Annotated in this window: 47 protein-coding genes and 1 pseudogene (2 of these 48 cut by a window edge); 25 read left to right on the forward strand and 23 right to left on the reverse strand. The window is 62.0% G+C overall.

Annotated elements, in window-relative coordinates; translation table 11 throughout:
- Nucleotides 1–575 carry the 5' portion of a YgfZ/GcvT domain-containing protein gene (locus JNA92_RS11785; RefSeq protein WP_241804826.1) on the reverse strand. The gene continues 367 nt to the left of window position 1, outside the view, so only the first 575 of its 942 coding nucleotides appear in the window; its start codon is at nt 573–575; the stop codon falls past the left edge of the window.
- Nucleotides 576–708: 133 nt separating this feature from the next.
- Here JNA92_RS11785 and JNA92_RS11790 point away from each other — a divergent pair, with 133 nt between their 5' ends.
- Complete coding sequence (locus tag JNA92_RS11790) at nt 709–963, forward strand: succinate dehydrogenase assembly factor 2 (protein WP_008094993.1); 255 nt, start codon at nt 709–711, stop codon at nt 961–963.
- Nucleotides 947–1405, forward strand: coding sequence for a protein YgfX (locus JNA92_RS11795; RefSeq protein WP_241804827.1), 459 nt, complete (start codon nt 947–949; stop codon nt 1403–1405). The genes JNA92_RS11790 and JNA92_RS11795 overlap by 17 nt, the downstream gene beginning before the upstream one ends.
- A 51-nt stretch (nt 1406–1456) precedes the next feature.
- On the opposite strand, the pseudogene JNA92_RS11800 reads toward JNA92_RS11795, so the two are convergent.
- Nucleotides 1457–1636 (reverse strand): annotated as a pseudogene (locus JNA92_RS11800) (L-aspartate oxidase); the annotation flags it as partial.
- 43 nt (nt 1637–1679) lie between these two features.
- Between JNA92_RS11800 and JNA92_RS11805 the strand changes: the two are divergent.
- From JNA92_RS11805 to JNA92_RS11820, 4 genes are all read left to right on the forward strand, one after another.
- The gene (locus JNA92_RS11805) at nt 1680–3119 is read left to right on the forward strand and encodes a tyrosine-type recombinase/integrase (protein WP_241804828.1); all 1440 of its coding nucleotides are present in this window, start codon (nt 1680–1682) and stop codon (nt 3117–3119) included.
- Between the two features lie 51 nt (nt 3120–3170).
- Complete coding sequence (locus tag JNA92_RS11810; RefSeq protein WP_241804829.1) at nt 3171–3575, forward strand: hypothetical protein; 405 nt, start codon at nt 3171–3173, stop codon at nt 3573–3575.
- A gap of 103 nt (nt 3576–3678) precedes the next feature.
- Complete coding sequence (locus JNA92_RS11815; RefSeq protein ID WP_241804830.1) at nt 3679–4314, forward strand: hypothetical protein; 636 nt, start codon at nt 3679–3681, stop codon at nt 4312–4314.
- A gap of 164 nt (nt 4315–4478) precedes the next feature.
- Nucleotides 4479–4811, forward strand: coding sequence for a hypothetical protein (locus tag JNA92_RS11820; RefSeq protein ID WP_241804831.1), 333 nt, complete (start codon nt 4479–4481; stop codon nt 4809–4811).
- Here JNA92_RS11820 and JNA92_RS11825 read toward each other — a convergent pair.
- A complete protein-coding gene (locus JNA92_RS11825) occupies nt 4801–4974 on the reverse strand; it encodes a hypothetical protein (RefSeq protein WP_241804832.1) in 174 nt (57 codons plus the stop codon). The genes JNA92_RS11820 and JNA92_RS11825 overlap by 11 nt on opposite strands.
- Before the next feature lie 140 nt (nt 4975–5114).
- Between JNA92_RS11825 and JNA92_RS11830 the strand changes: the two genes are divergently transcribed.
- The 3 genes from JNA92_RS11830 (at nt 5115) to JNA92_RS11840 (ending at nt 7279) form a co-directional block, all read left to right on the forward strand.
- A complete protein-coding gene (locus tag JNA92_RS11830) occupies nt 5115–5516 on the forward strand; it encodes a hypothetical protein (protein WP_054904073.1) in 402 nt (133 codons plus the stop codon).
- A gap of 50 nt (nt 5517–5566) precedes the next feature.
- Nucleotides 5567–6568, forward strand: coding sequence for a hypothetical protein (locus tag JNA92_RS11835; protein ID WP_061202907.1), 1002 nt, complete (start codon nt 5567–5569; stop codon nt 6566–6568).
- 237 nt (nt 6569–6805) lie between these two features.
- A complete protein-coding gene (locus JNA92_RS11840) occupies nt 6806–7279 on the forward strand; it encodes a Rha family transcriptional regulator (protein WP_054903677.1) in 474 nt (157 codons plus the stop codon).
- A gap of 598 nt (nt 7280–7877) precedes the next feature.
- On the opposite strand, the gene nadB is transcribed toward JNA92_RS11840, so the two are convergent.
- Nucleotides 7878–9485 carry an L-aspartate oxidase gene (gene nadB, locus JNA92_RS11845; protein WP_241804833.1) on the reverse strand — a complete coding sequence of 536 codons (1608 nt, stop codon included), beginning with the start codon at nt 9483–9485 and terminating at the stop codon, nt 7878–7880.
- Between the two features lie 435 nt (nt 9486–9920).
- Here nadB and rpoE point away from each other — a divergent pair, with 435 nt between their 5' ends.
- The 10 genes from rpoE to pdxJ all read left to right on the forward strand — a co-directional run bounded on the left by rpoE (nt 9921) and on the right by pdxJ (nt 19827).
- Nucleotides 9921–10502, forward strand: coding sequence for an RNA polymerase sigma factor RpoE (gene rpoE, locus JNA92_RS11850; RefSeq protein ID WP_003252049.1), 582 nt, complete (start codon nt 9921–9923; stop codon nt 10500–10502).
- A gap of 31 nt (nt 10503–10533) precedes the next feature.
- Complete coding sequence (locus JNA92_RS11855; protein ID WP_241804834.1) at nt 10534–11124, forward strand: sigma-E factor negative regulatory protein; 591 nt, start codon at nt 10534–10536, stop codon at nt 11122–11124.
- A 12-nt stretch (nt 11125–11136) separates the two neighbouring features.
- Nucleotides 11137–12102 (forward strand): MucB/RseB C-terminal domain-containing protein, encoded by a 966-nt coding sequence (locus JNA92_RS11860; RefSeq protein WP_241804835.1) that lies wholly within the window; start codon nt 11137–11139, stop codon nt 12100–12102.
- A gap of 209 nt (nt 12103–12311) precedes the next feature.
- Nucleotides 12312–13718 (forward strand): DegQ family serine endoprotease, encoded by a 1407-nt coding sequence (locus JNA92_RS11865; protein WP_400627884.1) that lies wholly within the window; start codon nt 12312–12314, stop codon nt 13716–13718.
- A gap of 182 nt (nt 13719–13900) precedes the next feature.
- Complete coding sequence (gene lepA / locus JNA92_RS11870; protein WP_241804837.1) at nt 13901–15700, forward strand: translation elongation factor 4; 1800 nt, start codon at nt 13901–13903, stop codon at nt 15698–15700.
- Between the two features lie 5 nt (nt 15701–15705).
- Complete coding sequence (gene lepB, locus JNA92_RS11875) at nt 15706–16560, forward strand: signal peptidase I (RefSeq protein WP_241804838.1); 855 nt, start codon at nt 15706–15708, stop codon at nt 16558–16560.
- A 161-nt stretch (nt 16561–16721) separates the two neighbouring features.
- The gene (gene rnc, locus JNA92_RS11880) at nt 16722–17411 is read left to right on the forward strand and encodes a ribonuclease III (RefSeq protein WP_012312992.1); all 690 of its coding nucleotides are present in this window, start codon (nt 16722–16724) and stop codon (nt 17409–17411) included.
- Complete coding sequence (gene era / locus JNA92_RS11885) at nt 17404–18306, forward strand: GTPase Era (RefSeq protein WP_046787792.1); 903 nt, start codon at nt 17404–17406, stop codon at nt 18304–18306. The genes rnc and era overlap by 8 nt, the downstream gene beginning before the upstream one ends.
- Before the next feature lie 53 nt (nt 18307–18359).
- Complete coding sequence (recO, locus tag JNA92_RS11890) at nt 18360–19043, forward strand: DNA repair protein RecO (RefSeq protein WP_241804839.1); 684 nt, start codon at nt 18360–18362, stop codon at nt 19041–19043.
- A 61-nt stretch (nt 19044–19104) separates the two neighbouring features.
- A complete protein-coding gene (gene pdxJ, locus JNA92_RS11895; protein WP_277818143.1) occupies nt 19105–19827 on the forward strand; it encodes a pyridoxine 5'-phosphate synthase in 723 nt (240 codons plus the stop codon).
- 199 nt (nt 19828–20026) lie between these two features.
- Here pdxJ and cmoB read toward each other — a convergent pair whose 3' ends face one another.
- The 7 genes from cmoB to JNA92_RS11930 form a co-directional block, all read right to left on the reverse strand.
- Nucleotides 20027–20983 carry a tRNA 5-methoxyuridine(34)/uridine 5-oxyacetic acid(34) synthase CmoB gene (cmoB, locus tag JNA92_RS11900; RefSeq protein WP_241804841.1) on the reverse strand — a complete coding sequence of 319 codons (957 nt, stop codon included), beginning with the start codon at nt 20981–20983 and terminating at the stop codon, nt 20027–20029.
- Complete coding sequence (gene cmoA / locus JNA92_RS11905) at nt 20980–21723, reverse strand: carboxy-S-adenosyl-L-methionine synthase CmoA (RefSeq protein ID WP_241804842.1); 744 nt, start codon at nt 21721–21723, stop codon at nt 20980–20982. Before cmoA ends, cmoB begins: the two co-directional genes overlap by 4 nt.
- Nucleotides 21724–21812: 89 nt before the next feature.
- The gene (locus JNA92_RS11910; protein ID WP_241804843.1) at nt 21813–22205 is read right to left on the reverse strand and encodes a protease inhibitor I42 family protein; all 393 of its coding nucleotides are present in this window, start codon (nt 22203–22205) and stop codon (nt 21813–21815) included.
- A gap of 167 nt (nt 22206–22372) precedes the next feature.
- Nucleotides 22373–24799, reverse strand: coding sequence for an endopeptidase La (lon, locus tag JNA92_RS11915; protein WP_241804844.1), 2427 nt, complete (start codon nt 24797–24799; stop codon nt 22373–22375).
- A gap of 169 nt (nt 24800–24968) precedes the next feature.
- On the reverse strand, nt 24969–27380 hold the full coding sequence (locus JNA92_RS11920; protein ID WP_241804845.1) for a glucose/quinate/shikimate family membrane-bound PQQ-dependent dehydrogenase: 2412 nt from the start codon (nt 27378–27380) through the stop codon (nt 24969–24971).
- 28 nt (nt 27381–27408) lie between these two features.
- Complete coding sequence (locus JNA92_RS11925; RefSeq protein WP_277818131.1) at nt 27409–28755, reverse strand: carbohydrate porin; 1347 nt, start codon at nt 28753–28755, stop codon at nt 27409–27411.
- A 216-nt stretch (nt 28756–28971) separates the two neighbouring features.
- Nucleotides 28972–31011: a TonB-dependent receptor gene (locus JNA92_RS11930; protein ID WP_241804846.1), complete on the reverse strand. Its 2040-nt coding sequence runs from the start codon at nt 31009–31011 to the stop codon at nt 28972–28974.
- A gap of 168 nt (nt 31012–31179) precedes the next feature.
- Here JNA92_RS11930 and JNA92_RS11935 point away from each other — a divergent pair, with 168 nt between their 5' ends.
- Nucleotides 31180–31401, forward strand: coding sequence for a VF530 family DNA-binding protein (locus tag JNA92_RS11935; protein WP_012313003.1), 222 nt, complete (start codon nt 31180–31182; stop codon nt 31399–31401).
- Between the two features lies 1 nt (nt 31402).
- Nucleotides 31403–32083, forward strand: a complete 681-nt coding sequence (locus JNA92_RS11940; RefSeq protein ID WP_241804847.1) for a Pr6Pr family membrane protein — start codon at nt 31403–31405, stop codon at nt 32081–32083.
- 9 nt (nt 32084–32092) lie between these two features.
- Here the strand turns inward: JNA92_RS11940 and JNA92_RS11945 are convergent, their stop codons facing one another.
- The 3 genes from JNA92_RS11945 to JNA92_RS11955 form a co-directional block, all read right to left on the reverse strand.
- Nucleotides 32093–32851 (reverse strand): siderophore-interacting protein, encoded by a 759-nt coding sequence (locus JNA92_RS11945; protein ID WP_241804848.1) that lies wholly within the window; start codon nt 32849–32851, stop codon nt 32093–32095.
- Nucleotides 32844–33386 carry a PadR family transcriptional regulator gene (locus JNA92_RS11950; protein ID WP_241804849.1) on the reverse strand — a complete coding sequence of 181 codons (543 nt, stop codon included), beginning with the start codon at nt 33384–33386 and terminating at the stop codon, nt 32844–32846. The genes JNA92_RS11945 and JNA92_RS11950 overlap by 8 nt, the downstream gene beginning before the upstream one ends.
- A gap of 89 nt (nt 33387–33475) precedes the next feature.
- Nucleotides 33476–36613 carry a biosynthetic peptidoglycan transglycosylase gene (locus JNA92_RS11955; RefSeq protein ID WP_241804850.1) on the reverse strand — a complete coding sequence of 1046 codons (3138 nt, stop codon included), beginning with the start codon at nt 36611–36613 and terminating at the stop codon, nt 33476–33478.
- A gap of 393 nt (nt 36614–37006) precedes the next feature.
- Between JNA92_RS11955 and JNA92_RS11960 the strand changes: the two genes are divergently transcribed.
- Nucleotides 37007–38425, forward strand: coding sequence for an amino acid permease (locus tag JNA92_RS11960; protein ID WP_241804851.1), 1419 nt, complete (start codon nt 37007–37009; stop codon nt 38423–38425).
- Nucleotides 38426–38465: 40 nt separating this feature from the next.
- Here JNA92_RS11960 and JNA92_RS11965 read toward each other — a convergent pair whose 3' ends face one another.
- Both JNA92_RS11965 and JNA92_RS11970 read right to left on the reverse strand, forming a co-directional pair.
- Nucleotides 38466–40085, reverse strand: coding sequence for an FMN-binding glutamate synthase family protein (locus JNA92_RS11965; protein WP_241804852.1), 1620 nt, complete (start codon nt 40083–40085; stop codon nt 38466–38468).
- Nucleotides 40086–40185: 100 nt separating this feature from the next.
- Nucleotides 40186–44460, reverse strand: a complete 4275-nt coding sequence (locus tag JNA92_RS11970) for a DEAD/DEAH box helicase (RefSeq protein ID WP_241804853.1) — start codon at nt 44458–44460, stop codon at nt 40186–40188.
- A 117-nt stretch (nt 44461–44577) separates the two neighbouring features.
- On the opposite strand from JNA92_RS11970, the gene JNA92_RS11975 reads away from it, so the two are divergent.
- Entirely contained in the window at nt 44578–44991 is a 414-nt protein-coding gene (locus tag JNA92_RS11975) for an NUDIX hydrolase (RefSeq protein WP_241804854.1), read from the forward strand.
- On the opposite strand, the gene metR is transcribed toward JNA92_RS11975, so the two are convergent.
- The gene (gene metR, locus JNA92_RS11980; RefSeq protein ID WP_241804855.1) at nt 44975–45892 is read right to left on the reverse strand and encodes a transcriptional regulator MetR; all 918 of its coding nucleotides are present in this window, start codon (nt 45890–45892) and stop codon (nt 44975–44977) included. The two genes, JNA92_RS11975 and metR, sit on opposite strands and share 17 nt — an antisense overlap.
- A gap of 196 nt (nt 45893–46088) precedes the next feature.
- Between metR and JNA92_RS11985 the strand changes: the two genes are divergently transcribed.
- Nucleotides 46089–47084 carry an alpha/beta fold hydrolase gene (locus JNA92_RS11985; protein ID WP_241804856.1) on the forward strand — a complete coding sequence of 332 codons (996 nt, stop codon included), beginning with the start codon at nt 46089–46091 and terminating at the stop codon, nt 47082–47084.
- A 27-nt stretch (nt 47085–47111) separates the two neighbouring features.
- On the opposite strand, the gene JNA92_RS11990 is transcribed toward JNA92_RS11985, so the two are convergent.
- The 6 genes from JNA92_RS11990 to JNA92_RS12015 form a co-directional block, all read right to left on the reverse strand.
- Nucleotides 47112–48440 carry a sigma-54-dependent transcriptional regulator gene (locus JNA92_RS11990; protein WP_267821381.1) on the reverse strand — a complete coding sequence of 443 codons (1329 nt, stop codon included), beginning with the start codon at nt 48438–48440 and terminating at the stop codon, nt 47112–47114.
- Entirely contained in the window at nt 48437–50341 is a 1905-nt protein-coding gene (locus JNA92_RS11995) for a sensor histidine kinase (RefSeq protein WP_241804857.1), read from the reverse strand. Before JNA92_RS11995 ends, JNA92_RS11990 begins: the two co-directional genes overlap by 4 nt.
- A gap of 69 nt (nt 50342–50410) precedes the next feature.
- On the reverse strand, nt 50411–51145 hold the full coding sequence (locus tag JNA92_RS12000) for an amino acid ABC transporter ATP-binding protein (protein WP_241804858.1): 735 nt from the start codon (nt 51143–51145) through the stop codon (nt 50411–50413).
- On the reverse strand, nt 51142–51813 hold the full coding sequence (locus tag JNA92_RS12005; protein WP_241804859.1) for an amino acid ABC transporter permease: 672 nt from the start codon (nt 51811–51813) through the stop codon (nt 51142–51144). Before JNA92_RS12005 ends, JNA92_RS12000 begins: the two co-directional genes overlap by 4 nt.
- Complete coding sequence (locus tag JNA92_RS12010; protein WP_241804860.1) at nt 51814–52560, reverse strand: amino acid ABC transporter permease; 747 nt, start codon at nt 52558–52560, stop codon at nt 51814–51816.
- A gap of 142 nt (nt 52561–52702) precedes the next feature.
- Nucleotides 52703–53620 carry a glutamate/aspartate ABC transporter substrate-binding protein gene (locus tag JNA92_RS12015; protein ID WP_241804861.1) on the reverse strand — a complete coding sequence of 306 codons (918 nt, stop codon included), beginning with the start codon at nt 53618–53620 and terminating at the stop codon, nt 52703–52705.
- A gap of 337 nt (nt 53621–53957) precedes the next feature.
- Between JNA92_RS12015 and JNA92_RS12020 the strand changes: the two genes are divergently transcribed.
- Nucleotides 53958–57671, forward strand: partial view of an NEL-type E3 ubiquitin ligase domain-containing protein gene (locus JNA92_RS12020; RefSeq protein WP_241804862.1) — the 5' portion only. Its footprint extends 417 nt past the window's final position; only the first 3714 of its 4131 coding nucleotides appear in the window; it begins with the start codon at nt 53958–53960; its stop codon lies off the right edge, out of view.

A 57671-nucleotide genomic window follows, 5' to 3' on the forward strand; every position in this document is an offset into this window, starting at 1 on the left:
AACAGCTCACGGGTCGGGCCCATGACCTGGCCGATGCCGGCACGGACCTGCCCCAGCAGCCAGTCGTTCAGCGGTGCTTCAGGCAATGAGGTTGCCAGTTTTTCGCGCACGCTGGCGGCGGCGTCCGCCGGTACCCAAAGCTCCACGCGCCCCTCGGAGACGGCCACGGCGATCAGGCCTTCATGGCGTTCGGTGGCGCCCGCGTTGGTCGGCACCTTCAAACCCAAGGCCAGCAGCGCCGCATCACCGCCCTGCAGGCCGAAACGCGCCCAGGCAGCGCTTTCGTCGCTGAGCGTGGCCTTGGAAAACACAGCGTACTTTTTCAGGTCGGCCAGCTGTGCCTCGAGCAGCTCGCTGGCCATGGCCAACAGGTAGCCGTTGCCTTCGGGCAGGATGCGGAAGCTCGACTGCATGCGCCCCTTGACCATGCAGCGGGCGCCCAGGCTAGCGTACTCGGGGCTGAGGTAGTTGATGTTGCAGGTCAATTGGCCCTGCAGGAACTTGCCGGCATCGGAGCCGCGGACGGCGAGGATGCCCTCGTGGGACAGCGGGCAGTAGAAAGCGGAATCGGCCATGGGGGATCGCGGTGGCTAAAGACTGGCGGCCATCATAGAACGCCAGTAACAAAATAGGTAGGTGACTAGACCAACGCCTCGTGCCGCTTCGTGCGCCTGGCTGTATACTGGCCGCCCATTTGAGGAGGGCCCCATGGTCGAACAAACTGAACTCAACCGGCTTTTCTGGCACAGCCGTCGCGGCATGCTGGAACTCGACGTACTGCTGGTGCCTTTCACCCAGGAGGTCTACCCGACCCTGAGCGAAGCCGATCGCGAACTCTACGTTCGCCTGTTGAGCTGTGAGGATCAGGATATGTTCGGCTGGTTCATGGAGCGTACCGAGTCCGAAGACCCGGAGCTGCAGCGCATGGTTCGCATCATTCTGGACCGTGTCCAGCCCAAGTGAATGTTTCGAGTGCCGTTGGCAGGGTTCGCGCCTGCTGCTGGCGGCCTACCTGATCTGCCAGGTGCTGGCGTTGCTGGCCTTGTGGCTGAGTGCGCTGCCCTGGTGGTTTTCCCTCGCTGTCTCTGGCGCTTGCCTGGCCCACGCCCGCTGGGTGATCCCTCGACGCATACTGCTGACCCATGCTCAAGCCGTCACTGGCCTGCGCCGGGATGCAGCGGGCTGGCAGCTTTTCAGCCGTGCCGGGGGCTGGCAGGCGGTGCGCCTGTGTCGCGACAGCGTGGCGCTGCCGGGCCTGGTGGTATTGCGGTTCACAAGGCCTGGGCGCTGGCTGGCCGAGAGCCAGTGCGTTGTCGGCGATGCCACGGCGGCTGATCAGCATCGGCGTCTGCGGGTACGGCTGAAATTCAGCCGGCGCCGGTGGGCAGAGGTCGCGGCCCGCTAGGCAGGCGCCGCGTCTGCCCTTGCGGTTTGCCTGCCAAAGCGGCATCGACCCTCAGGTTGGGCTCAGGATGGTGTCCTTGGCCTCAGCCAGCATCCCGGGGTAGTCCAAGGTGTAGTGCAACCCGCGGCTTTCCTTGCGCTGCATGGCCGAGCGGATCATCAACTCCGCCACCTGTGCCAGGTTGCGCAACTCGATCAGGTCGCGGCTGACCTTGTAGTTGCTGTAGAACTCGACGTGATGAGGCTAAACCCAATGGATACAGGGGTTTCAGCCGATGACCATCAACCAGCCCTCCCAAACTGGGACAAACCTGTTACAAACTGCCCTCGCCAAGCCATACCACTATCGCCGGTCTGGTCGCTATTACCTTCGCCTTCGCCCTCAAGGCACCGCTAAGGGCTTCTTCACGCTGTCACTCAGGACCACCGACAAGGCCACCGCTATGACCATCTCGCAAGACATCCTCTCGACCCTCAAGGCCTACCATCTGGACAACCCAGAGGCGTCATGGGATGAGCTGAGAGAGCGTCTGTTGGACATCGCTGAGTACAGCCTGACGATGGCCCATGGCGATAGCTCACTGGTTGCCTACGAGATGATTAACGATGAGCACCATCAGGCCCTCCGTGAGGCAAGCGCAAAGCTGCCCCTGAGCGTCAATCAGCAACGGGCTGTGAGTAAGGCACTGGAGATCATTGAGGCGTCTCAGGAGCGCATGAAGGGCAGGTCTGGGAATCTGGTGGAGATCGTAAAGGGTCTCAAGGATGAGCATTGTAGCACGTCAGTGGCCCTGTCTCCGTCCCTATCTGTAAGTTCATCTGAGCGGCTGACCTTCAAGGCTCTGTCTGCGCTGTACATGGAGGAACGCAAAGACAGCATTCAGGCCAGCACCATGCGGGACGTGAGATCGTCCTGTGAGGCTATCGCTACGATCCTCGGTGACTTGGACTTGAAGGCCCATACGCGGGAGGACATGAAGAACCTTCGGGACAAACTCCTTGAGGACCGCAAGCCATCGACGGTGAAGAAGCTACTGACCCGGCTATCAACTGTCATGGACTGGGCTGTGCATAACGGTTACCTCGATAAGAGCTTCGACAAGGGTCTGAAGCCAACGAAAGGAGCTGATAGCTCCCGTGAGGCGTTCTCTCAGGATCAGGTAAAGGCCCTCATGGCTCACGCTAAGACCCTGCCAGTGGACGCATGGCAGCGCTGGGCGTTGTCCCTTGGGGTCATCACTGGGACCCGTATCGAGGAACTCAGGCAGTTAACGAAGGCCGATGTTAAGCAGGTCGGGGATGTCTGGGTCATCGACATCAATAGGAACGATGGCAAGACAGCCAAGACCAAGAATGCGCTTCGTGTCATCCCGTTGACCGATGGGGCCTATGGGTTCGACCTGAAGGCTTTCCTTGAGTTTGTCCAAAGGGCGGACTCTCGCCTGTTCGCTTTGGGCGCTGGGCGATTCTCTGAGTTGCTCAATGGTCTGATCCGTGATGTCTTGGGCGTGAAAGCTGATCGGACGCAAACCTTCCATTCGCTACGGCACTCGCTGGCTGGTGCTCTGAAAGCCGCTGAGATTCCTGTGGGCACCGCTGAGTCGATCTTGGGGCACGCTTCGGGGTCGATCAGTTATGACCTGTATGGGGCGGGCAGTGCGGTTGAGGTGGGGCGTATGGCTGAGGCTTTGAGTAAGGCGTTCAAGTTCGGATAATCTGACATTGGTATGTATCTCCAAAGCTCACAACCTCTACAAGGAATGAAGATGGGACAAGTCACAGAGTTGCACAAGGCATATCTCGAAGCGTCATCCAAATCCGACCATTTTTTACTGGGTGCGATAGCAGCCGCATGTGCATATCTCGCTCAAAGCAATCCATATGGAAAAATCGGATTCAATCCAGAAACGCTTTTTCTCATCGACCTTGTAGTGCTTGGATTGGCAGCGTTCTTTGCTCACAGGCGCATCGAAAATACAATCCAGGTTTTGAAGTTCAATACTACCTTTTTACAGGGGCGTAATGCGGGAGACCCTGTTTCATATCTTGGAGGCAAGCAGCTTGCGGAAGACTACTCTGATCGGTCGAACTCAAGCTATAAATATAGAAATTTTTTCATGGCCTTGGGATTCATTCTCTATGTCGTGGCAAAGGTCTGGCGAGCCTATTGAACAGGGCTGCCGTAAAGCTCCGAGTTTAGAGCTGGAGAATCGGTGTCGTTAAAAACCCTCACTATGGCTGCACGTTCGCAGCGGCCATATGAGGACCACTACCATGACCCTGCTCACCCAACCCGGACCACTACACCGCCACGTCGATCACGAAACAGGCACCATCCTTCACACTGACCCGATCACGGGCGAAGTCATCCGCCGCAAGGATATGATCCGACCGGCAACCCTTGAAGCTCAGTATCTGGCATGGGCCGCTGAGCGCCGTGCCGATGAGTCCCTCTCTGAGGACCACCAGAAAGCCGCCAAGGGCCTTTCCAGCGAGACCCAATGGCAACCCCAAGAGACCCCAAGCGATGAACCCAAGCGAGGCCGTGGACGCCAGAAGACGACCTACGCTAACCCTGTCGCAGCCTATATGTACCTCCTTGCGATTCCCGATCCGCTGCCATGGGTAGACGACATCGTTACTGGGTCGATCATCACCAGTGCCGGAGTCACCAACGGAAAGATCAACGTTAAGGCCCGAGCGGTCATCGGTGCGTTGTTCCTTTCGGAGATCACAGCGGACGCCTGCAAGACCAATGAGTATTCCTTGAGAACCGCCCAGCGGATCGCCAAGGCTGCCCGACACGCTGCCCATGGGATCGCTTCGTATGTGGAGAGACACCCAGACATCAAGGCAGAGATTGTGGCCGAGGTGGGCGCAGAGGCTCTATTTCGGGGCTTAGCGACTTAACGCCGGATAATATAAAGAAAATCTCAACGACCTCTCAACGACCATCGGAATCGACCAGCTCATCGACCAGACCCAGAGGGAGAGGGGTTGTTAATTACAACTCCCCTCATCTCTCAGTCATCTCAAAGGGCATCTTAAAGAACAACCGAAAGGAGACCTCTACCATGACCAATACCATCGTCTGTCCAGCTAACTCACGCCTCACTGATGAGCAATTGAGCATCTTGTCTATGGTCTTCAACCGACCTGCCCGCGCCCAGCTCATCGAACTACGAAACATCCTTAGCGACTACCGGGCCGCATTCAGAGTCTATAAGGCAGGAGAAGTAACTTTCGACATGGAGGGTCTCGCTCAAAGAGTCCTCGTTAAGTGTCCCGCTAAAACACTCGACCGCCTGAACCAACTGCTCGACCAAGGGCTTTGTCTTCAAGCAATCGCAGTGACGCCTTTGAGGATTCCATTGAGTGGCCCCGAGGGAATCTCACTCACAACTTGAAGGCAACCGTCAGGTTGTCGTTAAAAACCCTCACTATGGGTAAGACAGAACGACCAATAACAAAAATAATTTCTCTCTGCCAATGCTGCACAGCCGTTGCCACGGTTGAACCCTTCGCATTACCGATGCCCTTCAGGCCCGCCATGTCCTGATCGACCAGCATCACCAGAATCCAAACCTCAAATCAAGAACTCATTCGTCAGCCTTGGAAGGTGCCCACGCGGCTCTCTCCTTGCCGTCTTGTCGTGCGCATCTATGGCACCAAGGCTGAGCGAATGGGTCACCTCACAGGAGAACCCAGCCATGAAAATCACCATCACCAAAGTCCTGAAGAACGAAGTCACCGTGTCGGGCCAGACCCTTAACCGTGAGTACGTCGAGAACATCATGTTGCCCATGCTGGTCGCCCAATGCGGGACCGTTAAGGGCCAGCAATTCGAGATCGTTAAGGCGTTCGATGAGGCCGGTCTGTCGCTCCAAGCGATTCCCGTAGTTGCCCGAGAGTACCGCCAAGACCAATACCAGAAGGCCCAAGAGAAGGCTCAGAGAGAGGCTGAGGCCCGTTGGCATCAAGAGCGCTGCCGTGAGTACACACCTCGTGAGATCGCCCAAGCGAAGGCCGATAAGGAAGCCCGAGCCGCTGCCATTCGTGAGCATGGTGCCCGTATCCGTGCTGCCTCCCGTGCCAATAGCGCTGGCTGGTAACAGCACCTCGACACACAACCACTTCATTCATCTATTCAGGAGAAACAACCATGACTAAGCCATTCCAGTACACCAAACCTTCGACCTACACCACCGCCATCACCGATGAGCACACTGGGTCGATTCGATTCAACACTGCTGATGTTCGCCCAGAGACCCAAGCGGCCACCGATGTATCCGTCTATGTGGAGGCCCTTGTGGAAGCCGCTGAGGACTACTTGAACGGCGATGAGTGGCGAGAGGCTGCCATGGAGGCAACCCCTTGCGAGTTCCGTCCGGCTGGCTCTGAGGCCACTGGGCAACAAATCATCACCATGGCCGACCGCTCTGTCACCTTCGACCCTCGTAAGAACTGGGATAACCAGACCGTCGAGAAGGGCGAGGTCCTGGCCGGTTCTGTGATCTTCACCGAGGCGACCGACAAGGCATTGGTCATCAGCCACCGAGCTACGATCTTTGACCACAACCTGATGGCAGGCTTCACCGTCCAGTCTATGGAGCAAACCGCTGACAAGATGCTTCGTGACATTGAGCACAGCGCAGCCGGTAAGGTCGCTGCCATCTTGGCGACTGCCCCAAGCACTGAGAGCGTCTCTGAGGCCAAACCAACGGGTAAGCCTGCTGAGATCGCTGAGGACCTCATCGACATCCTCACGACCCACGTTAACCAGACTGTAGGGACCTCGCTGAGCGACTTCGTGATCCTGCTGCCCGTGTCACTGGTGGCTGTTCTTGAGCGTGCTGCTCAACGTGCTGGTCAGGACTCTATCGAGGACCTCATTGGCGCGGGCGTACAGCCGTACACTGGGACCGACCACGGCGTCTTCATGTTGCCCAAGCTTTTCACCTCGCTGAGCTACCGTGAGCGCCAAGACGGTAGCATCTGGAAGATTGAAGCGACTCGCAACCCAAACGCCCAAGGCTGGGACCTTGAGATCGTGGCTGTGGTGGACATCATCGCCAATGGCATGGTCAAGGTAGCTCTGACCGAGGATCGTCTTCAGACCGTTCAAGTGCCGTTCCCGCTGGTCACTCGCATTGCCCTGAGCTGATCGAAGGGAAACCCTGAGCTGATCTAAGGGAAACCCTGATAGCCCCGTAAGGCCGGACCTAAAGAGGGACCGGCAGGGGCACAGCTTCACCTATCCGCATCATCGCCCGTCGCTGGGCATCTATCTAACCGAAAGTCTTTCTGTTTGTTCCTTCATGCCACCGGCAGAACCCTTGGTCGGGTCTTTCGGCTGCCGGTGGGAGCGAACTTGAGGGAGCAAACAAGAGGAAAACAGACTATGACCATGACCACCAATACAGCGACCATCTTCGAGAACATCTCCAAGGCCGGAGCGGTATCCTCAACGACTCTCAACGGCTTACCCGGTATGTCGTCCTTGGAGATCGCTGAGATCACCGGTAAGCGCCATGACCATGTACTCAGAGACATCCGAAAGATGCTCAACGAGCTGGAAAGGGAGACCCCAAATCTGGGGGCACCTCAATGGGTCGAGGCCAGCTACCAGTCCAGTCAAAGCAAGTTATTACCGCTGACCATCCTCGACAAAGAGCTGACCTTTACGCTGCTCTCCCGGTATTCCTTCAAGCTGTCCAACATGATCGTCAAGCGCTGGCTTGAACTGGAAGGCTCAGGGTTTGAACGTGTGTCGATACAGGCTGCTGTGGTTCACCTGCTCGAACGAGAGAAGGACAACTATCGAATCGCAATGAGGGACATCAAGGCCGCTGCAAGGCGTCTCAAGGCCCGCTGAGGTCGTTGATTGATACTTCCTCAAACGAAGCGTGACGGGCTATGCTCAATAGCTAAGTTGCCCACAAAAAGGTCCCGCGATGAGTGTCACACTGTGCTACACCTACAAGGGCAAACGGGTAGTCACTAAGGTGCCTGTCCAGTCTCTGACACCACATGCGGCGCTATGCTATGCCTTGCTTCAATCAGGCGCTTCTAATGACCAATCTCAAGGGAGTTGGCCGCATACCTATGAGCGCCTCCTTGAGGTAGCCCTGCAACACGAACTCACAGACGTTCGCTTTCACAAGTCACTCTAACCCTTCAAGGAGAACCCCATGGACCACCTACAGGCCCTCTACTGGGTCTGTCTGGCCGTTCAACTGGGGTTCTGGTTGTGGTCGCATAGGCCCCCTTGAGAATCTGACAGAAAAATCTGAAAGGTCACCATTACAAGACTTCCCGCGCAGGCTCCCCCGTAGGCCCTCGCATGGGTGCCCGTGGGCGCGTTAAGGACCCTCGCGGGCAGGCGATAAGGACCCCAGCGATGGGACAAAGATGCGCCAAAGCTGTAACAAACCGGGGCCTTACCGTGCTACGCTGAGGCTTCCTAACGTGCCTCATTCGGTCGGTGTAAGGATCGTATCCTTCGCTTCTGAAAGCAGCCCTGGATAGTCCAGCGTGTAGTGGAGACCCCGAGATTCCTTGCGTTGCATGGCTGACCTAATCATCAGCTCCGCTACCTGAGCAAGGTTCCTCAGTTCGATCAGGTCCCTACTTACTCGGTAGTTGCTGTAGAACTCGTCGATCTCGTCCAGCAGCAGGCGCACGCGGTGCTCGGCACGCTGCAGGCGCTTGCTGGTGCGCACGATGCCCACATAGTCCCACATGAACCGCCGCAGTTCGTCCCAGTTGTGGGCAATGATCACATCCTCATCCGAGTCGGTGACCTGGCTGGCATCCCAGCAGGGCAGGGCTTTGGGCATGGCGATCTGGGCCAGGCGGTCCTCGATGTCTGCGGCAGCCGAACGGCCGTAGACGAAACACTCGAGCAGCGAGTTGCTGGCCATGCGATTGGCGCCGTGCAGGCCGGTGAAGCTGGTCTCGCCGATGGCGTACAGGCCCGGGACGTCGGTATGGCCGCGATCGTCGACCACCACCCCACCACAGGTGTAGTGGGCGGCCGGCACTACCGGGATCGGTTGGCGGGTGATGTCGATACCGAAGGTCAGGCAGCGCTCATAGACGGTCGGGAAGTGGCTTTTGATGAAGTCGGCCGGTTTGTGCGTGATGTCCAGGTAGACGCAGTCCACACCCAGGCGCTTCATCTCGTGGTCGATGGCCCGGGCCACGATGTCGCGCGGAGCCAGTTCTTCACGGGGGTCGAAACGCGGCATGAAGCGCTCACCATTGGGCAGGCGCAGCAGGGCGCCTTCGCCGCGCAGGGCTTCGGTGACCAGGAAGCTTTTGGCTTGCGGATGATAGAGGCAGGTCGGATGGAACTGGTTGAATTCCAGATTGGCAACCCGGCAGCCGGCGCGCCAGGCCATGGCGATGCCATCGCCGCAGGCACCATCTGGGTTGCTGGTATACAGGTAGACCTTGGCGGCACCGCCGGTAGCAAGCACGGTAAAACGCGCGCCGAAGGTATCCACCTCACCACTGTTGCGGTTCAGCACATAGGCGCCCAGGCACCGCTCGCCGGGCAGGCCAAGGCGCCGCTCGGTAATCAGGTCGACCGCTACGCGTTGCTCGAGCAGTTCGATATTGGGGCGTTTGCGGGCTTGCTCCAGCAACGTGGTGAAAATGGCCGCGCCCGTGGCGTCGGCGGCATGAATGATGCGCCGGTGGCTGTGCCCGCCTTCGCGGGTCAGGTGAAATTCGAAACCGCCATCGTCAACGCTGGCGTGCTCATCGCGGGTAAAAGGCACGCCTTGCTCGATCAGCCACTCAATGGCTTCGCGGCTGTGCTCGACGGTGAATCGCACCGCCTCTTCATGGCACAGGCCGCCACCGGCGTTGAGGGTGTCTTCGACATGGGACTGCACGGTATCGGAATCGTCCAGCACCGCCGCCACGCCGCCTTGCGCCCAGAAGGTCGAGCCATTGGCCAGGTCGCCCTTGCTCAGTACGGCGATGCGCAGGTGGGCGGGAAGGTTGAGTGCCAGGCTGAGACCGGCTGCGCCGCTGCCGATCACCAGGACATCATGTTGGAATTGTTGGCTCATGTCGGGACACTAGTAATCTTTGGAGGGGGCACGGCACAATAGTCACGCGTAGATGGCATTGTGAAACTATCGTGAATAGCGGCCGGGTTGCCTTTATAGCAGCCTGTGGTGGCCAATTTCCATGCCACTTGCGACGTAAGGGTAATCTTCCTGGGAACTTTCCTACATGGCTGGAAATCCTAGGAAGGCTGCCCGTGCGCCATCATTTCGCGCGGCGACGCGAGGCGGCGGCTCTATCCGGGCTGACACCTGCGTATCCGAAACCTGATTATCGACGCTGCCGGCCTTGCCCGCGCTGCGTCTTCCGTGCGAGCCAGTCAAGGGCCGCAGGAAACTTGCTTGGAGGAGAGAACTTTTGCGAAAAGCCCGAGTCTATGTTTGCAAGCCTGAACGATGGCTGATGCAACGCTCCTTCGAGTCCACTGAGGAGTGTTCATGCTAACCCAGGAAGAGGATCAGCAGCTTGTAGAGCGCGTGCAGCGCGGCGACAGGCGAGCGTTCGATCTGTTGGTGCTGAAGTATCAGCACAAGATTCTCGGGTTGATCGTGCGGTTCGTTCACGATACCCACGAGGCCCAGGATGTGGCGCAGGAAGCCTTTATCAAGGCCTACCGTGCGCTTGGCAATTTCCGCGGTGACAGCGCGTTTTATACCTGGCTGTACCGCATCGCCATCAACACGGCGAAGAACTATCTGGTGTCCCGTGGAAGACGGCCGCCAGACAGCGATGTGAGCTCCGAGGATGCGGAGTTTTACGACGGCGATCATGGCCTCAAGGATCTCGAGTCCCCAGAACGCTCCCTGTTGCGGGATGAAATCGAAGGCACAGTCCATCGCACCATCCAGCAACTGCCCGAAGATTTGCGCACGGCACTGACCCTGCGTGAGTTCGACGGGTTGAGTTACGAAGACATTGCCAGTGTCATGCAATGTCCGGTGGGTACCGTGCGCTCTCGAATCTTCCGCGCTCGGGAGGCCATAGACAAAGCCCTGCAGCCCTTGTTGCAGGAAACCTGAGACAGCGGCGATAGCCAAGAGAGGAACCGCCATGAGTCGTGAAGCTTTGCAGGAATCGCTGTCCGCGGTAATGGATAACGAAGCGGACGAACTGGAATTGCGACGGGTGCTGAGCGCCGTCGACGATGCCGAAACCCGTGCCACCTGGTCGCGTTACCAGGTTGCCCGCGCAGCGATGCACAAGGAGCTGTTGCTGCCGAAACTGGATATCGCCTCGGCGGTGTCTGCCGCCCTGGCTGACGAAGCCGTGCCGGCCAAGGTCAACAAAGGCCCATGGCGCAGCATTGGCCGTCTGGCCGTTGCCGCTTCGGTGACTGTCGCTGTGCTGGCGGGTGTGCGCATGTACAACCAGGACGAGATCACCGGTGCCGAACTGGCTGCGCAACAACCTGCCCAGCAGGGCCTGAGCATGCCACAAACTCAGGGTCCAGCCGTTTTGGCAGGCTATAGTGAAAGCAGTGAGCAACCGACCGGGCCGATGGCCAATGGCGTGCTGCAGAACCAGGCCGGCTGGGATCAGCGTCTGCCGGGCTACCTGCGTCAGCATGCGCAGGAATCCGCGCTCAAGGGTACTGAAACTGCCCTGCCGTATGCCCGCGCCGCCAGCCTGGAAAACCGCTAAGTAAGGAGGATCATGCGCGCGCTACCTCTCTTGTCGCTGCTTTTAGGCAGTTGCATGACGGTGCCAGCGTTGGCAGCCAATTCGTCGCCTGAGGCAAGCGAATGGCTGAGCAAGCTGGCACAAGCCGAACAGAAGCAGAGTTATCAGGGCGCCTTCGTTTACGAACGAAATGGCAGCTTCTCCTCCCACGATATCTGGCATCGGGTGCATGACGGCAAGGTCAGCGAGCGGCTGTTGCAGCTTGACGGTACCGCTCAGGAAATCGTGCGCGTGGATGGCAAGGTGCAATGTATTGGCGGTGCCTTGGCAAGTGGTGTGAGCGACTTGCCTGATGCCGCGCCGCGCATGCTCGACCCCCTCAAGTTGATGAGCTGGTACGACTTGGCTCTAGCAGGCAAGTCACGTGTTGCCGGGCGCGATGCGGTCATTGTCACCCTGACACCGCGCGACCAGCATCGCTACGCATTCGAATTGCATCTGGACAGCAAGACCGGCCTGCCGCTGCGCTCGTTGATGCTCAACGACAAGGGGCAATTGCTCGAACGCTTCCAGATGACGCGCCTGGATACCGATGACTTGCCAACCGATGCCGATCTGAAGGCCAGTGCCGCCTGCAAACCGGTGGAGCGGGTGGCCAGCACCAAGACCGAAGCGGTCGCAGGCTGGCGCTCGGACTGGCTGCCGCCGGGTTTCGAGCTGATCAACAGCGCCGTGCGGCGCGACCCGTCTCGCAACAGCACCGTCAGCAGTCTCATGTACGACGATGGCCTGGCGCGCTTCTCGGTGTTTCTGGAGCCGGTTACCGAAGATGCCAGTGCCGATGTGCGTACTCAACTGGGCCCCACCTCTGCCGTTTCACGTCGCCTGAACACGCCCAAGGGCAAGGTGATGGTCACCGTGGTCGGCGAAATTCCGCTGGGTACCGCAGAACGCGTCGCACTCTCGATGCGGCCACAGGATGCTCAGGCGCGCCAGTAATGGCGCCCTTTTTCGGCTCATGCCAAGGCGCACGGACATGCAGCTGAAATGAAATTAAAGCATTGTCATTTGCAATCCATCTGTAAATTTTCTATAGGTCAGGCTTCTTGGAGTCTGACCTTTCCTGCTTTTGCAGGCGGTCTTATGTTAACTACGCTCGTTGTGACGGGAGCCGTATGTCAATACCACGCTTGAAATCCTATCTATCGATGTTCGCCGCCGTGCTGATGCTCGGCCAGGTGCTGACTGCCCAGGCCGAGGAAGCCTTGCCTGACTTCACTACTCTGGTCGAGCAGGCCTCGCCGGCAGTGGTCAACATCAGTACCAAGCAAAAACTGCCGGACCGCCGTATTGCTGCCGGGCAGATGCCGGACCTCGAAGGGTTGCCGCCGATGTTCCGTGAGTTCTTCGAGCGCAACATACCGCAGCAGCCGCGCTCGCCCCGAGGTGACCGTCAGCGTGAGGCCCAGTCGCTGGGTTCAGGCTTCATCATTTCCAGTGACGGCTATGTGCTGACCAACAACCACGTGGTTGCCGATGCCGACGAGATCATCGTCCGTCTGTCGGATCGCAGCGAGCTGCAGGCCAAGCTGGTCGGCACCGACCCGCGCACCGACGTGGCCCTGCTCAAGGTCGACGGCAAGAACCTGCCCACCGTCAAACTGGGCGACTCCGAGAAGCTCAAGGTGGGTGAGTGGGTGTTGGCCATCGGTTCGCCGTTCGGTTTCGATCATTCGGTGACCAAAGGGATCGTCAGCGCCAAAGGCCGCACCCTGCCCAATGACACCTATGTGCCCTTCATTCAGACCGACGTAGCCATCAACCCGGGCAACTCCGGTGGGCCGCTGTTCAACATGAATGGCGAAGTCGTGGGTATCAACTCGCAGATCTTCACCCGTTCGGGTGGTTTCATGGGGCTGTCGTTCGCCATCCCGATCGATGTCGCCCTCGATGTTTCCAATCAGTTGAAGAAAGACGGCAAGGTCAGCCGCGGCTGGCTGGGTGTGGTCATTCAGGAGGTCAACAAGGACCTGGCTGAATCCTTCGGCCTCGACAAGCCGGCCGGCGCCCTGGTGGCGCAGGTGCTGGAAGATGGCCCGGCAGCCAAGAGCGGCCTGCAGGTGGGCGACGTGATCCTGAGCATGAACGGCCAACCGATTGTCATGTCGGCCGACCTGCCACACTTGGTCGGCACCCTGAAAGCTGGCGCCAAGGCCAAGCTGGAAATCATCCGCAATGGCAAGCGCCAGAACCTGGATGTGACCATTGGTGCGATGCCTGATGACGATGCCGATATCGGTACCGGCACGGGTGCCGATGGCAGTGCCGAGCGCAGCAGCAACCGCCTGGGTGTGTCCGTCTCCGACCTGACTGCCGAGCAGAAGAAGTCCCTGGAGCTCAAGGGTGGCGTGGTCATCAAAGAAGTCCAGGATGGCCCGGCTGCCATGATTGGCCTGCGTCCAGGTGACGTGATCAGCCACTTGAACAACCAGGCGATCGCCTCGGCCAAGCAGTTCACCGAAATTGCCAAGGAGCTGCCGAAGAACCGTTCGGTATCCATGCGCGTGCTGCGCCAGGGCCGTGCCAGCTTCATCACCTTCAAGCTGGCCGAATAAGCCGGCTTGTCAGTCGCAAAGGGCAGCTTCGGCTGCCCTTTTTCATGAACGTTCACAATTATTGGGGGCACTCAGCCTGTATCGTGCGTCAGAGGAATCTCCCATATCCCTGCTGGTTGAGGTACAATTCCCGGCTATTTTTCGGCGGGCGTCCGGCTCGCAGCCTTTTCGAGTGTTGACCCGTGAGTGATTTGAGTCATATCCGCAATTTCTCCATCATCGCCCACATCGACCATGGCAAGTCGACGCTGGCCGACCGTTTCATCCAGTTGTGCGGTGGCCTGACGGCACGCGAAATGGAAGCTCAGGTTCTCGACTCCATGGACTTGGAGCGCGAACGCGGGATCACCATCAAAGCCCACAGCGTCACGCTTCACTACAAGGCGCTGGACGGCAAGACCTACCAGCTGAACTTCATCGATACCCCCGGCCACGTCGACTTCACCTATGAAGTCTCGCGTTCCCTGGCGGCGTGTGAGGGTGCGCTGCTGGTGGTGGACGCCGGCCAGGGCGTCGAAGCCCAGTCCGTCGCCAACTGCTACACCGCCATCGAGCAAGGCCTTGAGGTCATGCCGGTCCTGAACAAGATGGACCTGCCCCAGGCCGACCCTGATCGGGTCAAGGACGAGATCGAGAAGATCATCGGCATCGACGCCACCGATGCAGTAGCGTGCAGTGCCAAGAGCGGCATGGGCGTCGACGAGGTGCTCGAGCGTCTGGTCCACACCATCCCCGCGCCTGTGGGCGAAATCGATGCCCCGTTGCAGGCGTTGATCATCGACTCCTGGTTCGACAACTACCTGGGCGTGGTTTCGTTGGTGCGCGTGCGCCAGGGCCGCGTCAAAAAGGGCGACAAGATCCTGGTCAAGTCCACCGGCAAGGTGCACCTGGTCGACAGCGTGGGTGTGTTCACCCCGAAACATACCCAGACCGCTGACCTGAAAGCCGGTGAAGTTGGCTTCATCATTGCCAGCATCAAGGACATCCATGGTGCGCCGGTCGGCGACACCCTGACCCTGTCCTCGACCCCCGAGGTCGAAATGCTGGCAGGCTTCAAGAAGATTCAGCCGCAGGTTTATGCCGGCCTGTTCCCGGTCAGCTCCGACGATTTCGAGGACTTCCGCGACGCCCTGCAGAAGCTGACCCTGAACGACTCGTCGCTGCAGTACATGCCCGAGAGCTCCGACGCACTGGGCTTCGGCTTCCGTTGCGGCTTCCTGGGCATGCTGCACATGGAGATCATCCAGGAGCGCCTGGAGCGCGAGTACGACCTGGACCTGATCACCACCGCGCCAAGCGTGATCTACGAGCTGGAACTCAAGACCGGCGAAACCATCGTGGTCGACAACCCGTCCAAGCTGCCTGATGTTTCGTCTGTCACCGACTTCCGCGAGCCGATCGTCACCGCGACCATCCTGGTGCCGCAGGAGCACCTGGGCAACGTCATCACCCTGTGCATCGAGAAGCGTGGGGTACAGCGCGACATGCAGTTCCTCGGCAGCCAGGTGCAGGTGCGTTATGACATGCCGATGAACGAAGTGGTGCTGGACTTCTTCGACCGCCTCAAGTCGACCAGCCGCGGCTATGCTTCGCTGGACTATCATTTCGATCGCTATCAATCGGCTAACCTCGTCAAGCTGGATGTACTGATCAACGGCGACAAGGTCGATGCCCTGGCATTGATCGTGCACCGCGACAACGCGGCCTACAAAGGCCGTGCGTTGACCGAGAAGATGAAGGAACTGATCCCGCGGCAGATGTTCGATGTGGCGATCCAGGCAGCCATTGGCGGCCAGATCATTGCGCGGACAACCGTCAAGGCGCTCAGAAAGAACGTACTGGCCAAGTGCTACGGTGGTGACGTCAGCCGTAAGAAAAAGCTGCTGGAGAAGCAGAAGGCCGGTAAGAAACGCATGAAACAGGTGGGCAACGTGGAGATTCCACAAGAAGCCTTCCTCGCCGTGCTCAGGTTGGATAGCTAGGTCCTATGTCGCTAAATTTCCCGCTGTTGCTAGTCATCGCCGTAGCCGTTTGCGGTCTGTTGGGCTTGATCGACCTGCTGTTCCTGGCTCCGCGCCGGCGGGCGGCGGTCGCCAACTACCAGGGTAGTGTCACTCAGCCAGAAATGGCGGTGGTCGAGCGCCTGAACAAGGAACCGCTGCTGGTCGAGTACGGTAAGTCGTTCTTCCCGGTGCTGTTCATCGTACTGGTGCTGCGCTCTTTCCTTGTGGAGCCGTTCCAGATTCCTTCGGGGTCGATGAAACCGACCCTGGAAGTGGGCGATTTCATCCTGGTGAACAAGTTCTCGTATGGCATTCGCCTGCCGGTGATCGACAAGAAGGTCATCGAGGTGGGTGACCCGCAACGCGGTGATGTGATGGTGTTCCGCTACCCAAGCGACCCGAACGTCAATTACATCAAGCGTGTGGTGGGCCTGCCAGGCGACCAGATCCGCTACACCAGCGACAAGCGGCTGTTCGTCAATGGCCAGCCAGTGGCCGAGCAATTGGTCGGTGCCGAGCCAGGAACCCTGGGCAGCGCCGAGCTGTTCAAGGAAAAGCTTGGCGAAACCGAGCACTTGATCCGCAAGGAAATGACCCGTTATCGCATGCCGCCGGACCAGCAGTGGACCGTGCCGGCTGGCCATTACTTCATGATGGGCGACAACCGCGACAACTCCAACGACAGCCGTTACTGGGATGACCCGAACATTCCCAAGGAACTGCACGGCATGGTTCCGGACCGGAACATTGTCGGCAAGGCCTTCGCGGTCTGGATGAGCTGGCCAGAGCCAAAGCTCAGCCACTTGCCCAACCTGTCGCGGGTCGGCCTGATCCATTGATACCCTTCGGCGCTGTCCAGCAGACAGCGCCGAATGCATTTCTGACATAGGCTGTGTTCTCAGGGATCGAGAGATTCGTTGCTCGCCGCGACGGGCCACAGCCAAACAGTCTTTCAGGATGTTGATTTGAACAACGCGTTGAACAACCAGCGGGTGGCTGCATGAGTGCTTCCCTTGCCCGTCTCGAGCGCAAGCTCGGTTACACCTTCAAAGACCAGGACCAGATGGTGCTGGCCCTGACCCATCGCAGCTACGCCGGGCGCAACAATGAGCGCCTGGAGTTTCTTGGCGATGCCATTCTCAACTTCGTGGCCGGCGAGGCGCTGTTCGAGCGCTTCCCGCAGGCCCGCGAAGGTCAGTTGTCGCGCTTGCGTGCCCGTCTGGTCAAGGGTGAGACCCTGGCCCGTCTGGCCCGTGGTTTCGACCTGGGTGAGTACCTGCGCCTGGGCTCCGGTGAGCTCAAGAGCGGCGGTTTCCGCCGCGAGTCGATCCTGGCCGACGCCCTCGAAGCCCTGATCGGCGCCATCTATCTTGATGCCGACATGCAGACCGCCCGCGAGCGCGTGCTGGCCTGGCTGACCGACGAGTTCGAAAGCCTGACCCTGGTCGATACCAACAAAGACCCGAAAACCCGCCTGCAGGAGTTTCTGCAGTCGCGTAGCTGTGAGCTGCCTCGCTACGAGGTGGTGGACATCCAGGGCGAACCGCACTGCCGTACCTTCTTCGTCGAATGCGAAGTGGTGCTGCTGAACAACAAGAGCCGTGGCCAGGGCGTGAGCCGGCGTATTGCCGAGCAAGTCGCCGCCGCCGCCGCATTGATCGCCCTGGGCGTGGAGAATGGCAATGACTGAGAACAATCCGACCCGCTGCGGCTACGTGGCCATCGTCGGCCGCCCCAACGTGGGCAAGTCCACCTTGCTCAACCATATCCTCGGCCAGAAGCTGGCGATCACCTCGCGCAAGCCACAGACTACCCGCCACAACATGCTCGGCATCAAGACCGAGGGTGATGTGCAGGCCATCTATGTCGATACCCCCGGCATGCACAAGGCCAACGACAAGGCCTTGAACCGCTACATGAACCGCAATGCCTCGGCGGCCCTCAAGGACGTCGATGTGGTGATCTTCGTGGTTGACCGTACGCGCTGGACCGATGAGGACCAACTGGTGCTCGAACGCGTTCAGTACGTGACCGGCCCGCTGATCATTGCCGTCAACAAAACCGACCGCATGGACGAGAAAGCCGAGCTGATCCCGCACCTGCAGTGGCTGCAGGAGCAACTGCCCAATGCCGAGGTGGTACCCATCTCTGCCCAGCAAGGTCACAACCTCGACGCACTGGAGGCGCTGATCGCCAAGCACCTGCCGGAAAACGATCACTTCTTCCCGGAAGACCAGATCACCGACCGCAGCAGCCGTTTCCTGGCCGCTGAACTGGTGCGTGAGAAAATCATGCGCCAGCTGGGTGCTGAGTTGCCCTACCAGATCACCGTGGAGATCGAGGAGTTCAAGCAGCAGGGTCATGTGCTGCACATCCATGCGCTGATCCTGGTTGAACGTGATGGCCAGAAGAAGATCATCATTGGCGACAAGGGCGAGCGCATCAAACGCATCGGCTCCGACGCCCGCAAGGACATGGAAACCCTGTTCGACGCCAAGGTCATGCTCAACCTCTGGGTCAAGGTCAAAGGCGGCTGGTCCGATGACGAGCGCGCACTGCGCTCGCTGGGCTACGGCGACCTGTAACCCTTCCAGTGGCCCGGATCTCTCCGGGCCGCTTTGCTTTCAGGCCACACTTCATGGAACAACCTGTCGGCCAACCAGCCTACGTGCTGCACAGCCGTGCCTATAAGGAAACCAGTGCGCTGGTGGACTTTTTCACGCCGCAAGGGCGCGTGCGCGCGGTGTTGCGCCGAGCACGGGGCAAGGGTGGCAGCCTGGTGCGGCCGTTCGTGCCGCTGGAAGTGGAACTGCGCGGGCGCAGTGAGCTCAAGAACGTCGGGCGCCTGGACAGCATGGGCGTCGCTGCCTGGCTGCATGGCGATGCACTGTTCAGCGGCCTCTACCTCAATGAGCTGCTGATGCGCCTGCTGCCTGCCGAGGCACCACAACCCGCACTTTTCGAGCACTACGCACTGACCTTGCAGGCCCTGGCCGCCGGGCGGCCGTTGGAGCCCCTGCTGCGCTCCTTCGAGTGGCGCCTGCTGGAAGACCTGGGCTACGCCTTTGCGCTTGACCACGACGTCAGCGACGAGCCCATCGAGGCTGATGGGCTTTACCGCTTGCAGGTCGATGCCGGCCTTGAACGCGTTTACCTGGTGCAGCCTGGTTTGTTCAACGGCGCGCAGCTGTTGGCCCTCGCCCAGGCGGACTGGGATGCACCTGGTGCTCTGCTGGCGGCCAAGCGCCTGATGCGTCAGGCGCTGGCGGTCCATCTGGGGCCAAAACCGCTGGTCAGTCGGGAACTGTTTCGTAAGCGCTGAGCACGTCGTATGCTGTGGGGCTAAATCTTCAGGAGAGCCTTTCGTGACTCACAGCAACCGTATGCTTCTCGGCGTCAACATCGACCACGTGGCTACCTTGCGCCAGGCCCGCGGCACACGCTATCCGGACCCGGTCAAGGCTGCGCTGGATGCCGAAGAAGCAGGCGCCGATGGCATCACCGTGCACCTGCGCGAAGACCGCCGGCATATCCAGGAGCGCGATGTGGTGTTGCTCAAGGACGTGTTGCAAACCCGCATGAATTTCGAGATGGGCGTCACTGAAGAGATGATGGCGTTCGCCGAGAAGATTCGCCCGGCACACATCTGCCTGGTGCCTGAAACACGCCAGGAACTGACCACCGAGGGCGGCCTCGACGTGGCTGGCCAGGAGGCACGGATCAAGGCTGCGGTAGAGCGCCTGTCGCGCACTGGCGCTGAAGTGTCGCTGTTCATCGACGCCGACGAGCGGCAGATCGAGGCATCCCGCCGCGTCAGGGCCCCGGCGATCGAATTGCACACCGGCCGTTATGCCGATGCTCAAACGCCAACTGAGGTGGCTGAGGAGCTCAAGAGGATCGTCGATGGCGTCGCTTTTGGCGTCGGCCAGGGGCTGATCGTCAATGCCGGCCATGGCCTGCATTACCACAACGTCGAGGCGGTGGCGGCAATCAAGGGCATCAATGAATTGAACATTGGCCACGCCTTGGTAGCCCATGCACTGTTCGTAGGTTTCAAGGCGGCGGTGGCAGAGATGAAGGCGCTGATCGTTGCAGCTTCGCGCTGATCATCGCTGCATGGCTGTTTGCGGACGGGGCAGGGGTTAGTACCAGTCAGTCAGGCAGTCTGGGGCCGCTTTGCGGCCCATCGCCGGCAAGCCGGCTCACAGGTACAGCGCAGTTCTTGAAGTTTGCGCCATACCGGTGGGCCGGCTTGCCGGCGATAGGACGGTTAGCAACTGACTGGCAGTACTCTGCGCAAAGCCTTCATTTGCGCGCCAACAGCGTGGCGCGGCGTGGGGCGGGCAATCCCTCAATGGTCTTGCTGTGGTCGTGCGGGTCGAGGAAGTCCCCCAGCGACTGGTAGCGCATCCACTCGGTGCTGCGCTGCTCCTCCACACTGGTCACACTGACATCCACACAGCGCACATCGCTGAAACCCGCACGGCGCAACCAGCGCTCCAACGCCGGTACCGATGGCAGGTACCAGACGTTGCGCATCTGCGCATAGCGGTCTTCAGGCACCAGTACCTGCTGCTCGTCGCCCTCGACCACCAGCGTCTCCAGTACCAGCTCACCCCCTTTGACCAGGCAGTCCTTGAGCGCCAGCAGGTGCTCGATGGGGGAGCGGCGATGGTAGAACACCCCCATGGAAAAGACCGTGTCGAAACCTTCCAGGTTGGCTGGCAGCTCTTCCAGCGCAAACGGCAGATGCCAGGCCGGCAAATCGGGCAGGTACCGCTGCACGGCCTGGAACTGGCAGAAAAACAGCCAATTGGGGTCAACGCCGATGACCATGTCGGCGCCTGCACCGAGCATGCGCCATTGGTAATAGCCGTTGCCGCAACCCACATCGAGCACACGCTTGCCCTGCAGGTTCAGGTGCGGAGCCACGCGCGACCACTTCCAGTCCGAGCGCCACTCCGTGTCGACATGCACGCCGAACAAGTCGAACGGCCCTTTGCGCCAAGGCGACAGGCCCATCAGGGCCTGGCGCATCTGCGCGCGGGTGGCATCGTCGCAGTCACAGTCCAGCCGCAGGCCATCGACCAGGTCGATTTCGCTTGGCAGCAGTGCCGGCAGGGCGTCCAGCGCACCGCGCCAGCGCTCGAGATCGCCGTGGCCTTTCTCCAGCTTGGCTTGAAGTTGTGCTTGCAGGCCTTGCGACCAGCAAGCCAGTGGGGTGCCCGCCAGGCGGCGGACGAGAGGGGACAGATCGATCATGGCAGGGCTATCAGCGAGGCGAAATTAAGGCATTGGAACCACGGCACCACCTTGCTGAAGCCTGCCGCGTGCAGGCGCTCGGTGTGGGTGTGCAGGGTGTCGGGCTTCATCACGTTCTCGATGGCGCTGCGCTTCTGGGCGATTTCCAGTTCGCTGTAGCCATTGGCACGTTTGAAGTCCAGGTGCAGTTCATTGAGCAGATCCTGCTCTTGGTCATCGGCGAAACGCAGCTTTTCCGAGAGGATCAGTGCGCCACCGGGCAGCAGTGCCTGACGGATGCGGCCAAGCAACGCCAGGCGCTGTTCCGGGGCGATGAACTGCAGGGTGAAGTTCATCGCCACGACCGAGGCGGGCTCGAAGGGCAGGGCCAGTATGTCGGCCTCCAGCACCTGAACCGGCAGCAGTTCCTGGAACATCGAGTCCTGCGCGGTGAGGTACTGGCGGCAGCGCTCGACCATGGCGGCGGAGTTGTCCACGGCGATGACCCGGCAGCCCTCGCTGCGCACATGGCGGCGCAGCGCCTGGGTAACGGCACCCAGCGATGCGCCGAGGTCATAAAGGGCGGTATCAGGCTGGGCGAAGCGCGCGGCCAGCACACCAAGGTTCTCGACGATGGTCGGGTAACCGGGCACCGAGCGCTTGATCATGTCCGGGAACACACGCACCACGTCTTCGTTGAACACGAAGTCGGGAACTTGCTCCAGAGGCTGGGAGAAAAGGCGGTCGGGTTGTTTGCTCACGGTGAATCCAGGCGGCTGACGATTGGCAGGGCCGGCATTCTAGCCAAACCGTGCCAAGGATGCATGGTCGGCTGACCAGCGCTGTGCGTTCAGTCGACCCGCACCGCGCAATCGAAGGTCTGCACCGGCCGAACTTCCGGGGCCCAGGGCTGCTGATAGACCAGCACCAGATGGCCTTCGCCGGCGGCGCGGGCTTCGAAGCGCCAGGTGGATAAGCCCGCGCTGCCGACGATGCCGGCGTCCTCGGGCGCGCTGTAAACCTCGGGGCCAAGGCTGCGCAAGATGTTCGAGGCCGGGTTCTGCACCAGCCAGCGGTAGCCGGTGGAGGGATTACTGGGCAGGGTCAGGGTGAGCGGCTGGCCGACCTTGAGGCGCTGGGGGCATTCACTTTCAGCGTCAAGTTCGACGGTGTGCCTGGGCTGCTGGGCGCAGGCGGTGAGCAGGGCAAGGCTCAGGGGAACGAGCAGACGAGGGGCAGTCATGGTGGCTCCAGAGGCTGGCGAAGGCCTGAGGATAACCGAACAGAGAGGGGTTTTGTGTTGTCAGTGCCAGCCTCACCGCCTGCAAGTCGGCCCCCACCGGTACTCCACTGAACCACAAACAATTGGAATACCGGGGGTGGCCTTGCAGGCGATGGGGCCGTCGCGGGTCAGAACAGCACTTTGGCCACGTCGGCAAAGCGCTTGGCGAAGTGTACGGTCAGCCCTTCACGCAGGTAGTCAGGCAATTCTTCGAAATCCCCGCGGTTGGGCTCGGGCAGGATCAGTTCGAAGATCTTCTGCCGCCGCGCCGCGATGACCTTTTCGCGTACGCCACCAATCGGCAGGACCTGGCCGGTGAGGGTCAGCTCGCCGGTCATGGCCACCCCTTTTTTCGGTGCCTGGTCACGGGCCAGCGAGAGCAGTGCGCTGGCCATGGTGATCCCGGCGCTCGGGCCATCCTTGGGCGTGGCACCTTCCGGCACGTGCAGGTGAACGAAGGCTTCGTTGAAGAAGGCCGGATCGCCGCCGAATTGCTTGAGGTTGGAGCTGACGTAGCTGTAGGCGATCTCGGCAGACTCCTTCATCACATCACCCAGCTTGCCGGTGAGCTTGAAGCCGCGATTGAGCGTGTGGATGCGGGTTGCCTCGATCGGCAGTGTCGCGCCACCCATGCTGGTCCAGGCAAGGCCGGTAATCACGCCTTTGCCTGCCAGCACCTGCTCACTGCGGAACACAGGTATGCCAAGTGCGGCCTCCAGGTCCTTGGTGCCGATCTTGAGCTTGGCATCCGGGGCATCCAAGAGCTTGATCACCGCCTTGCGCACCAGTTTGCCCAGCTGTTTTTCCAGCTGGCGAACGCCGGCTTCGCGAGCATAGCCCTCGATCACGGCGCGCAGGGCGCTATCGCTGATGGTCAGGCTGGTCTTGGCCACGCCGGCCTTTTCCAGTTGTTTGGGCCAAAGGTGGCGCTTGGCGATGGCCAGCTTCTCTTCGGTGATGTAGCCGGACAGGCGGATCACTTCCATACGGTCGAGCAGTGGGCCGGGGATCGAGTCCAGCGTGTTGGCGGTACACACGAACAACACCTTGGACAGGTCCAGGCGCAAGTCCAGGTAATGGTCGAGGAAGTCGACGTTCTGTTCTGGGTCCAGGGTTTCGAGCAGCGCCGAGGCCGGGTCGCCCTGATAGCTCTGGCCCATCTTGTCGATTTCGTCGAGCATGATTACCGGGTTCATCACCTCGACATCTTTCAGCGCCTGCACCAGCTTGCCCGGCTGGGCGCCGATGTAGGTGCGCCGGTGCCCCTTGATCTCGGCCTCGTCGCGCATGCCGCCGACACTGAACCGGTAGAACGGGCGGCCGAGCGATTCGGCGATGGATTTGCCGATGCTGGTCTTGCCCACGCCAGGCGGGCCCACCAGCAGGACGATCGAGCCACTGATCTCGCCCTTCCAGGCGCCCACGGCGAGGAACTCCAGAATGCGTTCCTTGATGTCATCGAGGCCCGCGTGATGCTGGTCGAGCACCTTGCGCGCATGCTTGAGGTCGAGCTTGTCCTTGCCGTACACGCCCCAGGGCAGGGCACTGGCCCAATCCAGGTAGTTGCGGGTGACGGCGTACTCGGGGGAGCCGGTTTCAAGGATGGCCAGCTTGGCCATTTCTTCATCGATGCGCTTTTGGGCCTGCTCCGGCAAGGTCTTGCCTTGCAGGCGCTGTTGGAACTGTTCGAGGTCGGCACTGCGGTCGTCCTTGGTCAGGCCAAGCTCTTGCTGGATGACCTTGAGCTGTTCCTTGAGGAAGAATTCGCGCTGGTGCTCGCCGATCTGCCGGTTGACCTCGGCCGAAATCTCATTCTGCAGGCGTGCGACCTCGACCTCTTTGCGCAGCATCGGCAAGACCTTTTCCATGCGTTTGAGCATGGGCACGCAATCGAGCACTTCCTGCAACTGGTTGCCGGTGGCGGAAGTGAGGGCGGCGGCAAAATCGGTAAGAGGCGATGGGTCGTTGGGGCTGAAGCGGTTGAGGTAGTTCTTCAGCTCTTCGCTGTACAGCGGGTTGAGCGGCAGCAGTTCCTTGATCGCGTTGATCAGGGCCATACCGTAGGCCTTGACCTCGTCGGTCGGCTCGCTTGGCTGGCGTGGGTATTCGACTTCGACCAGATAAGGCGGGCGATGGTGCTTGAGCCAGGTGCGGATGCGTACGCGGGTCAGGCCCTGGGCGACGAACTGCAGTTTGCCGTTTTCGCGGCTGGCATGGTGCACCTTGACCAGGGTGCCGTACTCGGGCAAGGCCGCGGTGTCGAAATGGCGGTGATCTTCGGGCGGGGTGTCCATGAAGAACAGGGCGAGGCAGTGATCCGGTGTCTTGGCCACCAGATCGAGGGTTTCGGCCCAGGGTTCTTCGTTGACGATGACCGGCAGTACTTGTGCGGGGAAGAACGGGCGGTTGTGAATCGGAATCACGTAGACCTTGTCTGGCAATTGCTGGCCGGGCAGGGCTAGTGCGTGGCCAGGCGCGCTTTGGGCCTGACCCTCAAGGTGTTCAATTTCGCTATTTTCGTCGGGTTGTTCCGGAAAATCCTGCTGGTCGCTCATGGGGCACCTGCGTGAATGGCTATGGTGCTTAGATGGGGCGCTGGCCCATGGGTTTCAAGCCGCAAGCTTCAAGCTTCAAGCTGCAAGAAAAAAGCGGGACCGCGCAGGCCCCGCTCTTGCTTGTAGCTTGCAGCTTGCAGCTTGCAGCTTGCAGCTTGCCGCTTGCCGCTTACTCGGCCAGTTTGTAAGCGATGATGTAATCGCCCATTTTGGTGCCCAGGGAACCGTGGCCGCCGGCGACGATCAGCACGTACTGCTTGCCGTCCTTGCCGGTGTACGTCATCGGCGTGGCCTGGCCACCCGCTGGCAGGCGGGCTTTCCACAGTTCCTTGCCATTGTTCACGTCATACGCACGCAGGTACTGGTCCAGCGTGCCGCTGAGGAAACCCACACCACCGGCGGTGACGATCGAGCCACCCATGCTCGGTACACCCACCGGCAGGCCGATCGGAATCGGCGTGCTGTCACGGGTGGTGCCGTTCTTGCGCTTCCACACCACCTTGTTGGTGAACAGATCGATGGCTGCCACGTAACCCCAGGCCGGCGCCTGGCACGGAACGCCCAGCGGCGACATGAACGGGTGCATGATCACGGCGTAAGGCGCGCCAGTGTTGGGCTGCACGCCGCTGGTTTCACTTTCGCGCTTGCTGCCGGCGGCAACCTGTTCTCGCGGCACCATCTTCGACACGAAGGCCATGTAGTTCGGCGAGGTGAACAGCAGTTGGCGCACCGGGTCGACCGAGACGCTGCCCCAGTTGAACACGCCGACGTTGCCTGGGTATACCAACGAGCCTTGCTCGGACGGTGGCGTGTACTGGCCCTCGTAGCGCAGTTCACGGAACTGGATACGGCATAGCATCTGATCGAACGGCGTGGCGCCCCACATGGCCTGTTCAGTCAGGTCCGGGCCCAGCAGGTTGAGGTCGGAGCGGGCCTGGGTCGGTGCAGTGTGGTCACCCTTGACCGCACCTTGCGGCACCGGGATCTCACGGATCGGCACGATGGGGGTACCATCACGACGGTCGAGTACGTACAGGCTGCCCTGCTTGGTCGGTACGATGATCGCGGGCTTGACGCCTTCCTTGGTCTTCAGGTGAACCAAGGTTGGCTGGCTGCCGACGTCCATGTCCCACAGGTCGTGGTGAGTGAACTGGTAGTTCCAGCGCGCCTTGCCGGTGGCAAGGTCCAGGGCCACCACGCCAGCGCTGTACTTCTCTGCACCCGGGGTGCGGTTGGCGCCATACTGGTCGGGTGTCTGGTTGCCCAGCGGCAGGTAGACCATGCCCAGGTCTTCATCGACGCTGGCCAGCGACCACATGTTGGCCGAGTTGCGGCTGTAGGTCTTGCCCGGGGCCAGTGGCTGGGTGTCTTCGGGGTTGTTGCTGTCCCAGTTCCAGACCAGGCGACCATCGTGCACGTCGTAGGCGCGGATCACGCCGGAGGGCTCGTTGGTCGACTCGTTGTCGGTGACATGGCCGCCGATGATCACCAGGCTGCGGGTGATCGCCACCGGCGAGGTGGAGTAATAACCGCCGGCAGTGAACGGCCCGATACCGGTAGTCAGGTCGATCGCGCCCTGGTTGGCGAAGCCTTCGCAGACTTTGCCGTTGTCGGCATTGATGGCGATCAGGCGGGCGTCGGCCGTCGGCAGGTAGAGGCGGCGAGGGCAGGCTTGAGCGACAGCCTGGCCTGCGTCGGAGACTTTCGGCGCCGGGCTGCCATCGCGGCTGACGTAGTTGTTCTCGTCATAATACGAAACGCCGCGGCAAGTCATGTGGGCGAAGCCCTTGAAGGTACCCACCGGGCTCTTGATCTGCGGGTCGTAGCGCCAGATCTCGGCGCCGGTGTCCGGGTCCAGGGCCAGCACCTTGCTGTGGGCGGTGCAGGCGTACAGCATGCCGTTGGCCTTCAGCGGCGTGTTTTCGTTGGTCAACTCGACCGGGTCGTTGTCCGTTGGCAGGTCACCGGTGCGGATGCGCCAGGCTTCTTCCAGGCGGTAGGCATTTTGCGGGGTGATCTGGCGCAGCGGCGAATAACGGTCACCATGCTCGGTGCGGCCATAGGCTTGCCAGTCGCCGTCGGGCATCGCGGGGGCGGCACTGCCCATTTCGCTGTTGTCGCGGCCCAGTTCGCCAAACACTTCACCCGGGTGGGTGAACTGGCTGCCCAGCGCGCAAGCGCCCGAGGCGAGCACGGCAACGCTGAGCAGGGCGGTATTGGCCTTGTTGCCCGGCCCGGTCAGCGGGCGGCGTGCCCAAGGCAGCAGCAGCACAACGCCGATGGCGAACCAGATGGCCAGGCGTGGCACCAGTTGCCACCAGTCCAGGCCCACCTCCAGCAGTGCCCAGGCCGTGCTGCCCAGCAGCACCAGGCCGTACAGGCCCAGGGCAAGCCGGCGCTGAGCCAGCAGCAGTGCGCCCGCCACGGCGAAGCCGATACCGGCGATCAGGTAATAAAGTGACCCGCCGAGCTGGCTGAGCTTGATACCGCCCGCCAGCAAAGCCAGGCCCATCAACAGCAGCAGTACGCCTATCAGGCGCGGTAGCCAGCGGCTTCCATTCTTGGCACCGTCAGTGCTCATCGTATGTTCTCCGTTAGGTGAAGGGTTGTCAGAAAGTGCTTTGGATCTTCAGGCCGCCGATCAGGGCATCGTCCACCTGCGACACCCCGCCCGGATGGCGGATGTACTGCAGGTTCGGGCGCACCGTGAGCCAGTCGGCCAAGTGAATGCCGTAATAGAGTTCAGCGCTGTACTCGGTGTCCTGCACGGGCAGGTAACCGGGATTGTCGTAGTCGTAAAGGCCGGCTGCCTGGTTGGCCAGGCGGGCGTTCTTGCGGTAGGCGGGGTTGACGTGCACGCGGGCGAGGGCGAAACCGATGTCGTCCTTGGCGCGGGCATCGAAGGGGCCCTTGTATACCAGTCCTGCCTGCACATAGTTGTCGATGGCATTGGTCTTCTTGTCGTGCACTGTGGCATTGGCGAACAGGCTCAGGCCGCGCGACTGGTCAGTGGCCAGCGAGGTAACCTGCTGCTGGGCACCGATCCACAGGCCGTGCTTGCTCGAACTGCTGCGGTAGGTGGCGCCACTGATGGCGGCCGGCCGGCCGTCGCTGTCCTTCAGAACATCCTGTGCCTTGGCATTACTGTAGTAGTACCCGGCGCGATATTCCCCTTTCAGGCCATTGACCCGCGGGCTCCACACCAGTTCGATCGGCATTACGGCACCCTGGGTACCGCTGCCGCTGAGTTTGAAACCGTTGCCAGATTCCAGGTTGGAGGGGTTTTGTTCGAACACGCCGACCTGAGCGTAGAGCGCGTCGTTGATGTTGTAGCGCACGCGCAGCGCCCACTGGCTGACGGGCCAGTTGTACCAGATGCCGCCAACCCAATTGCCCACCTGCGAGCCGCAGAAGGCCAGGTTCTGGAAGTCGCACGGGAAGCTGTTGAAGTCCTCGCCTTCACCGAAGCGGCCGAATTTCACGTCCAGGGCGCCATCGAAGTATTTCTGCCTGATCCACAGCTGGGTCAGCCGCCAGGTTTCACCGCGGCCCCAGACTTCCTGGGCTGAAGTGAAGCCGCCGACCCGCGGGTCGTTGATGCGGTCGTTGCTGATATTGTCCCCGTGGCGTTCGGTGATGGTCAGCTGCAGTTCGGTGTCTTGCCAGCCCAGGATCTTTTCCAGGTCCAGGTGGCTGCCAAAGGTGAACTGGTCGCTGTAACGCGCGGTGCGATCATGGTCGTAACCGCCGTGCAGGTTGCTGCCCATCTCGCCGGTGTAGCCGAGGTTGAAGTCGTAGCCTTTTTCCAGCAGTTCGCTGCGGGTGCCGCCCCAGTCACCCAGCATCCATGGCGAGTCGCTGGCGAACATTTCACTGGCGCTGGTGGTGGATGTAAAACAGGCGGTCATGGCAAGCAGAGCGGTGCCGGTGTAGCGAATATTGGGCAGTGAGAACATGAGATAGCGCTATCTTTTGATTGTCGAAAAAACGGCAAGCGCACCGAAGCGCGAGCGCTTCGATGGAAATGGCGACAGGTGAGGTAAGTGAAGCGATTCAGCTTGCGGCGGGGAGGATATAGGGGAACTTGTAAGAAAAAAAGACAAATTGTCGCAGTTGATTGTTGCCGCAGCGGTAACAGTGAGGGAAAGGGGCGCAGCGCGCCCCTAGGTTGGTCAGAAGGTTGTACGCAGGCCCACTTCGACGCTGCGCCCCGGCGCCGGCGCGATATCGCGCAGAATCGAACTGGCGTAACGCACGGTCTGATCTGTCAGGTTTTCACCGCGCACGAACGCCAGCCACTGGCTCTGGCCGATATCGAAGCGGTAGCCGACACTCGCGCCCAGGGTGGTGTAACCCTCGGTGCTGGTCTCGTTCGCCGGCTTGCGATGCTGCGACGCGGCATGCTGCACATCCACACGCGCCTGCCAGCGGTCCCGCTCCCAGACCAGTGCGCTGTTCAGGCGCAACGGCGCGATACGCGGCAGCGGCTCGCCGCTGTCGAGGTTCTTGGCACGGGTATAGTCGCCCGACAGCTCCAGGGCGAAACTGCCGTAGCGGTTTTCGACCAACTGCCAGCGGTCCTGGGCTTCGAGGCCGTAGAAGCGCGCCCGTACGCCCTGGTACTGATACTCAGGGAAGCCGCCATCGTCGTGATCATGGTCGTCGTCGCCATCATCGTGGTCATGGCCCTCGCGCAGGGTGCCCGTGCCAATCAGGCCGATGTAGTTGCGAAAGTGGCTGTAGAACACCCCGACGCTGCCCTTGTGGGTGCCATTGTCGAAGCGCAGCGCCAGGTCGGCGGAGAGGGCTTTTTCCTTGTTCAGGCTGGCGTCGCCGACTTCATAAGCCCCGGTGGCGACGTGGGCGCCGTTTGCGTAAAGCTCGTAAAAGGTCGGGGCCCGCTCGGTGTAACCGACGTTTGCAGCGAGCGCCCAGACCGGGTCGAGTTGATACACCGCCCCCGACGACAGGCTCAGGGCATTGAAGCTGCTGGCGCTGTCGGCATCGACGAAGTTTTCGTTGCCTTTGGCATCCGGGTCGACGCGGGTGTGTTCCAGGCGCGCACCCAGGCTCAGGTTGAGCCGTTCGGTGGCCTGCCATTGCTCGAGCATGAACAACGCCAGGCTATCGGTATCGGTGTGCGGCACGAAGGCTTCTTCACCCAGCGCCGAGAATTCGTTGCGACTGACCTGGGCGCCGATCACGCCTTCCAGAGGGCCGATCGGTTGGTGCCTGGCCTCGACCCGCGCCTCATAGCCCTTGTTCTTGAAGGTGGTGTGCACTTCGCCTTCTTCGATTTCGCTGTGCTCGTAATCGGTGTAACCGGCATCGAGCTTGACCGAGCTGAAGGGGCCATCGAGGTCACGCAGTTCCGAGGCGAAGCCGTAGTGATCCTGCTTCATGTCCAGGCGCACGCCGGACTCGGCCACTGAGCCGTAGTTACTGTCGTAGCGGCTGTAGGACAGGCCCGCATAGCCGTGATCCCAGTGGTAGGACCCGCCCACTGCGCCGCCATCCTGGCGACCGTCGCTGTTTTCCAGGCGGTGCTTGCTGCCGGGCTCGTCAGCGTCACGCACCTTGGAACTGCGGGCGTAGCCCGGGATGCGCAGGTCGTTGAACTGGCGGCTGTTGGCATCCAGGTGCAGGGCGAAGGTGCCGTCACCGGCTTCCAGTTTGCCGGCACTGCTGCGCGTGGTATCGGCACCGCCGTAGCGTAGTTCGCCGGCACCGTGAATACCCTCGATGGGCGCATCGGGGATGCGGTTGTCGAAGGTATTGACCACCCCACCGATGGCGTTGCCGCCGTAGAGCAGGGCGGCGGGGCCCCGGACGATTTCGACGCGCTCGACGGTGACCGGGTCCAGTGGCACGGCATGGTCGTAAGACAGTGCCGAAGCGTCGAGGGCGCCGACGCCGTTGCGCAGGATGCGGATACGGTCACCGTCCAGGCCGCGAATCACCGGGCGGCTGGCGCCTGGGCCAAACCAGGTGGAGGCGACGCCGGGCTGTTTGTTGAGGGTTTCGCCCAAGCTACCGTGCTGCTGCTGCAGCAGGTCGTCGCCTTCGAGCACGGTGGTGGGAGCAGCCAGTTCGCGGTTGCCCAGAGGGTTGGCAGTGATGACCTGGGGATCGAGCTCAACAGCCTGGCTGGGTGATGAGGCGAGCAAGAGCGCAACGGCGAGTGGAGAGAGGCGTAGGGGAGAGCACAACATGGAAAGTAGCGGTCCTTGGCAGAGGCAATATTTTGTTACCATATAACATCGCTATTTCAGCACAGAGGTTTCACCGCTTGCCAGTGGTTTTTGTAATGGCAGTGCTGCGCCCCCTTCATCACTACACTCGTGTAATGTGCGCATCTTTTTATCCGCGGGAGTACTGGCATGAGCACAGCCAACCACAATGCGCTGCACGGCAAGACCCTCGAGCAGATCCTCACTGAGCTGGTGGCGCACTACCAATGGCAGGGCCTGGCCGAACGCGTGGATGTGCGCTGCTTCAAGAGCGACCCGAGCATCAAGTCGAGCCTGACCTTCCTGCGCAAGACGCCCTGGGCCCGGGAGAAGGTCGAGCAGCTGTACGTGAAACTGCAGCGCAACGCCTGAGATGCCGCGTCATCCCTGGCTGACCCTGGCCGCAGTGCTTGGCTGGTTGGGCCTTGCTGTGCAGGTCTACCTGGTGCTGCTGGCGCGCTGGCAGGAAGCGGCGAGCCTGATCGGCGGGCTGATCAATGTGTTCGGCTATTTCACGGTGTTGACCAATACCCTGGTGGCGACGGTGCTCAGCTATGCGGCGTTCGGGCGGGAATCGCGCGCCAAGCGCTTGTTCCTTTCGCCTTCGGTAAGTTCCGCTGTGGCCGCCAGCATCGTGCTGGTGGCGCTGGCCTACAGCGTGCTGCTGCGGCACCTGTGGCAACCCCAGGGTTGGCAATGGCTGGCGGACGAACTGCTGCACGATGTGATGCCGGCGCTTTACGTTGTGTACTGGTGGTTCGCCGTGCCCAAGGGGCATTTGCGGCTCTGGCACCTGGGGCCGTGGGCGCTGTACCCGGCGGTGTACTTTGGCTATGCACTGTGGCGGGGGAGTGAGATCGGGGTTTACCCGTATCCGTTCATAGACGTTGCAAGCCTTGGCTACGGGCAGGTCATGCTCAATGCTCTGGGCGTGCTGGCCGGGTTTTGGGCCATTGCGTTGGTACTGCTCGGGCTCGATTGTTGGCGCGGGCGCTGGCTTGCCAGGCCGGTGCAGGCCCCTTCGCGGGTGAAACCGCGAAAGGACCGGGCCTGACAACACAGGTCACTCGTCGTCCGCTGTGCCTTCTGCCCGCCAGTAGGCAGCCGCTTTGAGGGCATCTTCGGGGGCACCCTTCTCCAGCAGCAGCGCCTTGGCCTGCCGGGTCAGCGATTTCTCCAGTGCCACCCAGCTGTACAGCTTGCCCTCAGGCAAGCTCAACCCCTGCACCAGCGCGAGTAGATCCTCATCCCGCTTCACCCAGATCACTTCAACCTCAGCCTTGCTCGGCAGCGCTTGGCGCTCCTGCTCATCTTCGATCTGGATGATCGCCAGTACCCGCCGGCCTGCCGGCAGTTCTTCAAGGCGACGGCCGATGGCCGGAATCGCTGTTTCGTCACCAATGAGCAGGTAGCTGTCGAAGATGTCCGGGACCACCATCGACGCCCGTGGCCCGGCAATGTTCAGCGTCTGCCCCGGTTCAGCCTGTGCGGCCCAGGTGGAGGCAGGGCCATCGCCGTGCAGGACGAAATCGATGTCCAGTTCCTGGTTGGCCAGGTCGATGCGCCGCGGCGTGTACTCACGCATGGTGGGCCGCGCTCCGCCGTCGCGGCCCATGTTGCGGGCGTCGATGGCCTGCTGTTGTTCGGCGTTTTCGGCGAACAGCAGCTTGATATGGTCGTCACTGCCCAGGCTGATGAAGCCTTGCAGCTCGGGGCCGGTGAGGGTGATGCGGCGCATGCGCGGGGTGAGGTCGGTGACCCGCAGCACCTGCAGGCGACGCTGGCGGATTTCGTGATTGACGCGGTGGATGGTGTCACTCATGGAGGTTCTCCGTAGCAGGGGCCGGCCCGTCGGCGATGGCCTTGGCAGTGTCGTTGAGCAGGGCGCGGACCCGCTCGATTTCTTCCGGTGTCCAGCGGCCGCTGTGCATATGCAGGGCGTGGCGCAGGTTGCCGACGGCTTCGTGAATTTCTGGTGGGCGGTCGTGACCACGCAGGGCGCGCTTGCCGACTTCGATGCGCATGCGCACGCCGTCCAGGGCCACGGCCTGGTCAGCCAGGGCTGCGCTACCGGCTTGGGTGATGGCGTAGAGACGTTTGCTGCCTTGCACCTGGCCGTAGATCAGCTCCGCTTCCTCGAGAAAGTTGAGGGTGGGGTAGATGACCCCGGGGCTGGGCGTGTAGCTGCCATCGAACAAGTTCTCGATCTGGCGGATCAGGTCATAGCCGTGCCCAGGTTGCTCGGCCAGCAGCGACAGCATCAACAGCTTCAGGTCGCCGGGGGCGAATACCCGTGGGCCGCGTTCACCCCGGCCGGGCCGGCGCTCGAAAGGGTCGTGGGCGGAATGTTCACGCATGGCAGCGAGGCTCCGTGTGTTTAGATATATCGCAAGATATTACTCAAGATATATCTAAACACAAGCGGTCAAATGCCGATGGTTATCATTCAAATATTAGATGGGTTACTCGGGAGCATCGCAATCTTCGGTGGTTTGCACGCGTTCGGATTGCCAGGCTCAAGGTAGGGCATGAGGATCGGCGCCATGCCCTTGAGCACCTGCACCGGCAGCGCCGAGGTGAACTTGAACGCCTCCGCGGAGCGCCCGGGCACGAATGCGGTCAGCGTGCCGAAGTGGTTGTCACCGAGGAAGAATACGAAAGTGGCGGTGCGGTTCAGCGAACGCGAGCCGATCAACCGGCCACCGGCGCCGAAGCTTTCGATGCGGTTGTCGCCGGTGCCGGTCTTGCCGCCCATCACCAGCGGGGTGCCGTCATGCAGCTTGAAGCTGCCGGAAATACGCCGCGCCGTGCCTGCGTCGACCACTTGCGACATGGCACCCTTGAGTGCCCGGGCGACTTCCACGGGGAGAATTCGCTGGCCACGGTCGGGGTCGCTGCTCAGCTTGGTTTCATAAGGCGTATCGGCGGCGAAGTGCAGCGTATCGATGCGCAGTGTGGGCAGGCGCACACCGTCGTTCTGAATGATGCCGACCAGCTCGGAAAGCGCCGCCGGCCGGTCGCCGGAGCTGCCGATGGCGGTGGCCAGCGACGGCACCAGGTGATCGAACGGATAACCCACGCCCTTCCAGCGCCGGTGAATATCGAGGAAGGCTTCGATTTCCACCATGGTGCGGATACGGCTGTCGCGGGCACCCTGATGGCGGCTCTTGAACAGCCAGCCATAGACTTCCTGACGCTCGAAGCGGCTGGCGTTGACCATCTCTGTGATTGAAGCGCTAGGGTTCTTCAGCAGGTAGCCGAGCAGCCACAGGTCCAGCGGGTGAACCTTGGCGATGTAGCCTTGGTCGGGCAGGTCATATTTGCCTGGGCCGTAGGCCTCGTACATCTCTGCCAGGCGGCCATCGGTAAGTTTGCTCAGGGCGCGCTTGTCTTCCTTGAGGTGCGCGCGCACGAAAGCATTGAATGTTTCCTGGCCCGCTGCCGGGAACAGATAGCGGTGTACTGCGGCCAGGCGCTGCGGTGTGACGCGCATGCTGTCGAGGAAGGTATCCAGGCGTTGCTGCGAGGTTTTGCGCTGGTACTTGCGCCAGAAGCGCATCAGGTAGCTGGTGCCTTCCTTGTCGGCAAAGCGTGCCAGGTATTCCTGGCGGCGCGGGTCCGAATCGTCCTTGAGCAGTGGCACGCGGTTGAATGGCTGTTGGTAGGTCACATAGCGCACCAGGTCGCGCATCAGGCGAATGAAGGGCAGGTTGATCGACTCGCGCAGGGCTGCCTTGAGCGTCGGGTTGCGGCTGTTGTCCTCCTTGCGGAAGTTGTTGAACACGTGCATGCCGCCGCCGGTGAAGAACGCTTCGCCGGTGTTGGCCGAGTACTTGCGCTCCAGCGCCGCGTCGAGCATGGCATCCAGGCTCTGGTTCTTGCTGTTCTGCGCCAGCCATTGCAGCGACCATTGGGTGATGCGATCGAGTTCGGCGACCTCGACCTTCTTCAACTCGGCGGCTGGCATGCCGGCGTACTTGTCGTGCAGCTCGGCGATTATCTGCAGGTAGGTGGTGAGCACTCGCAGCTTGGCCGTCGAACCCAGCTCAAGCTTGCTGCCTTCGTTGATGTCGAAGGGCTGGTCGGTGCTGTCAGTCTGCACCCGCACCCGTGAGCCATCGGCAGTGCGCTCGAACAAGGTGAAGCTGTAGCGCACCTGGTCGGTGGTCTTGCTGGTGAGCAGGCGCTCGCCGATTAGGCCAATCTGTGCCGCGAATTCAGGGTCGGAGAGGTTCTTCAGGTACTGGCTGACCTGTAGCTGAAGGTCGGCCTGCAAGGTGCTCGTTGCCGAGAGGTCGAGGCGGTCAAGGTCATACAGCGGGCGGTTGAGCATGCCTGACAGGCGGTTCCGGGCCAGGCTGATGCCTTTGTTGGTGATGATCGGAACGATGGTTGGCTGTGCCACCCAGTCCCGGTACAGCGCCTTGCTGGCCAAGGCTGCGTCGGCCAGGGCGCGATCAATGATGCCGTTGGCTGCGAGCACGCGGATGTGCGAATCGGTGAGTTCGGCCAGCTCGACGCGGCCCTTGGTCAGGTAATGCGAGGGGCGGCGCTGGGCAATCATCAACGACAGTACCTGACGCAGGGCCAAGCCGCGTGCGGCCATGCTGTCGGGGTCTGTTGCGGTCGAGGTGAGGGCCTGGTTGACCTGGTCGAAATCGGCGCCGTACCAGACACGCAGGCCTTCGGCCATGCCATGCACTTCGCCATGGCCGGGCACCGCCGACAGCGGCACGCTGTTGAGGTAGTCGCGCACGATGCGCTGGCGGGCTTCGGTGGTATCAGGCCCGCCCTGATAGGCACGGACGCTGGCGGAAATCATCTGGCGGATCTTCTCGGCACCGGAGACAGTCAGGCCGTCCGGTGAGTGGCGGTATTTTTCCAGCTGCGTGGCCAGGGTGCTGCCACCGGCGGACTGGCCGGGCAAGGCCAGGTATTTGGCCACCTGGCTGTAGGCGGCCTTGGCGAAGCGCGGCCAATCGACTGCCGGGTTGTTTTGCGGGTCCTTCGGGTCCAGCAGGTCGCGGTTTTCGATGAACAGCAGGCTGTTGACCATCACGGGTGGGATTGCGGCGAAGTTCGGGTACAGGTATTGCGGGTAGTTGTACTGGTACAGCGTCTCGCCGCGGCAATCGGTGATCGACAATCCGGCCTGGATTTTCTCGATGTAGGGGGCGAAAAGGCCGTGATCCACGTAGTTCATCAACGCAGGCGAAAACCGTACCTGCTCGCTGATCAGGTAGTCGCGCTTGAGCAGCCGCGGCAGGAACTCGCCCAGCGCGCTATAGCCCAGGCGTTTGTCGAACGGCCCCTCGCCGGGGTAGACGATGGCATCACTGGGGCCGGGCTGCAGCGAATAGGTAAGGGTGCTGGCCAGCTTGCTGAATTCGCGGGACTGCAGGTCGGATGTACGGAACTCGTCATAGGCGGCGAAGCCGATGGCGGTGATCGCGACCAGCAGGATCAGCAGGATCAGCCGCCACCAAAGCCGACGCTGACGTGGGGGCTTTGGCTGCGGCGTCTCGGCCAGAGGTGTTTCGGGTGCTTCCGTTCTGGATGGTTCCGATTGCCACAGTGCGCCCATAGTCTTCAATCCGGCCAGGTATTTTCGTCTTGCTTGTCTGAAGCTTAGACGTTGAAGGCAGTAGGTGAAAAATTTGTAGAAAGTGCAGAAACCTCATGTGCCCTCTGCGCCTTTGGTGTGAGTTTTTTCATACAACGCTGTTGCCGGGGTAGCTGGGGTGAGCCAGGAGGCTGCAGCAGACGTGCGGGTTTCTCTCCAAATTTTTGGTTATTTATAGTGAAAAGCCCTACAGCGAGCTTCCTATACTGCTCGGCCCCTTCGCCCTGCCGGGCCGCTCTACACCGGCACACGGGCCGGCCCACAAGGCCAGCCTGGCAAGCCAACGCCACGCCTATCGGCATGGCCGGCGCTGCACGAAGGTCTAATCCAATAACAAAATGAGGTTGTATTGCTATGCCAGTCGGCAACCACCCTGCCCATGGCGAGACCGCACAAGGCGGCCCGCTCAAGCGTGAACTGGGCGAACGGCACATCCGCCTGATGGCGCTGGGCGCCTGTATCGGCGTCGGTCTGTTCCTCGGTTCGGCCAAAGCCATTGAGATGGCCGGCCCTGCGATCATGCTGTCCTACATCATCGGGGGCCTGGCGATCCTGGTGATCATGCGCGCCCTTGGCGAGATGGCCGTGCACAACCCTGTCGCCGGGTCATTCAGCCGCTATGCCCAAGACTACCTTGGCCCCTTGGCGGGCTTTCTGACCGGTTGGAACTACTGGTTCCTGTGGCTGGTGACCTGCGTTGCGGAAATCACCGCCGTGGCGATCTACATGGGCATCTGGTTCCCGGACGTGCCGCGCTGGATCTGGGCCCTGGCGGCGCTGGGCAGCATGGGCGCGGTGAACCTGATCGCGGTCAAGGCGTTCGGCGAGTTCGAATTCTGGTTCGCCCTGATCAAGATCGTCACCATCATCGCCATGGTCCTGGGCGGCATCGGCATCATCGCCTTCGGCCTGGGCAACGACGGTGTGGCAGTCGGCATCTCCAACCTGTGGAGCAACGGCGGCTTCATGCCCAACGGCGTGACCGGTGTGCTGATGTCGTTGCAGATGGTCATGTTCGCCTACCTGGGCGTGGAAATGATCGGCCTGACGGCCGGCGAAGCCCGCAACCCGCAAAAAACCATCCCGCAGGCCATTGGCTCGGTGTTCTGGCGCATTCTGCTGTTCTACGTCGGTGCCTTGTTCGTGATCCTGTCGATCTACCCGTGGAATGAAATCGGCAGCCAGGGCAGCCCGTTCGTCATGACCTTCGAGCGCCTGGGTATCAAGACTGCCGCCGGCATCATCAATTTCGTGGTGATCACCGCCGCCCTTTCGTCCTGCAACGGCGGTATTTTCAGCACCGGGCGCATGCTTTACAGCCTGGCGCAAAATGGCCAGGCGCCGGCTGTCTTCGCGCGTACTTCAAAAAGCGGTGTGCCACGCAACGCGTTGCTGCTGTCCATCGGCGCCTTGCTGCTGGGTGTGCTGGCCAACTACCTGGTGCCGGAGAAGGTGTTCGTCTGGGTGACATCGATCGCCACCTTCGGCGCGATCTGGACCTGGGTGATGATCCTGCTGGCGCAGCTCAGGTTCCGCGCCGGGCTATCGGCCGCCGAGCGCAAGGGCTTGAAGTACCGCATGTGGCTTTGGCCGCTGAGCTCCTACCTGGCACTGGCCTTCCTGGTACTGGTGGTGGGCCTGATGGCGTACTTCGAGGATACCCGTGTGGCGCTGTACATCGGGCCGGCGTTCCTGGCACTGCTGACGGTGCTGTACTACACGTTGCGCCTGGCGCCCAAAGCAGTACAAGGGGTAGCCAGTTCCGCTTCCTGATCTGCAACTGCAGGGGCTGCAAAGCGGCCCCCGCGTTCCCTCAGGCCGCCACCTCATCGTGCGGCTCAAAGCTGTCCGCCCGCGCCAGTTGCCACATCCGCGAATAGAACTGCCCGTTCACCTCGCCATTGAGCAGCTCCCCCGGTTTCAAGAACACATGCATTTGTGAGAACAGCTTGATTTCGGTGGCAGAGGTGCGCCGCACCAAGTGCTTGGCTTCCAGTTGCGCCGGGTGTTCCAGGCCGGCCGCTGCGAGCATTTCTGCCAGGGCGCGCAAGGTGTTGTGGTGGAAATTCACTACCCGCTGGGCTTTGTCCGGGACCACCAGCGCACGCTGGCGCAACGGGTCTTGCGTCGCTACGCCAGTGGGGCACTTGTTGGTATGGCAGCTCTGCGACTGAATGCAGCCGATGGCGAACATGAAGCCGCGCGCTGAGTTGGCCCAGTCGGCACCGATGGCCAGCACGCTGGCGATGTCGAAGGCGCTGACGATCTTGCCGCTGGCGCCGAGCTTGATCTTGTCGCGCAGGTTCAGACCAACCAGGGTGTTGTGCACGAACAGCAGCCCTTCGCGCAGCGGCACGCCGATATGGTCGGTGAACTCCACGGGGGCCGCCCCGGTACCGCCTTCCTTGCCATCGACCACGATGAAGTCGGGGAGGATGCCGGTTTCCAGCATGGCCTTGGCGATGCCCATGAATTCCCAGGGGTGGCCCAGGCAGAACTTGAAGCCCACCGGCTTGCCGCCGGACAGCTCACGTAGTTGGGCGATGAACTGCATCATTTCGATGGGGGTGGAGAAGGCGCTGTGGCGCGATGGCGAAATGCAGTCCTCACCCATGAGAATACCGCGGGTCTCGGCAATTTCCTGGGTTACCTTGTGCTTGGGCAGGATGCCGCCGTGGCCGGGCTTGGCGCCCTGGCTCATCTTGATCTCGATCATCCGCACCTGCGGGCTGCGCGCCTGGGCGGCAAAGCGCTCGGGGTCGAAGCGCCCGTCCGCCGTGCGGCAGCCGAAGTAGCCGCTGCCCAGCTCCCACACCAGGTCGCCGCCGTGTTCGCGGTGGTAGGGGCTGATGCTGCCTTCGCCGGTGTCATGGTGGAAGTTGCCCAGCTTGGCCCCTTGGTTGAGCGCGCGGATGGCATTGGCGCTCAGCGAGCCAAAGCTCATGGCAGAAATATTGAAGATCGATGCCGAATACGGCTGGCTGCACTGCGGTCCGCCAATGTGGATGCGAAAGCTTGCAGGGTCGGCCAGCGGCGCCGGGCGCATGGAGTGGCCGATGAACTCGAAGCCGGACTCGTACACGTCGATCAGCGTACCGAAGGGTTTGTCCGACGCCTCGTTCTTGGCCCGCGCGTACACCAGCGAGCGTTGCGCGCGGGAAAAGGGCAGGGCATCGCTGTCGGCTTCCAGCAGGTACTGGCGGATCTCCGGGCGAATACCCTCGACCAGGTAGCGGATGTTGCCCAGTATCGGGTAGTTGCGGCGTACCGCGTGGCGTCGCTGCAGCAGGTCGAACAGGCCGATCAGGCTGAGCACGGCCGTGGTCAGGGTGAATGGCCACAGCCATTGGTGGTGGAGCAACGGCAGGCTCGCCAGGGTGAACAGAACACAGGCAGCAAACACTGCGTAGCGACTGAGAAGTGACAGGCTCATACGGGGTCCTTACGATGGCGCGGTCAGGCTCAGGGCCTGGGGAAACCCCGACCATAGCCCGGTTGGGCAGCGCTGAACATGAAAATCGGCTTATCGAAAATCATTCGCGCAGCAGTCTCTGCCGCCACCGTTGCTGCTCGTCATCCGTGGTTTGCACAAGGTAGGTGTATCGGTTGGCGACTCGCACGGCCACCGACACGCCATCGCGGTACAACACACGGTTGCCGCCGGCCGCCGGTACCTTCGCTCCGGGCAGCAGCGACCCGATCAGGTTCAGCGGGTCACTGGCACTGACCACCACCAGCGCGCCCTCCCTCTCGCGTCGGCGCACCTGGCGCAGCAGCCCGACTGCCTCCGGCAGGGCGAACTGCTCACCGGCCAAGCCGGCGATGAAGCGCCCGCCGCGGATCTCGCCGCGCGCCTCAAGCCGGTGGTAGCAACGCAGCAGCTCACGCCAGGGTGGCAGCACATCACTTTCGCGCGCCAGCAGCCGCCAACAGATCACGCCATAGCGCCTCAACAGGGTGCGAGCGACGTGTTCCAGCCGTTGCCCGTGGTCATCTTCGGTATTGCCCCTGCGTAACAATGCCCAGCGCCCGGCGTGTGCCATGCTGGTGGAAATCGGCGCATGGCCGCGCCGGCTGTTGCGCGCTGAGCGTTTCGCCGCCGGGGTGATCAGGCTACGCAGCCCTGTAAAGCTGTCGGCGCTCGCCAGGCCGGAACCGACCAATTCCTGTAACGCTGTTTCCAGCTCGCTGGGCAGCAAGTGGGCTTGCTGGGTCAATTCGTCGAAGAACAGTGCACCGTGCGCCTGCAGTACTTCGTGCACACGTTTGGCACGCGGGCTCAGCTCATCCAGAGCCGGCGCAGGCACCAGGCTGCGCCACAAGCCCAGGTGTTGACGTGGCAGCAGCACCAGCGGCGTACTCGCCAGCGTACTGCTCGACACCTTGCCCGCCAGGCGGCTCCAGGCGAACTGCCCGCTGCGGCACACCTCATCGAGCCAGTGCGCGCTGTAGTCGTTGATTCTTGCCGGCAGTAGTTCTGCCTCCCAGGCGCCAGCCGCGCCAGGGAACCCCTGCAACTGGTCGAGCACCTCGGCCACGGCTTGAGGCCCGCGCAGTTTTTCGTCGGCCGCCAGGTGCTGCCAGTCAAACAGAAAGCGCATGAAGTCCTGCAGACTGACCGGCTCGATCTCCCGGCGCAGGCGTTTGACGGTATAGCGATGGATACGCGCCAACAGGTGGCGTTCGCACCATTGCCGTTGGACCTCTCCCGGGCTGAACTGGCCGTGCAGCACGTAGCCTTCTGCTTCCAGGCGGGCCAATGCCTGTTCGGTGGCTGGCTGCGGCTTGCCCAGTGGTGCGGCGATCTGCGCCAGGGTCAGGGGGCCGTGGCCGCTCAGGCGGGCGCGCAGCAGCTCGCTCAGAGCGCTGTCCGGGTCGAGGGCCTGGTCGAAGCCGGGGAGCACATTGAGCTCGGGCTCCAGGCGTGCATCCGGGTACACAGTTTGAAGCAGGCTCAGGCGCTCGCGGGCCAGCCACAGGTGCTGGTCGGGCAAGCGTAACGCTCGGCCTGCCTTGGCCAGTTGCCGCAGCAGCAAGGCCCAGCCCGGGTTGGCCTGGACTTCGTGCTGGCTGACGGCGCCCAAGGTCATCAAGGCTTCGTGCATCTCGTCGGCGCTGCCAGGTTGCGGCCAGGCCTCTGCCTGGACAGCGCTGATGGCATCGGCGTCCAGCGCGCCCAGGTCATCGCTACTGTGCACCTCGTTCCAGCGCCGGTTGAGTACCGCCTGGGTGCGGCGCTCCTCCAGTGGGGCATCGTCAAGGAATGCATAAGGCCTGGCATTGAGGATGGCCGAGGCCAGCGGCGAGGGGGCCGGCAGGTCGCGGCACAGCAAGCGCACCTGGCCACTCTCCATGCGCCTCAACAGGGCCAGCCAGCCCTCGCTGTCCATGGCTTCGTGCAGGCAGTCGTCGAGGGTTTGCTCGACCAGCGGGTGATCCGGGATTTGCCGTTCACCGACGATGTTTTCCAGGCAGGCGATCTGGTCGGGGAAGACCGCGGCAATCAGGTCTTCGCTTTTCATGCGCTGGACCTGTGGCGCGACCTTGCGCCCCCCGACGTAGCGTGGCAAGGCCATCGCCACGGCTGCGTTCCAGCGCCATCGCACACCGAACAACGGGGCCTCAAGCAGGGCCTGGATGAGTATCTGCTCGGCGCTGCGACTGGACAGGTAGCGCCACACTTCGTCCAGTTCGAAACTGTGGCTGGTCGACAGCGACAGCACGATGGCGTCCTCGCTGGCTGCCGCCTGCAATTCGAAATTGAACGTGCGGCAGAACCGTTTGCGCAGGGCCAGGCCCCAGGCGCGGTTGATGCGGCTGCCATAGGGCGAATGGATGATCAACTGGGTGCCGCCGGACTCGTCGAAGAAGCGTTCCATCACCAGTGTGCTCTGCGAGGGCAGGGCGCCCAGCACTTCACGGGTACGGCCCAGGTAATCGAGCAGTTGGCTGGCGCAGGCCTCGTCCAGTGCATAGGTACGCTGCAGCCAAGACAGCACTGGGGCGAAAACGCCGTTACTCAGCCCCAACTGCTCATCGATGCGTGCCTGCAGGCGGGCAACGGCGGCGGACAGTTCATCACTGCGTCCCGGCGCCTCGCCAAGCCAGAACGGAATGGTCGGCGGCAGGCCTTGGGCATCTTCGACCCTTACCCGGCCGGGTTCCACCCGCAGGATGCGGTAGGACGCATTGCCCAGCTGAAAGATGTCGCCAGCGATGCTCTCCACGGCAAAGTCTTCGTTGACGCTGCCGATGTTCAGCGCCTGCGGCTCCAGCAGCACTGCGTAGTCGGCGGTTTCGGGGATGGTCCCGCCGCTGGTGAGCGCGGCCAGCTGGCTACCCCGGCGCCCGCGCAAGGTGCCAGTCACTGCGTCGCGGTGCAGGTAGGCGCTGCGGATGCCTTGGCGCCCGTTGTAGCCCTCGGCGAGCATGCTCAGCAGGGCCTGGTAATGTTTGCTGTCCAGCGCTGTGTAGGGCGTTGCCTGGCGCAGGCAGTCGAACAATGCCTGTTCCTGCCACGGCTGGTTGCTGGTTTCGGCGACGATCTGCTGAGCCAGTACGTCCAGTGGCGCTTGAGGGATGTGCAACAGGTCGAGCTCGCCCTGGCGCACACAGTCGAGCAAGGCGGTGCACTCGATCAGGTCATCCCGCGAGGTGGCGAACAGGCGCCCTTTGGGGATGCCGTCGACCTGATGCCCGGAGCGGCCGACCCGCTGCAAAAAGCCGGCGATAGAGCCTGGCGAGGCGATCTGGCAAACCAGGTCGACATCACCGATATCGATGCCCAGCTCCAGGGAAGCGGTGGCCACCAGCACCTGCAACTGGCCGTTTTTCAGGCGCTGCTCCGCATCCAGGCGCAGCTCTTTGGCCAGGCTGCCGTGGTGTGCGGCCACGGCCTCGTGGCCAAGGCGGTCGCTGAGGTGGCGGGTGAGGCGCTCGGCCAGGCGCCGAGTGTTGACGAAGACCAGCGTGGTGCGGTGTTCGCGGGCCAGCGCTGCCAGGCGATCATAGACCAGGTTCCACACATCCGTGGCCATCACCGCGCCCAAGGGTACAGGGGGCACTTCAAGGGCAAGGTCGCGCTGGCGGGTGTGGCCGATATCGACGACCGCGCAAGGCCGTTGGTGGCCAACCAGAAAGGCTGCCACGCGCTCCACCGGACGCTGGGTCGCAGACAGCCCGATGCGCCGCAGCCCGCGCCCGGTGAGCGCCTGAAGGCGCTCCAGGGTCAGGGCCAGGTGCGCGCCGCGCTTGTTGCCGGCCAAGGCGTGAATCTCATCGACGATCACCGTGTGCACGCCGCTCAGGCCAGCACGGCCCGAGGCAGACCCCATCAGTACGTACAGCGACTCAGGTGTGGTCACGAGGATGTGTGGGGCCAGCTTGCGCATGGCCGCGCGCTCTTTTTGCGGCGTGTCGCCGGTGCGTACGGCAGTGGTGATGCGAGGGGGCGTCAGCCCCTGGTCTACCAGTGCCTGGCTGATGCCCTCCAGCGGCGCCTGCAGGTTCAGGCGGATGTCGTTGGACAGTGCCTTGAGCGGCGAAACGTATACGACCTGGGTTCGCGCAGGCAGTTCGCCCGCGTGTTCAAGGCCCTGGCGAAACAGTTCATCGAGCACCGCGAGAAAGGCGCTCAAGGTTTTGCCCGACCCGGTCGGCGCTGCCAGCAGCGTCGATTGGCGCGCGTGAATCAACGGCCAGGCGCGGGCCTGGGCGTCGGTGACCGTGGCGAAATGGCGACGGAACCAGGTGCCGATCGCCGGGTGGAAAAGCTCCAGCACGGGGTGCTGTTGGGCAGGCAGGTTCATGAGAAGGTTATGGAGGGTCGCTGGCGGATTGGCAAGGGACCGTTCGTCTGCGCAACCGCCTTGCCCGGTAACAGGGCCCTATGGGATCCTCAGCAGTTTTCAAGAGCGAGCCTGACCATGCCCAACGTTATCCGCATTGCCGCTGCCCTGCTGATCGACCCATTGGGTCGAACCCTGCTGGTACGCAAACGGGGTACCCAGGCGTTCATGCAGCCTGGGGGCAAGATCGATGCGGGGGAAACGCCGCTGCAGGCGCTGGTGCGCGAACTGCAGGAGGAATTAGGGGTGTGCATTGACCCTGCTCAGGCCATCCCGATGGGCCGTTTCAGCGCACCAGCCGCCAACGAACCTGGCTACGAGGTGCAGGCCGAGCTGTTCCGGGTCGACAGCGCCGAGGCCGTGGTCCCGGCGGCGGAAATCGAGGAAGTGCTCTGGTTGGCCGCAGACCAGGAATCGATGCCTGAGCTGGCGCCGCTGACCCGCGACCTGATACTGCCGCTCTACCGCAAGGCCCTCAGCGTACCGCGCTGACCCCATCGAGCGTGGCGAACGAGGTGTCCTTGGCGGTGAGCAGGAAGTCGCGCATGTAGGGGGCATCGAGCATGTCGGTGCGCACGGCCGCATACAGCGTGGCGAACAGGCCTTTCTCGCCAAGGCGTTTGCCCTTCACATACCCGCGCGAGCTGTACTCATGCAGTGCCCAGTGCGGCATGCCGCAGACCCCGCGGCCGCTGGCCACCAATTGCATCATCATCACGGTCAGCTCCGAGGTGCGTACGGCCGCCGGCTCGATGTCGGCCGGTTCCAGGAAGCGGGTGAAGATATCCAGCCGATCGCGCTCCACCGGGTAGGTGATCAGCGTCTGGTCGAGCAGGTCCTGGGGCACGATGTAAGGCTTGTTGGCCAGCGGGTGCTGGTTGGCCACGGCGAGCATGGCTTCATAGGTGAACAGCGGTACGTAAGTGATGCCGGCAAGGTCCAGTGGGTCGGAGGTCACTACCAGGTCCAGGTCGCCACGGGCAAGGGCGGGCAGTGGCGCGAATGCGAAGCCTGACGCCAGGTCCAGCTCCACTTCCGGCCAGGCATCGCGGAACTGGTCGATGGTGGGCATCAGCCACTGGAAGCAGCTGTGGCATTCGATGGCCATGTGCAGGCGCCCGGCAGTCCCCCCCGCCAGGCGGGCGATATCACGCTCGGCGCTGCGCAGCAGCGGAAGGGTGGCATCTGCCAGCTGCAGCAAGCGCAGGCCGGCGCTGGTGAAGCGGATAGGTTTGGTCTTGCGTGCGAACAGCGGCAGGCCCAGGCGTTCTTCAAGCTCCTTGAACTGATGCGACAGTGCCGACTGGGTCAGGTGCAGCCGTTCTGCGGCCTCCACCAGGCTATCGGCCTCGCGCAGGGCATGAAGGGTTTTCAGGTGGCGGATCTCCAGCACGGCTGACTCCGAGAGCATAATTTGTGTGAATAGCGAATGAGTTGAGTTTCTCTCATGTTGCGCTGGCTGTCGACTGGACCTTGCGCCGCACCACTGGGCGGGGTTCATCAAATTGTCACGCAACTGTGGCAGCGCGCCCGAATGAATTTCATCAGACTCGCGCTCTACTGGGGATCTGCATTCTGGTGTTTCTTTCATGCGGGCTTTTTTGCTTTTTTTCGTGTTCCTTCTCAGCGTGCCAGCGAGCTTCGCCGATCAGCGTTGTGACACTCATGTCCCGGTCCAACGGGCCGAGGCGGGCGATCTGAGCCTGGTTTACCAAAGTGTCGGCGCGCCGCAGGACCCTGCGTTGCTGCTGGTCATGGGGCTGGGTGGGCAGCTGATCCACTGGCCCGATGACGTGGTCCAGGCCTTGTGTCTGCAAGGCTTTCGGGTCATTCGCTATGACAACCGTGACGTTGGCCTGTCGCGCTGGAACCAACAGCCGCCCTCGGCCAACCTCACGGTCGAGCTGTTGCGCTACAAGTTCGGCCTGCCGGTTGCCGCGCCCTATACGCTGACCGACATGGCCGGTGACGGGCTGCGCCTGATGGACGCATTGGGGATTGGCCAATTCCATGTGCTGGGTGTGAGCATGGGCGGGATGATCGCCCAGCACATGGCCGCGATTGCGCCGCAGCGGGTGCGCAGCCTGACACTGGTCATGTCCAGCTCTGGTGCGGCAGGGCTGCCGGCGCCGGCCCCAGCCCTGGTGCAGTTGCTGGCCCGGCGCAGTGCGCCGAACCGGGAAGTGGCCATCGAGCAGCAGGCCGACCTGCTGGCGGCATTGGGTAGCCCGCGGGTGCATGATGACCGGGCCGCTTTGTTGCAGCAGGCTGCGGTGGCCTATGATCGGGCGTTCAACCCTGAAGGTGCCAAGCGCCAGATCATGGCGATCCTGGCCGAGCCAAGCCGGGTAGCGCTACTCAATCAGCTGCGCGTTCCGACATTGGTGGTGCACGGGACGGCTGACCCATTGTTGCCGGTGATGCATGGGGTGCACCTGGCGGCGCATATCCGTGGTAGCCAGCTGCGGCTGATCCCGGGGTTGGCACATCGTTTCCAGGAACCCTTCAAGGCACCCTTGTTGGGGGCCGTGCTGCCTTATCTGCAGTCACATCGTGAGGACGTGGCGCACCTTGCCGGGTTATGACAGTGCGCAGGCCCCTCAGGTGGGCGTTCAGCCCAACCCGTACTTTTTCACTTTGTCGAACAGCGTGGTCTTGGCCATGCCCAGCTCCTGGCTGGCTTGGCTGAGATTGCCGCCGGTGCGCTGCAGGGCATCGCTGAGCAGATTGCGCTCGAACGCCTCGACCGCCTCGGCAAAGCCCAGCCCTTGGCTGGCGCCACCGCTCGGGCCTTTCTTGAATGCCGGCAGGCCCAGGGCATAGCGCTCGGCAACGTTGCGCAGTTCACGCACATTGCCGGGCCAGTCGTGGGCCATCAGGCGCGACAGGGTCTGGCTGTCCAGTGTCGGTACTTCCCGGTCGAAGCGCAGCGCCGATTGCTGCAGGAAGTGTTCGAACAGCTGCAGCACGTCTTCACGGCGTTCGCGCAACGGTGGTAACTCCAGGGTCACCACGTTGAGGCGGTAGTACAAGTCGCTGCGAAACTGCCCGCTTTTGCCAAGCGAATCGAGGTCGGCCTTGGTCGCAGCGATCACGCGGCAGTCCACCGCAATGCTCTGGTTCGACCCCAGGCGCTCCAGGGTGCGCTCCTGCAATACCCGCAGCAGCTTGATCTGCAGGTTGATCGGCATGCTCTCGACTTCATCGAGGAACAGCGTGCCGCCGTTGGCATGCTCGATCTTGCCGATACGACGCTTGCCCGCGCCGGTGAACGCATTGGCCTCGTGGCCGAAGATCTCGCTTTCGAACAGGTTTTCCGGCAGGCCGCCACAGTTGAGCGCCACAAAAGGTTGGCCCTGGCGTCGGCTGAAATCGTGCAGGCAACGTGCGACCAGCTCTTTGCCGGTGCCGGTCTCGCCCTCGATCAGCACGTTGGCCGAAGTGTCGGCAACGTTGGCGATCAGCTCGCGCAGTTGCTCCATGGCGGGGGAGCGGCCAATGATGCGGCCTTCCAGGCTGCTCTTTTCGGCCAGTTGGCGGCGCAGGGCCAGCACTTCGCGCGAGAGCCCGCGCTGTTCGAGTGCGCGGCGCACCACGTCGACCAGGCGTTCCGGCGAAAACGGCTTCTCCATGAAGTCGTAGGCACCGTTGCGCATGGCGCCCACGGCCATGTCGATATCGCCATGGCCGGTAATCAGGACCACCGGCAGGCTGCGGTCGCGCGCCTTGAGGCGGTTGAGCAGTTCCAGGCCGTCGATACCCGGCAGGCGGATGTCACTGACGACGATGCCGGCGAAGTCATCGCCGATCCGTTCCAGGGCCTGTTCGGCGCTGCCGACCCCTTCGCAGGCGATATCTTCCAGGGCCAGCGCCTGCTGGCAGCCGAGCAGCACATGCGGGTCGTCTTCGACGATCAGGACGGTAAGAGGCGCTTGGTTCATGGGAGCTCTGCCGGTTCATTAGGGGGGGACACCAGTGGCAGGGTGAGAACGAAGGCCGTTCCGCCACTGACAGGATGCTCGACGTTGAGGCTGCCCTTGGCGGCGGCGGCAAGGCTCGCCGACAGGGTCAGGCCCAGGCCCAGGCCGTGTTCGCCCGGTTTGGTGGTGAAGAAGGGTTCGAACAGGTGCTTGCGCGCCTCGTCATCGATACCGTGGCCATTGTCACGTACCCGCAGGCGATACTTGTCGCCCTGCAACTCGCCCTCCAGCCACAGCTCAGGTGCCGGCTGGGTTGCCATGGCATCCAGGGCGTTGCCGATCAGGTTGACCAGAATCTGCTCCAGGCGGGTCTGGTCAATGGCCAGTTGCAGGTCGTCGAACTGGCTGTGCAGCTTCAGGTGGCAGCCGCTGATGCGAGTGGCCAGCACCTGCAAGGTGGCCTCCACTGCCTTGGCCAGCGAGGCCTGGCCGCGGTCGTCACCGCGGCGGGCGAACGAACGCAGGCTGGCGGTGATGCGGCCCATGCGGTCGATCAGTGCGTTCATGGTGCGCAGGTTGGTACTGGCGGTGTCCAGCGCGCCTCGTTCGAGAAAGCGCACGGTGTTGCCGGACAGTGTGCGCAGCGCCGCCAGGGGCTGGTTGAGCTCGTGGGCGATGCTGGTGGACATCTGCCCAATGGCGGCCAATTTGCCGGCCTGGACCAGTTCGTCCTGGGCGTGGCGCAGGGTCTGCTCGGCATGACGGCGTTCGCGGATCTGCCCCTTGAGCCTTTCGTTGCTGGCGCGCAGGTCGGCAGTGCGCTCAGCGATGCGCCGCTCCAGCTGGCTGTTGGCCTCCTCGAGCGCTTCGCGTGCAGCCAGGCGGGTGGCGATCACCTTGCGCCGCTCGTTCCAGGCGATACCCAGGATCGCCAGCAGGGCGAACGCCACGCCTACCAGAATGCCTTGCACCATCGACTCGCGGCGCAGGTCCTGCAGGGGAGTGAGCAGGGTGAAATGCCAGGGCGTATCCACCAGGCGCCGGGTTTGCGCCAGGTAGGCGACCTCATGCGGTTTGCCGTGGGCGGTTTCACTGTTGGCCGGGAACGTCAGTTTCTCTACGCCATCGGCGAGCGTCTCACGGGCCAGTGGCTGCAGCTCGTTCAGCGGCCACCAGTAATATTGCAGGCTGCGCGCCAGGCGCTCCTTGATCTGCGGGGTCATGGGGCGCACCGACTTCAGGCGCCGCGCCGGGTCGCTGGAGAGGATGATGATGCCGTTTTCGTCGCTGACGAACGCTTCCAGGCGGGCGCGCTGCCAGCGCTCTTCCAGGGTGTCCAGGCGTACCTTGATCACCGCCACGCCAATGATCTTGCCGTGTTCTTCAAGGCCGTGGGCCAGGTAATAGCCGGCCTCGCCGGTGGTGCTGCCAATGCCGTAGAAACGGCCCGGCTCGCCGCGCACGGCGGTCTGGAAATAGGCGCGGAAAGACAGGTCTTCACCGAGGAACGAGTCGGCATCGCGCCAGTTGCTGGTAGCCTGTACCCGGCCATTGGTATCGAGCACGAAGATGGCCCGGCTGCGGCTGCGGCGGTTGAGGCCTTCGAGGTATTCGTTGACGGCCTGGCGTGAGCCGCCGTCGGGGTCGGTGAGCAGGTGCGAGACGCTGTCTTCGAGCTCCAGCAGGCTCGGCAGGTAGGTGTACTTGCTGATTTCGCTTTCGACCGTACGCGCATGCAACTCCAGCTGGCGCTCGCCGTTTTCACTCAGGGCGCGTATGCCGTTGCTCTCGCTGATCAGGTAGCCAGCCAGGCCCAGCCCGACCATCAGCAGGATGATCAGGGGCGGCAGCAGCAATTGGCGGATCAGGCGGGATTTCACGGCAGGCTTGGCAGGGAGAAGAAGCGAGGGGTCGCATTTCATCACAGTGGCCTTGTCACGACCAGCATCCGCTGCCCGGTGAAGCCCTGGGCAGCGGTTACTGTGGCCGGCTCAGTGTTGCAGGATCTTGCTGAGGAAGTGCTGGGTGCGTTGGTCGCGGGTACCTTGGTCACCGAAGAACTCTTCCTTGGTGCAGTCTTCGATAATGCTGCCCTTGTCCATGAAGATGACCCGGTTGGCGACCTTGCGGGCGAAGCCCATCTCGTGGGTCACGCACATCATGGTCATGCCTTCGTTGGCCAACTGCACCATCACATCCAGCACTTCGCTGACCATTTCCGGGTCCAGCGCCGAGGTCGGCTCGTCGAACAGCATGACGATCGGGTCCATGGCCAGGGCGCGGGCGATCGCCACACGTTGTTGCTGGCCACCGGAGAGTTGGCCTGGGTGCTTCTTGGCGTGCGCGCTGAGGCCGACCCGTTCGAGCAGGGCCAGGCCCTTCTTGGTCGCCTCCTCTTCACTGCGGCCCAGTACCTTGCGTTGAGCGATGGTCAGGTTCTCGGTGATGGTCAGGTGCGGGAACAGCTCGAAGTGCTGGAACACCATGCCGACGCGCGAGCGCAACTTGGGCAGGTTGGTCTTGGGGTCGGCAATCGACGTGCCATCGACCACGATGTCGCCTTTCTGGAACGGTTCCAGGGCGTTGACGCACTTGATCAGTGTGGATTTACCCGAGCCCGAAGGGCCGCACACCACCACCACTTCACCTTTCTTGACCTCAGTGCTGCAGTCGGTCAGTACCTGGAAGTCGCCGTACCACTTGTTGACGTTCTTGATGGAAATCATACGGTGATCCTTTTTTGCAGGCGCTTGACCAGCCACGAAGCGGAGAAGCTGATGAGGAAATAGACGACCCCGGCGAAGATCAGGAACTCATGGGAGCGCCCAATGATGTCGCCGTTGGAACGGGCTGAGTTGAGGAAGTCTACCAGGCCCACGGTGTAGACCAGCGAGGTGTCCTGGAACAGGATGATGCTCTGCTGCAGCAGCAGCGGGGTCATCTTGCGGAAGGCCTGGGGCAGGATGATCAGGCGCATGGTCTGGGCGTAGTTCATGCCCAGTGCTTGCGCGGCGCCCATCTGGCCTTTGGAAATCGACTGCACGCCGGCGCGGACGATTTCACAGAAGTAGGCGGCCTCGAACATCATGAAGGCCACCACGCACGAGGTGAAGGCGCCCACCGGGGTGTCCTCCCCGGTGATCCAACGCAGCACGAAAGGCACGGCCAGATAGAACCAGGTGATCACCAGCAGCAGCGGGATCGAGCGGAAGTAGTTGACGTAGGCACCGGCGAGGTTCGAAAGCAGCTTGCTCGACGACAAGCGCATCAATGCCAGGAGGGTGCCCAGCACGATACCGCCGATCACGCCCATGACCATCAGCTTGAGGGTCATGACCATACCTTCCCAGAGGGCGGGCAGGGCCGGGATGATTTCGCTGAAATCCATTTCCATTTACTTGCCCCCCACGGAAATCAGGCCAGGCACGGCGACTTTTTTCTCGATCAGGCGCATCAGCAGCATCAGGCCCATGTTCAGGGTGAAGTAGATCAGCGTGGCCAGGGTGAACGCCTCGAACAGGTTGGCGGAAAACTCTGCGGTCTGTTTGGTCTGTGCCAGCAGCTCCATCAGGCCGATCAGCGACGCCACCGAAGAGTTCTTGAACACGTTGAGGAACTCGGAGGTGAGCGGCGGAATGATGATCCGGTACGCTTGCGGCAAGAGCACGTTGTTGTAGATCTGCGGCAGGCTGAAGCCCATGGCGCGGGCGGCAGCTTCCTGGCCGCGCGGCAACGCCTGGATGCCGGTGCGCACCTGTTCGCACACGCGGGCAGCGGTGAACAGGCCCAGGCAGATGACCACGCTGATCAATGCCGAGGTGGTCGGGTTGAGGTCCTGCTTGAACCACTCCTGCAGGCCTTCAGGCAGCAGGTCTGGTATCAGGAAGTACCAGATGAACAGTTGCACCAGCAGCGGTACGTTGCGGAACAGCTCTACGTAGGCGGTGGCGATACCCGCTACCAGGCGGTTCGGCACGGTACGCATGACGCCAAGCAGCGAGCCCAGCAGCAGCGCGATGATCCAGGCGGAGATGGCGATGGCGATGGTCCAGCCCAGACCGGTGATATACCAGTCCAGATAGGTTTCGCTGCCCACGCCGGTGGACTTGAAGAACACGCCCCAGTCCCAGTTGTAATTCATCGGGATTTCCCCTCAGACGGTTGTTTCACGGGCACCTTCGAGCATCCGGGGGCGCTTGGCGCCCTCGGAGGAAAGGTTAGACACTAATAAGTGGCTTGCAGGATTGATTCGTGCGCGTGCGCACCAGGCCACTAACTGAGGATCAGGATTTCTTCTCGTCCGCGGCCTTGTCGGTCGGCTCGGCGATCAGCTTTTTCAGTTCATCGCTCATCGGGAACTGAAGGTTCAGGCCTTTTGGCGGAATCGGCTGCTGGAACCACTTGTCGTAGCTCTTGTTGACCTCGCCGGATTTGAAGTAACCCACGATGGCATCGTCGACGGCTTTCTTGAAGCTCTCGTCACCCTTGCGCATCATGCAGCCGTAGATCTCGTAAGACTGCGGCGTGCCGGTGATGACCCAGTCCGCAGGCTTGCGCGCTTTGGCCATTTCACCGGCCAGCAGGGCATCGTCCATCATGAAGGCCACGGCGCGGCCGCTTTCGAGCATGTTGAAGGCTTCACCGTGGTCCTTGGCGGAAATCACGTTCATCTTCATCTGCTTGTCGGCGTTCATCGCCTTGAGGATGCGCTCGGAGGTGGTGCCGGCGGTGGTCACCACGTTCTTGCCGCCCAGGTCGGTAAAGTCTTTATAGGAGGGTTGGCCATCCTTGACCTTGGTCAGCAGGCGCGTGCCGACTTCGAAGATACCCACCGAGAAGGCGACTTGCTGCTGGCGCTCGACGTTGTTGGTGGTGGAGCCGCACTCAAGGTCGACGGTGCCGTTCTGCACCAGCGGGATACGGGTCTGGGAGGTGACGAGGTTGTACCTGACCTTGATGTCGGTGCCCAGTTGCTTCTTCAGGGCGTCGACCACGGCCATCTGGATGTCGTGGGAGTAGCCCACAGGCTCGGGTTTACCGGCCAGGTAGGAAAACGGGATGGAGGAGTCGCGGTGGCCCAGGGTGATGGTGCCCGAATCCTTGATCTTCTTCAGGGTGCCAGTCAGTTCTTCGGCCATGGCCGGCGAAGCGATCACAGCGGCCGCGATGGCGGCGCCCAGCAATTGACGAACGATACGCATCAAATTTTCCTCGACGTGTTTGTTTTTTTTATGGAGCCGTTGGCGGACTCTTTCGTTCAACGAATACAGCAAGAAGCGAGTGCATTCGGCTACCAAGTGTAGAGCATGAGTCGTGCCAAGCCCTGTGACAGATCATAACCCCGCGCAAAGCCTGGGCATGAACCCTCTGTGAAGGTTTTTCTGCACCACGGATTGGTCGGAACACCGAATGAGTTGATAAGTCGCGTTCGGCAATCCGAACGATTACTTGCACCGCGCTCCGCTCCCAGATTTAAGTATCACCTGAGGGCGCGAAACCCATGATGAGCTCGCTGGCTAACCACCAGGAGCTCATACCGTGTCCGCTATTGCGATTCCTTCCGATTCCGTCGATGCCTTCATCGCCGGCCAGTTGCCAGGCTGGTTGAAGTCTGCCGATGTCGATCTGCTTCTGACCCTGTACCGGGCGTTGCGTCATCAGCAGGCCGCTGCTGAAGGCGTCAGAAACCTATTGGCGCAGATGCCAAGCATCGAGGCCTTTGCCACGCCGCTGCTCGAGACTGCGCTGGGGCAAAGTGGCCTGGCCGACGCAGACGTGCGCAACATGAAGGTCTACATCGAGAACGATGTGCCTTTGCCCAGTGCGGCGCCCCGACTGCATACCCCGTGGACGACGCTACCTAGCAAGCAGCCTTTGCTGACGGCGGCGTTGCACAACTTTCATGAGGCCGAGACGCGTCCCTCGGTTCATCGCCGTGCCCATCTGCAGGACGTTCACGGCATCAAGCTGCCGCTGGCATTCGAAGCGTTTGCCAGCTGTTGCAGAACGCTGGATATAGGGGGGCGCTACCAGGAAATGTTGCACGCGCGGCTGTTTCCGAAAAGCAGGCCCCCTGCGCCTGAGGGGTTTGCCCGCGCGGCGGTGGAGCGCGTGCTCGAAGAGAATCTGCGCGCGAAGATGGAAGTTGCGGTGCGCATGGCCAGGATCAAGTCCGAGCTGGACGATGTCGACTACCTGCGTCTGTTGCCTGTGTGCGCAAGCAAACCTATCGTGCCGGCGGCATCAGGCATCGCCACGCCTCGCCAGCTGTACCTGTTGGGCAAACGCATCCATGGCCCCGTGGCCTTCGAGATGCGCGACAGTGCCGCAGGGCCGCTCTCGGGAATCATCAGTTGGATACCACAGGATCCCTACCGGCAGATCGCCAGGTACCCCACCTGGGCCGCCCTCTATCAGTCTTTGGCCAAACAGCTGCGTGCACCCCATTACCGTTCGTTTTTCTGTCGATTCATCAGTGAGCGTGATAAACCGACCTTCACGGCAACCCTCGAACGGCTGATCCAGGCGAGCGACGGCAAGCAGCCAGTTGATCTGGATGGGCGCAATTTCTCGATCGATATGCCCTTGTTCGCCTATCTGCGGGCGCAGCAGGTGGACAAGATACTCGATGATGCAAGGGTCCTGGCAGTGCCCACCGGTGACGAGACTGCGATCGAGCGACATCAACGCCTGGAAGTGCTCAAGAGTGCTGGCTTCGATCTGCTCAACCTGGCGGCGCTGTTCGTTCCGGTGTTGGGCGAGGTGATGATGGCCGTGGCAGCGGTGGACGTTGTCAGCGAAGTCTACAAAGGTTATGCCGACTGGCGCATTGGCGATCGCCAGGGGGCGCTGGATCACCTGTTTGGCGTGGCAGAGAACCTGGCGGTCGGCACGGTGATCGGCGCCGCGCAGGTAGGTGTAGGCCGGGTGCTTGAGCGCATCCCTTTTGTCGATGCACTTACCCCCTTGCACGAGGGTGAGGGGCGATACCGGCTGGCGGATCGGCCCGTTTCGGCTCACCACATCGACGGTGGAGGGGCACTTTTGCGCAGCTTAGGTGGGCGCTGGGCGCAAATATCAGACCAAAGTGCCGAAACGCTACTACGCGTCACCGGGTTAGAGCAGGATCACCTGCGCAACGTGCACCTGCAGGGCGAAGCTCCTCCTGCTCGCCTGCTCGATGCCCATGAGCGTCACGAACTGCATACCCTTGAGCCGCACCTGCAGGGGGCCGCCCTGGAGCGTGAACTGGCAGCTCGGCAAGATCAGCCTTCTGCTGCTGGCGCATTGCTGATCAGGGTCTTCCCTGGGCTGTCCGTTCGCGGCGCTGAAAGCGTGCTCGAACAGGCCAGTGGTGAGCAGGTCAAGGCGTTGCTCACCACTGGCCGTATACCCTTGGAAATGGCCGAGCGCGCCCGTTGGCTCTTGCGCGAAAGCCGCCTGGACCGTGCGTTGCTGGGGTTCGAGCACCAAGGCGCGGTCAACGATGCCACTCAGCGCCTGGTGCTCAAGTGGGTCAACGAACTCGCGCCCTGGCCGGCTTCGGTTCGCATTGAACTGCGCCTGGGCGAAGCGAAGGGGCGGCTGCTCGCATCGGTGGGAAGCACCACTGCGACCCGCGTACGGTGCCTTGTGCAGACCGAGCAGGGCTATCAGCTGAGTGATGCCCCGCAGCCAATAATTGGCCAAGGGTTATTGGCCTGCCTGATTCAGACACTTGAGGAGGGCCAGAAAGTAGCGCTCGGGGAGGGCTCGGTTGACGCCCGTGCTTTGGGCAACAGGGTTGCTCAAGCGGCCAGCGCAGACCGGCAAAAGACAGCTCAGTTGATGGGCTTGCGGCCGATCGGAGAACGCTTTCGCCCGCCGCAGCGCTTCGCTGACGGCCGTTTCGGTTATGCACTCAGTGGAAGGGGAGAGAGTAGCCGTCAGGCGATTCGCCGCGGGATACATGAAATCTTCCCAACCCTGACCGACGCACAACTTGACGCCTACCTGGGCGACCTGATGCAGCGCCGTATCGGGCTCTGGGACCACCTCAGCACGCTGCAGCGGCAACTGGATAGCTTGCGCAACGCGCTGGATGCCTGGCAACGTGAGCGCGTGAGCTTCTTGGATGGGCGCAGGCGACAACGGGTGGCCAGCCAGATCCGCCGGGCCTGGCGGCGCAAGACGGCAGGCTTGGCAGGTGACGATTTCAGCCTGCATATCGAGGGTGAACTCGTGGGCAGCCTGCCGATCCTCCCCGAAGGCGTCGAATTCACTCATGTCCAGCGGTTGACGTTGCGTAACATGAGCCTCGACCACATGGATGAACAGTTCCTGCTCAGGTTCACCGGCGTTCGTGAGCTCGACCTGCGGGACAATCAGTTGGTCACCCTGCCGGCAGGCCTGGAGCGCCTGACCGCTCTGCGCAGGCTGCATCTGGCAGGAAACCGGATTGCCTTCGATGCTCAGAGCAATCTCCGGTTGGCAAGCCTTTCCATGCTGCAGCAGCTGGATCTGACCTACAACCCGCTGGGCCTGGTCCCCGACCTTTCCGGGTTGCGCCACTTGCGCGAAGTATCGTTGCGCGCTACAGGGCTGCAAGCGTTGCCCGACGCTTCGGCGTTGCCGTGGAGGGGGCTTGTCGATTTCCGTGAAAACCAGATCCGCCAAGTCACCGATGATCTACGCAACCTCAATGGTCGATTGCAGCGCCTGTCGTTACACGACAACCCGCTGGATGAGGCCAGTGAGTCATTGCTTTCGCGCAGTGCCAGCAGTGACTACCCCGCGAATCGGCGCAGCTCTTACCATCACGCCATCGCCGATGCCAACCTGCAAGAGCGGTGGTTGGGCAGCATTACCGGGGACGTGCTGGAGCAGCGCAGAGCGCTATGGGCGAGGTTGACCGAAGAGCCGCAATCGGCAGACCTGTTCAGGTATCTGGCGGATTTTGCCAGGTCTGACGATTTCCGTGACCACCCGCGCTACTACCGTGCCAGGGTATGGCGGATTCTTGAGCTTTGTGCAGACAACACCGATGTGCGTGAGGTCGTTTTCTGGCAGGTGCAAGGGCCCAGAACCTGCGAGGATCAGTTACTGCTCATACTCAGCCAACTGGAAGTCAGGGCCCACATCGCCTTGCACAGCGCGGAGGCTGGCACAGCGCGCGCCGAAGCCACCTTGTTACGGCTGGGGCGCTCGCTCTATCGCCTGGATCAGGTCGACAGTATCGCGACCCGGCATATCGAGGAGATGCGCCAGAACCCT

Source organism: Pseudomonas putida (assembly GCF_022627325.1).
Classification (GTDB): domain Bacteria; phylum Pseudomonadota; class Gammaproteobacteria; order Pseudomonadales; family Pseudomonadaceae; genus Aquipseudomonas; species Aquipseudomonas putida_X.

What these genes read in the sequence shown, in the direction of transcription:
- JNA92_RS11790 (WP_008094993.1), top strand. Translation starts at nt 709, where the DNA reads ATGGTCGAACAAACTGAACTCAACCGGCTTTTCTGGCACAGCCGTCGC.
- JNA92_RS11805 (WP_241804828.1), top strand. Translation starts at nt 1,680, where the DNA reads ATGACCATCAACCAGCCCTCCCAAACTGGGACAAACCTGTTACAAACT.
- JNA92_RS11810 (WP_241804829.1), top strand. Translation starts at nt 3,171, where the DNA reads ATGGGACAAGTCACAGAGTTGCACAAGGCATATCTCGAAGCGTCATCC.
- JNA92_RS11815 (WP_241804830.1), top strand. Translation starts at nt 3,679, where the DNA reads ATGACCCTGCTCACCCAACCCGGACCACTACACCGCCACGTCGATCAC.
- JNA92_RS11820 (WP_241804831.1), top strand. Translation starts at nt 4,479, where the DNA reads ATGACCAATACCATCGTCTGTCCAGCTAACTCACGCCTCACTGATGAG.
- JNA92_RS11825 (WP_241804832.1), bottom strand. Translation starts at nt 4,974, where the DNA reads ATGCTGGTCGATCAGGACATGGCGGGCCTGAAGGGCATCGGTAATGCG.
- JNA92_RS11830 (WP_054904073.1), top strand. Translation starts at nt 5,115, where the DNA reads ATGAAAATCACCATCACCAAAGTCCTGAAGAACGAAGTCACCGTGTCG.
- JNA92_RS11835 (WP_061202907.1), top strand. Translation starts at nt 5,567, where the DNA reads ATGACTAAGCCATTCCAGTACACCAAACCTTCGACCTACACCACCGCC.
- JNA92_RS11840 (WP_054903677.1), top strand. Translation starts at nt 6,806, where the DNA reads ATGACCATGACCACCAATACAGCGACCATCTTCGAGAACATCTCCAAG.
- nadB (WP_241804833.1), bottom strand. Translation starts at nt 9,485, where the DNA reads ATGAGCCAACAATTCCAACATGATGTCCTGGTGATCGGCAGCGGCGCA.
- rpoE (WP_003252049.1), top strand. Translation starts at nt 9,921, where the DNA reads ATGCTAACCCAGGAAGAGGATCAGCAGCTTGTAGAGCGCGTGCAGCGC.
- JNA92_RS11855 (WP_241804834.1), top strand. Translation starts at nt 10,534, where the DNA reads ATGAGTCGTGAAGCTTTGCAGGAATCGCTGTCCGCGGTAATGGATAAC.
- JNA92_RS11860 (WP_241804835.1), top strand. Translation starts at nt 11,137, where the DNA reads ATGCGCGCGCTACCTCTCTTGTCGCTGCTTTTAGGCAGTTGCATGACG.
- JNA92_RS11865 (WP_400627884.1), top strand. Translation starts at nt 12,312, where the DNA reads ATGTTCGCCGCCGTGCTGATGCTCGGCCAGGTGCTGACTGCCCAGGCC.
- lepB (WP_241804838.1), top strand. Translation starts at nt 15,706, where the DNA reads ATGTCGCTAAATTTCCCGCTGTTGCTAGTCATCGCCGTAGCCGTTTGC.
- rnc (WP_012312992.1), top strand. Translation starts at nt 16,722, where the DNA reads ATGAGTGCTTCCCTTGCCCGTCTCGAGCGCAAGCTCGGTTACACCTTC.
- era (WP_046787792.1), top strand. Translation starts at nt 17,404, where the DNA reads ATGACTGAGAACAATCCGACCCGCTGCGGCTACGTGGCCATCGTCGGC.
- recO (WP_241804839.1), top strand. Translation starts at nt 18,360, where the DNA reads ATGGAACAACCTGTCGGCCAACCAGCCTACGTGCTGCACAGCCGTGCC.
- pdxJ (WP_277818143.1), top strand. Translation starts at nt 19,105, where the DNA reads ATGCTTCTCGGCGTCAACATCGACCACGTGGCTACCTTGCGCCAGGCC.
- cmoB (WP_241804841.1), bottom strand. Translation starts at nt 20,983, where the DNA reads ATGATCGATCTGTCCCCTCTCGTCCGCCGCCTGGCGGGCACCCCACTG.
- JNA92_RS11910 (WP_241804843.1), bottom strand. Translation starts at nt 22,205, where the DNA reads ATGACTGCCCCTCGTCTGCTCGTTCCCCTGAGCCTTGCCCTGCTCACC.
- lon (WP_241804844.1), bottom strand. Translation starts at nt 24,799, where the DNA reads ATGAGCGACCAGCAGGATTTTCCGGAACAACCCGACGAAAATAGCGAA.
- JNA92_RS11920 (WP_241804845.1), bottom strand. Translation starts at nt 27,380, where the DNA reads ATGAGCACTGACGGTGCCAAGAATGGAAGCCGCTGGCTACCGCGCCTG.
- JNA92_RS11925 (WP_277818131.1), bottom strand. Translation starts at nt 28,755, where the DNA reads ATGTTCTCACTGCCCAATATTCGCTACACCGGCACCGCTCTGCTTGCC.
- JNA92_RS11930 (WP_241804846.1), bottom strand. Translation starts at nt 31,011, where the DNA reads ATGTTGTGCTCTCCCCTACGCCTCTCTCCACTCGCCGTTGCGCTCTTG.
- JNA92_RS11935 (WP_012313003.1), top strand. Translation starts at nt 31,180, where the DNA reads ATGAGCACAGCCAACCACAATGCGCTGCACGGCAAGACCCTCGAGCAG.
- JNA92_RS11940 (WP_241804847.1), top strand. Translation starts at nt 31,403, where the DNA reads ATGCCGCGTCATCCCTGGCTGACCCTGGCCGCAGTGCTTGGCTGGTTG.
- JNA92_RS11945 (WP_241804848.1), bottom strand. Translation starts at nt 32,851, where the DNA reads ATGAGTGACACCATCCACCGCGTCAATCACGAAATCCGCCAGCGTCGC.
- JNA92_RS11950 (WP_241804849.1), bottom strand. Translation starts at nt 33,386, where the DNA reads ATGCGTGAACATTCCGCCCACGACCCTTTCGAGCGCCGGCCCGGCCGG.
- JNA92_RS11955 (WP_241804850.1), bottom strand. Translation starts at nt 36,613, where the DNA reads ATGGGCGCACTGTGGCAATCGGAACCATCCAGAACGGAAGCACCCGAA.
- JNA92_RS11960 (WP_241804851.1), top strand. Translation starts at nt 37,007, where the DNA reads ATGCCAGTCGGCAACCACCCTGCCCATGGCGAGACCGCACAAGGCGGC.
- JNA92_RS11965 (WP_241804852.1), bottom strand. Translation starts at nt 40,085, where the DNA reads ATGAGCCTGTCACTTCTCAGTCGCTACGCAGTGTTTGCTGCCTGTGTT.
- JNA92_RS11970 (WP_241804853.1), bottom strand. Translation starts at nt 44,460, where the DNA reads ATGAACCTGCCTGCCCAACAGCACCCCGTGCTGGAGCTTTTCCACCCG.
- JNA92_RS11975 (WP_241804854.1), top strand. Translation starts at nt 44,578, where the DNA reads ATGCCCAACGTTATCCGCATTGCCGCTGCCCTGCTGATCGACCCATTG.
- JNA92_RS11985 (WP_241804856.1), top strand. Translation starts at nt 46,089, where the DNA reads ATGCGGGCTTTTTTGCTTTTTTTCGTGTTCCTTCTCAGCGTGCCAGCG.
- JNA92_RS11990 (WP_267821381.1), bottom strand. Translation starts at nt 48,440, where the DNA reads ATGAACCAAGCGCCTCTTACCGTCCTGATCGTCGAAGACGACCCGCAT.
- JNA92_RS11995 (WP_241804857.1), bottom strand. Translation starts at nt 50,341, where the DNA reads ATGAAATGCGACCCCTCGCTTCTTCTCCCTGCCAAGCCTGCCGTGAAA.
- JNA92_RS12000 (WP_241804858.1), bottom strand. Translation starts at nt 51,145, where the DNA reads ATGATTTCCATCAAGAACGTCAACAAGTGGTACGGCGACTTCCAGGTA.
- JNA92_RS12005 (WP_241804859.1), bottom strand. Translation starts at nt 51,813, where the DNA reads ATGGAAATGGATTTCAGCGAAATCATCCCGGCCCTGCCCGCCCTCTGG.
- JNA92_RS12010 (WP_241804860.1), bottom strand. Translation starts at nt 52,560, where the DNA reads ATGAATTACAACTGGGACTGGGGCGTGTTCTTCAAGTCCACCGGCGTG.
- JNA92_RS12015 (WP_241804861.1), bottom strand. Translation starts at nt 53,620, where the DNA reads ATGCGTATCGTTCGTCAATTGCTGGGCGCCGCCATCGCGGCCGCTGTG.